The sequence below is a fragment of the Synechococcus sp. W60.1 genome (genome assembly GCF_047461575.1).
Classification (GTDB): domain Bacteria; phylum Cyanobacteriota; class Cyanobacteriia; order Thermostichales; family Thermostichaceae; genus Thermostichus.
The window spans coordinates 1-56,812 of record NZ_JANSHL010000010.1; the positions used below are offsets into that span (position 1 = coordinate 1).

The 56,812-nt window shown below is 58.0% G+C and carries 51 protein-coding genes; 30 read left to right on the plus strand and 21 right to left on the minus strand.

Annotation, left to right across the window (positions count from 1 at the left end; translation table 11 throughout):
* Positions 1–371 precede the first annotated feature (371 nt).
* Complete coding sequence (locus NW805_RS09575) at positions 372–875, plus strand: MarR family winged helix-turn-helix transcriptional regulator (protein ID WP_414422360.1); 504 nt, start codon at positions 372–374, stop codon at positions 873–875.
* 38 nt (positions 876–913) lie between these two features.
* Positions 914–2,236, plus strand: coding sequence for a dihydroorotase (locus NW805_RS09580; RefSeq protein WP_414422361.1), 1,323 nt, complete (start codon positions 914–916; stop codon positions 2,234–2,236).
* Positions 2,237–2,475: 239 nt separating this feature from the next.
* Here the strand turns inward: NW805_RS09580 and NW805_RS09585 are convergent, their stop codons facing one another.
* The gene (locus NW805_RS09585) at positions 2,476–3,669 is read right to left on the minus strand and encodes an RNA-guided endonuclease InsQ/TnpB family protein (protein ID WP_414422362.1); all 1,194 of its coding nucleotides are present in this window, start codon (positions 3,667–3,669) and stop codon (positions 2,476–2,478) included.
* Between the two features lie 124 nt (positions 3,670–3,793).
* Here NW805_RS09585 and NW805_RS09590 point away from each other — a divergent pair, with 124 nt between their 5' ends.
* Complete coding sequence (locus NW805_RS09590; RefSeq protein WP_414331634.1) at positions 3,794–4,195, plus strand: SaoD/DsrE family protein; 402 nt, start codon at positions 3,794–3,796, stop codon at positions 4,193–4,195.
* Between the two features lie 15 nt (positions 4,196–4,210).
* On the opposite strand, the gene clpB is transcribed toward NW805_RS09590, so the two are convergent.
* The 3 genes from clpB to phoU form a co-directional block, all read right to left on the minus strand.
* Positions 4,211–6,853 carry an ATP-dependent chaperone ClpB gene (clpB, locus tag NW805_RS09595; protein ID WP_414422363.1) on the minus strand — a complete coding sequence of 881 codons (2,643 nt, stop codon included), beginning with the start codon at positions 6,851–6,853 and terminating at the stop codon, positions 4,211–4,213.
* A 199-nt stretch (positions 6,854–7,052) separates the two neighbouring features.
* Positions 7,053–9,338 (minus strand): ribonuclease R family protein, encoded by a 2,286-nt coding sequence (locus NW805_RS09600; RefSeq protein WP_414422364.1) that lies wholly within the window; start codon positions 9,336–9,338, stop codon positions 7,053–7,055.
* A 67-nt stretch (positions 9,339–9,405) separates the two neighbouring features.
* Positions 9,406–10,047, minus strand: coding sequence for a phosphate signaling complex protein PhoU (gene phoU / locus NW805_RS09605; RefSeq protein ID WP_414422365.1), 642 nt, complete (start codon positions 10,045–10,047; stop codon positions 9,406–9,408).
* 207 nt (positions 10,048–10,254) lie between these two features.
* On the opposite strand from phoU, the gene NW805_RS09610 reads away from it, so the two are divergent.
* From NW805_RS09610 to NW805_RS09620, 3 genes are all read left to right on the plus strand, one after another.
* Positions 10,255–11,577: a four-carbon acid sugar kinase family protein gene (locus NW805_RS09610; RefSeq protein ID WP_414422366.1), complete on the plus strand. Its 1,323-nt coding sequence runs from the start codon at positions 10,255–10,257 to the stop codon at positions 11,575–11,577.
* A gap of 35 nt (positions 11,578–11,612) precedes the next feature.
* Positions 11,613–13,139, plus strand: coding sequence for an NAD(P)/FAD-dependent oxidoreductase (locus tag NW805_RS09615; protein ID WP_414422367.1), 1,527 nt, complete (start codon positions 11,613–11,615; stop codon positions 13,137–13,139).
* Positions 13,140–13,277: 138 nt separating this feature from the next.
* A complete protein-coding gene (locus NW805_RS09620; protein WP_414422368.1) occupies positions 13,278–13,667 on the plus strand; it encodes a hypothetical protein in 390 nt (129 codons plus the stop codon).
* A 62-nt stretch (positions 13,668–13,729) separates the two neighbouring features.
* On the opposite strand, the gene treZ is transcribed toward NW805_RS09620, so the two are convergent.
* The gene (gene treZ / locus NW805_RS09625; RefSeq protein WP_414422369.1) at positions 13,730–15,613 is read right to left on the minus strand and encodes a malto-oligosyltrehalose trehalohydrolase; all 1,884 of its coding nucleotides are present in this window, start codon (positions 15,611–15,613) and stop codon (positions 13,730–13,732) included.
* A gap of 110 nt (positions 15,614–15,723) precedes the next feature.
* On the opposite strand from treZ, the gene NW805_RS09630 reads away from it, so the two are divergent.
* Positions 15,724–17,787 (plus strand): prolyl oligopeptidase family serine peptidase, encoded by a 2,064-nt coding sequence (locus tag NW805_RS09630; RefSeq protein WP_414422370.1) that lies wholly within the window; start codon positions 15,724–15,726, stop codon positions 17,785–17,787.
* Here NW805_RS09630 and eno read toward each other — a convergent pair.
* Positions 17,784–19,067, minus strand: coding sequence for a phosphopyruvate hydratase (gene eno / locus NW805_RS09635; RefSeq protein ID WP_011434092.1), 1,284 nt, complete (start codon positions 19,065–19,067; stop codon positions 17,784–17,786). The genes NW805_RS09630 and eno overlap by 4 nt on opposite strands.
* A gap of 238 nt (positions 19,068–19,305) precedes the next feature.
* On the minus strand, positions 19,306–19,980 hold the full coding sequence (gene ntcA, locus NW805_RS09640) for a global nitrogen regulator NtcA (protein WP_011434093.1): 675 nt from the start codon (positions 19,978–19,980) through the stop codon (positions 19,306–19,308).
* Positions 19,981–20,226: 246 nt separating this feature from the next.
* On the opposite strand from ntcA, the gene NW805_RS09645 reads away from it, so the two are divergent.
* Both NW805_RS09645 and NW805_RS09650 read left to right on the plus strand, forming a co-directional pair.
* On the plus strand, positions 20,227–22,104 hold the full coding sequence (locus NW805_RS09645) for a M61 family metallopeptidase (protein ID WP_414422371.1): 1,878 nt from the start codon (positions 20,227–20,229) through the stop codon (positions 22,102–22,104).
* 71 nt (positions 22,105–22,175) lie between these two features.
* Positions 22,176–23,531: a hypothetical protein gene (locus NW805_RS09650; RefSeq protein ID WP_414329220.1), complete on the plus strand. Its 1,356-nt coding sequence runs from the start codon at positions 22,176–22,178 to the stop codon at positions 23,529–23,531.
* A 1-nt stretch (position 23,532) separates the two neighbouring features.
* On the opposite strand, the gene NW805_RS09655 is transcribed toward NW805_RS09650, so the two are convergent.
* Positions 23,533–24,420, minus strand: a complete 888-nt coding sequence (locus NW805_RS09655; RefSeq protein ID WP_414329219.1) for a hypothetical protein — start codon at positions 24,418–24,420, stop codon at positions 23,533–23,535.
* 321 nt (positions 24,421–24,741) lie between these two features.
* Between NW805_RS09655 and psbV the strand changes: the two genes are divergently transcribed.
* Entirely contained in the window at positions 24,742–25,284 is a 543-nt protein-coding gene (psbV, locus tag NW805_RS09660; RefSeq protein ID WP_414422372.1) for a photosystem II cytochrome c-550, read from the plus strand.
* Positions 25,285–25,310: 26 nt separating this feature from the next.
* Positions 25,311–25,814 (plus strand): photosystem II cytochrome PsbV2, encoded by a 504-nt coding sequence (gene psbV2, locus NW805_RS09665; protein ID WP_414380910.1) that lies wholly within the window; start codon positions 25,311–25,313, stop codon positions 25,812–25,814.
* 449 nt (positions 25,815–26,263) lie between these two features.
* Here psbV2 and NW805_RS09670 read toward each other — a convergent pair whose 3' ends face one another.
* Both NW805_RS09670 and hpf read right to left on the minus strand, forming a co-directional pair.
* The gene (locus tag NW805_RS09670; RefSeq protein WP_148202769.1) at positions 26,264–27,004 is read right to left on the minus strand and encodes an urease accessory protein UreF; all 741 of its coding nucleotides are present in this window, start codon (positions 27,002–27,004) and stop codon (positions 26,264–26,266) included.
* 12 nt (positions 27,005–27,016) lie between these two features.
* Positions 27,017–27,589, minus strand: coding sequence for a ribosome hibernation-promoting factor, HPF/YfiA family (hpf, locus tag NW805_RS09675; RefSeq protein ID WP_011434101.1), 573 nt, complete (start codon positions 27,587–27,589; stop codon positions 27,017–27,019).
* Between the two features lie 879 nt (positions 27,590–28,468).
* Between hpf and NW805_RS09680 the strand changes: the two genes are divergently transcribed.
* The 4 genes from NW805_RS09680 (at position 28,469) to NW805_RS09695 (ending at position 31,616) form a co-directional block, all read left to right on the plus strand.
* The gene (locus NW805_RS09680) at positions 28,469–29,761 is read left to right on the plus strand and encodes an aminotransferase class I/II-fold pyridoxal phosphate-dependent enzyme (protein WP_414422373.1); all 1,293 of its coding nucleotides are present in this window, start codon (positions 28,469–28,471) and stop codon (positions 29,759–29,761) included.
* 167 nt (positions 29,762–29,928) lie between these two features.
* Positions 29,929–30,735 (plus strand): PPC domain-containing protein, encoded by an 807-nt coding sequence (locus NW805_RS09685; protein WP_414422374.1) that lies wholly within the window; start codon positions 29,929–29,931, stop codon positions 30,733–30,735.
* A gap of 329 nt (positions 30,736–31,064) precedes the next feature.
* Positions 31,065–31,271, plus strand: a complete 207-nt coding sequence (locus tag NW805_RS09690) for a hypothetical protein (protein ID WP_238376795.1) — start codon at positions 31,065–31,067, stop codon at positions 31,269–31,271.
* A 27-nt stretch (positions 31,272–31,298) separates the two neighbouring features.
* On the plus strand, positions 31,299–31,616 hold the full coding sequence (locus NW805_RS09695) for a TMEM14 family protein (protein WP_414422375.1): 318 nt from the start codon (positions 31,299–31,301) through the stop codon (positions 31,614–31,616).
* Here the strand turns inward: NW805_RS09695 and hypA are convergent.
* From hypA to argJ, 3 genes are read right to left on the minus strand one after another with little or no spacing between them, the layout of a single operon-like run.
* A complete protein-coding gene (hypA, locus tag NW805_RS09700) occupies positions 31,613–32,011 on the minus strand; it encodes a hydrogenase maturation nickel metallochaperone HypA (protein ID WP_011434106.1) in 399 nt (132 codons plus the stop codon). The genes NW805_RS09695 and hypA overlap by 4 nt on opposite strands.
* Positions 32,012–32,014: 3 nt before the next feature.
* Positions 32,015–33,193, minus strand: a complete 1,179-nt coding sequence (gene speB / locus NW805_RS09705; protein ID WP_414356327.1) for an agmatinase — start codon at positions 33,191–33,193, stop codon at positions 32,015–32,017.
* A gap of 15 nt (positions 33,194–33,208) precedes the next feature.
* Complete coding sequence (gene argJ / locus NW805_RS09710; protein ID WP_414422405.1) at positions 33,209–34,426, minus strand: bifunctional glutamate N-acetyltransferase/amino-acid acetyltransferase ArgJ; 1,218 nt, start codon at positions 34,424–34,426, stop codon at positions 33,209–33,211.
* A 246-nt stretch (positions 34,427–34,672) separates the two neighbouring features.
* Here argJ and NW805_RS09715 point away from each other — a divergent pair, with 246 nt between their 5' ends.
* Both NW805_RS09715 and NW805_RS09720 read left to right on the plus strand, forming a co-directional pair.
* Complete coding sequence (locus tag NW805_RS09715) at positions 34,673–35,494, plus strand: ABC transporter ATP-binding protein (RefSeq protein ID WP_414422376.1); 822 nt, start codon at positions 34,673–34,675, stop codon at positions 35,492–35,494.
* Positions 35,495–35,541: 47 nt separating this feature from the next.
* Positions 35,542–36,558 carry an ABC transporter permease gene (locus NW805_RS09720; RefSeq protein WP_414406764.1) on the plus strand — a complete coding sequence of 339 codons (1,017 nt, stop codon included), beginning with the start codon at positions 35,542–35,544 and terminating at the stop codon, positions 36,556–36,558.
* A gap of 258 nt (positions 36,559–36,816) precedes the next feature.
* Here NW805_RS09720 and NW805_RS09725 read toward each other — a convergent pair whose 3' ends face one another.
* Entirely contained in the window at positions 36,817–37,830 is a 1,014-nt protein-coding gene (locus tag NW805_RS09725) for a phosphate ABC transporter substrate-binding protein (RefSeq protein WP_414422377.1), read from the minus strand.
* A 103-nt stretch (positions 37,831–37,933) separates the two neighbouring features.
* Complete coding sequence (locus NW805_RS09730) at positions 37,934–39,994, minus strand: ribonuclease catalytic domain-containing protein (protein ID WP_414422378.1); 2,061 nt, start codon at positions 39,992–39,994, stop codon at positions 37,934–37,936.
* A 512-nt stretch (positions 39,995–40,506) separates the two neighbouring features.
* Here NW805_RS09730 and NW805_RS09735 point away from each other — a divergent pair.
* Positions 40,507–41,145, plus strand: coding sequence for a response regulator transcription factor (locus NW805_RS09735; RefSeq protein WP_414329571.1), 639 nt, complete (start codon positions 40,507–40,509; stop codon positions 41,143–41,145).
* A gap of 94 nt (positions 41,146–41,239) precedes the next feature.
* Positions 41,240–41,389 carry a hypothetical protein gene (locus tag NW805_RS09740; RefSeq protein WP_414412788.1) on the plus strand — a complete coding sequence of 50 codons (150 nt, stop codon included), beginning with the start codon at positions 41,240–41,242 and terminating at the stop codon, positions 41,387–41,389.
* 328 nt (positions 41,390–41,717) lie between these two features.
* Here NW805_RS09740 and NW805_RS09745 read toward each other — a convergent pair whose 3' ends face one another.
* Positions 41,718–42,599, minus strand: coding sequence for a LysR family transcriptional regulator (locus tag NW805_RS09745; protein ID WP_414343826.1), 882 nt, complete (start codon positions 42,597–42,599; stop codon positions 41,718–41,720).
* A 174-nt stretch (positions 42,600–42,773) separates the two neighbouring features.
* Between NW805_RS09745 and NW805_RS09750 the strand changes: the two genes are divergently transcribed.
* The 4 genes from NW805_RS09750 to rpaB all read left to right on the plus strand — a co-directional run bounded on the left by NW805_RS09750 (position 42,774) and on the right by rpaB (position 46,203).
* Positions 42,774–43,238 (plus strand): redox protein, encoded by a 465-nt coding sequence (locus NW805_RS09750; protein WP_414343843.1) that lies wholly within the window; start codon positions 42,774–42,776, stop codon positions 43,236–43,238.
* A 205-nt stretch (positions 43,239–43,443) separates the two neighbouring features.
* The gene (gene deoC / locus NW805_RS09755) at positions 43,444–44,139 is read left to right on the plus strand and encodes a deoxyribose-phosphate aldolase (RefSeq protein WP_414380898.1); all 696 of its coding nucleotides are present in this window, start codon (positions 43,444–43,446) and stop codon (positions 44,137–44,139) included.
* Complete coding sequence (gene recO / locus NW805_RS09760) at positions 44,136–44,993, plus strand: DNA repair protein RecO (protein ID WP_414343828.1); 858 nt, start codon at positions 44,136–44,138, stop codon at positions 44,991–44,993. The genes deoC and recO overlap by 4 nt, the downstream gene beginning before the upstream one ends.
* 469 nt (positions 44,994–45,462) lie before the next feature.
* Positions 45,463–46,203, plus strand: coding sequence for a response regulator transcription factor RpaB (rpaB, locus tag NW805_RS09765; protein WP_011434119.1), 741 nt, complete (start codon positions 45,463–45,465; stop codon positions 46,201–46,203).
* Between the two features lie 850 nt (positions 46,204–47,053).
* Here the strand turns inward: rpaB and NW805_RS09770 are convergent.
* From NW805_RS09770 to NW805_RS09780, 3 genes are all read right to left on the minus strand, one after another.
* A complete protein-coding gene (locus NW805_RS09770; RefSeq protein ID WP_414422379.1) occupies positions 47,054–48,019 on the minus strand; it encodes a tetratricopeptide repeat protein in 966 nt (321 codons plus the stop codon).
* 138 nt (positions 48,020–48,157) lie between these two features.
* Complete coding sequence (locus NW805_RS09775) at positions 48,158–48,358, minus strand: DUF2811 domain-containing protein (protein ID WP_041436785.1); 201 nt, start codon at positions 48,356–48,358, stop codon at positions 48,158–48,160.
* Positions 48,359–48,977: 619 nt separating this feature from the next.
* A complete protein-coding gene (locus tag NW805_RS09780; RefSeq protein ID WP_414380895.1) occupies positions 48,978–49,646 on the minus strand; it encodes a RibD family protein in 669 nt (222 codons plus the stop codon).
* Positions 49,647–49,758: 112 nt separating this feature from the next.
* Between NW805_RS09780 and NW805_RS09785 the strand changes: the two genes are divergently transcribed.
* The 3 genes from NW805_RS09785 to clpS all read left to right on the plus strand — a co-directional run bounded on the left by NW805_RS09785 (position 49,759) and on the right by clpS (position 52,619).
* Positions 49,759–50,154 (plus strand): hypothetical protein, encoded by a 396-nt coding sequence (locus NW805_RS09785; RefSeq protein WP_011434124.1) that lies wholly within the window; start codon positions 49,759–49,761, stop codon positions 50,152–50,154.
* 140 nt (positions 50,155–50,294) lie between these two features.
* Positions 50,295–52,136: a hypothetical protein gene (locus NW805_RS09790; protein WP_414422380.1), complete on the plus strand. Its 1,842-nt coding sequence runs from the start codon at positions 50,295–50,297 to the stop codon at positions 52,134–52,136.
* A 177-nt stretch (positions 52,137–52,313) separates the two neighbouring features.
* On the plus strand, positions 52,314–52,619 hold the full coding sequence (clpS, locus tag NW805_RS09795) for an ATP-dependent Clp protease adapter ClpS (protein ID WP_011434126.1): 306 nt from the start codon (positions 52,314–52,316) through the stop codon (positions 52,617–52,619).
* Here clpS and cobT read toward each other — a convergent pair.
* Positions 52,568–53,695 (minus strand): nicotinate mononucleotide-dependent phosphoribosyltransferase CobT, encoded by a 1,128-nt coding sequence (cobT, locus tag NW805_RS09800; protein WP_414422381.1) that lies wholly within the window; start codon positions 53,693–53,695, stop codon positions 52,568–52,570. The genes clpS and cobT overlap by 52 nt on opposite strands.
* A 150-nt stretch (positions 53,696–53,845) precedes the next feature.
* Here cobT and NW805_RS09805 point away from each other — a divergent pair, with 150 nt between their 5' ends.
* From NW805_RS09805 to NW805_RS09820, 4 genes are all read left to right on the plus strand, one after another.
* Positions 53,846–54,169 (plus strand): DUF1825 family protein, encoded by a 324-nt coding sequence (locus tag NW805_RS09805; protein ID WP_011434128.1) that lies wholly within the window; start codon positions 53,846–53,848, stop codon positions 54,167–54,169.
* A 29-nt stretch (positions 54,170–54,198) separates the two neighbouring features.
* On the plus strand, positions 54,199–54,648 hold the full coding sequence (locus NW805_RS09810) for a Fur family transcriptional regulator (protein ID WP_414422382.1): 450 nt from the start codon (positions 54,199–54,201) through the stop codon (positions 54,646–54,648).
* Positions 54,645–55,148 (plus strand): AbrB family transcriptional regulator, encoded by a 504-nt coding sequence (locus NW805_RS09815; protein ID WP_414330730.1) that lies wholly within the window; start codon positions 54,645–54,647, stop codon positions 55,146–55,148. Before NW805_RS09810 ends, NW805_RS09815 begins: the two co-directional genes overlap by 4 nt.
* A 74-nt stretch (positions 55,149–55,222) precedes the next feature.
* Complete coding sequence (locus NW805_RS09820) at positions 55,223–55,918, plus strand: chorismate pyruvate-lyase family protein (protein ID WP_414330733.1); 696 nt, start codon at positions 55,223–55,225, stop codon at positions 55,916–55,918.
* Here NW805_RS09820 and NW805_RS09825 read toward each other — a convergent pair.
* Positions 55,915–56,742: a DnaJ domain-containing protein gene (locus NW805_RS09825; RefSeq protein WP_414422383.1), complete on the minus strand. Its 828-nt coding sequence runs from the start codon at positions 56,740–56,742 to the stop codon at positions 55,915–55,917. The two genes, NW805_RS09820 and NW805_RS09825, sit on opposite strands and share 4 nt — an antisense overlap.
* Positions 56,743–56,812: the final 70 nt, after the last annotated feature.

Here is a 56,812-nt window from a genome sequence, read left to right on the forward strand (position 1 = left end):
AGCCTCTGGGGTGGTTTACAGCACCCCCAATCGACCGTTACCAGTGCCTTAAACAACCGTTTCTGGTGTCCGCAGTATTATTATAGCATTCCTCCCGACACCGACCCTACGGGTACAGTGCGGGGCTCCTGCAATTTCTAGCTGATGGGTAGCCAAAAAATGTTGTATGGCCTGATGGATATCTTTATGGATATCTTTTGCAACTGTAATGGCCGCAGATCGTCTGTTGGCTGTGCAAGGGCTAGGCCGTACTGCAGATCACACAACCTTCTCGGCAAACCGTAAGCTCCTTCTCTCCTTCTCCTCAGTAAAAGATAAAATAGGGCGATTTAGATTCCGAGCATTCCAGGCCGCCGATGGAAACCGGGGAGATGGTTCAATCGGAAAAGCAGGCTTTCCTGGAACGGTGGCATGACATTCTCGCCCCCAACTCCCTGGGCTACCGCATTCGGCTGTTGTCTCAATTGGTGCGGCGGAAGTTGCAGTCTCATTTGGAGCCTTTTGGCCTGACCATCTCCCATTGGGTGGTGCTCTGCTGCCTTTGGGAAGAAGACGGGATCCCTACTTCCACTATTTGTGAGCGCTTGCAGCAGTTGGGGGGCACCATGACCGGGGTGTTGGATGGCATGGAAAAACGGGAGCTGATCCGGCGGCAGCGAGATCCTGAGGATCGGCGGATTTGGCGGGTCTACCTCACACCTGCAGGGGAGGAGCTGAAAGACGTTTTACCCCCTCTGATTTGGCAGTTGCGGGAGCAAACCTACGGCTGTCTCAGCCCAGAAGAACAGGCAACCCTCTCGCGGTTGGTGGATCGGCTGATCGCCCATCTGTCAGTGGATCCAGATGCGGCTGTGCTGGCGGAGCCAAGTCAATAGTCTTTATCTTGAGAGCGCCTTTGGGGGAGGGCGGAGCTTTGTCTGGAGATTTGCTGATCCGAAATGCTGAGCTGCTGGTGCCGGAAGGGGATCCCTGGCGGGGGGATGTGCTGGTGCGGGAGGGGCGCATTGCCCAAATCGGCCAAAACCTCTCGCCAGAAGGGGTGGCCAAGGTCATCGACGCCGAGGGCCATACCTTGATGCCGGGGGTGATCGATCCGCAAGTTCACTTCCGCGAGCCGGGCCGAGAGCACAAAGAAGACCTGCAGACGGGATCCTGGGCCTGTGCCCGGGGCGGGGTGACCAGCTTTTTGGAGATGCCCAACACCGACCCGCTGACGATTGACCAAGCGACGCTGGATGACAAGTTGGCCCGTGCAGGCAGCAAGTGTGTGGTCAATTACGGCTTTTTCATCGGGGCCACTGCCGATAACTTAGAAGAGTTGCAAACGGTGCAGGGAGCCTGTGGCATCAAAATCTTCATGGGATCCATGCATGGGCCCCTGTTAGTGGATGATCAGGCGGCGCTGGAGCGGATTTTCGGGGAAACGGATCCCAACTTCTTAATTGCCGTCCATGCTGAAGATCTGTCTCGCATCAAAGCCCGTAAGGCCCTGTTTGCCGGATGCACAGATGTAGCCGTTCACTCGCAAATTCAGGACGAGGAATCGGCCCTGATCGCCTCACGGCGGGCTTTGGACTTGGCCACCCGCTACCGCCATCGGCTGCACATTTTGCACCTCTCCACCGGCCTAGAGGTGGAACTGCTGCGCCAGCACAAGCCGGCCTGGGTGACGGCAGAAGTGACCCCTCAGCACCTGCTGCTCAGCACCGCCGATTACGCCCGGCTGGGATCCCTGGCCCAGATGAACCCCCCCCTGCGGGATCCCCCCAATTCGGAGCAACTGTGGCAGGGGCTGCAGGACGGGATCCTGGATTGCATTGCCACTGACCATGCCCCCCATACTCTGGAAGAAAAGGCTCAGCCCTACCCCCACTCCCCCTCGGGTATGCCGGGAGTAGAGACGGCCTTGCCCCTGATGCTGACTGCAGCGCAGCAGGGCCGCTGCACGCTGGCGCAGGTGGTGCAGTGGATGTGTGAGGCGCCGGCCCGCCTCTACCGGATCCCCAACAAAGGGCGGCTGCAGGTGGGCTACGACGCCGACCTGGTGCTGGTGGATCGCCACACACCCAAACCGGTGCGGCGGGAAGAGCTGCTGACCAAATGCGGCTGGAGTCCCTTCGAGGGCTGGGAATTGGTGGGCTGGCCCCTAGTCACGATCGTGGGCGGACAGATTGCCTTTCAAAACGGCCAGGTGGATCCCTCGGTGCGGGGAAAGGCTCTTCAGTTTCAGCGCTAGCCAGGGATCCCTGCTATCCCGCAAGGGCTTCCGATAGCAGCAGGACAGAAGTGGCGCAGTAGCCTATCCTAGCTTCCCTCTCCCTTTGTGGGAGAGAAGCCAGGCCTGAGGGCGGGATGGCGCAAAAGCATCAGGAACGGTCTCAGGCTGGTTTGCCGATCACCACACACCTCGGCCTGCTGGGTCCGGCAACTCTGGCCCAGAAACTCGTGTTACTGTAAACTACCCGGCTCCGACCGCTAAGCGGTACGGAGCGGGCTTTCAGTAGCCCTGAGCCTGCTCTGCTCTACCAGAGAACAAAACAGGCCCGAACCTCTAGGCTGGTTTACGACAGCCCCCAAGAGCGCAATCACATTCGCACCATTCAAATCCGCATCCCCTTCCCATCCACAGTGCCCACACTTGAACGACTTGCCACTGCGGTAGGATTGCGCAGGATCGGGATGGATATGCAAACACTTGTGGCAGGTCTGCGACGTGTAGGCGGGCGGCACAAGAATCAGAGAAACCCCTGCAACCCTCGCCTTGTACTCCAGAAACTGACGTAGTTGGTAGAACGCCCAACTGTTGGTCCTACGCCGCTCGGCTTTGCTGCGTGGCTGTTGATTGACCCTTTCCCGGATCCCTGTCAGGTCTTCCAGGGCGATAGCGCTGTTGGTAGCTTTTGCCCTAGAGACAATAGCTTTGGAGATGCGATGATTGACCCACGTTTGAAAGCGTCTCTCCTTGCCAGACAGCCGTTGCAACAGTTCTCTGCATCTGCGCCGCGAACTGCGGGTGCCCTTACTGGCCTTGCGCTGAAGAGACGCTCTTAACCGACAGTAGTGATCTCGGACTTTGTTCAGCTGCTGTCCATTCCAGTTGTCTCCTTCGGAGGTATGTGCAATGTCTCGCCGTCCCAGGTCAACACCAATCACCTTGTCGGTGTTCTGTTGCTTGGGGGGCTCTGCCTCGACACAAATCTGGATGGAGTAGGAGCCGTCCTTCCGCTGGACTAGGGTGGCCGATTTGGGGTTAGAGCCAGCCAGCATTCCCCTCTGGTAGTTGCCAATGGCTAGCTCAAAGCGTTCTCTTCCATCAACCGTGGCAAGCGACACTGTCCAGTCTTTCTCGCGAAACGAGAAGATACGTGCATCGTAGGTAACGAACCTACGCTTGAACTCTTTAACTGGACGGTTGCGCTGTCTCGCCACTTTGCGAGCGCCTGCCACCCGTCTGCAGACCTGCTGGGCCAGATTACTGGACAAGCCAAACCGAGCGCGAATCTGGTAATAGCAAAGGGATTGGAGTTTGACTGCGTTGACTACTTTTTCTGGTGTGTTTTGGTTGACCCAGTTCAACGCCTGCACAAAGGCATCCATTGTCGCGTCCAATTTGGCGGCTTGCGACTGGGACACCTTGAGCTTGCAGGAGACGGTCAGGACTTGGGTCATGGTTCTATTGTAACCTCGCATTCCTCCCGGCACTGACCCTACGGGTACAGTGCGGGGCTCCTGCGATTTCTAGCTGAAAATGATAATTACTGATAATCAAAATTGAAAACGGCAAGGGGGCCTCATGAAAGTTGCCTACGTGTTCACTCACCCTCGCTGCGGCACCTATAAGTTGGGCCAGATGATCCTGCCCCAGCTAGAAGCAGGGGTGCATGGAGCGCAGGTGGTGGGCATGTTCTTTTTCGACGACAACTGCTTTGTTTTGCGGCAGGGGGATCCCATTGGCGAGCGCTTGGCCAAAGTTGCCCAAGAGCAAAACATCCTGCTGATGATGTGTGACATGTGCGCTCTGGAGCGCAACCTAGCCGAAGGGGAACCCCGCTGGTGCGACGCTCAAGGACGCGGGCGCAGAGAGCCAGCTCGGTGCGTTCCCAAAAACGTCGTCAAAGGAGTGCAGGTGGGCTGTTTCCCTGACCTCTACGAGGCCTTGAAGGACAACCCACCTGACCAAGTGATTACGCTTTGACGGAAGGACCCCGACTTAGCTGACGGCCACAGCCGCCGGCGGCTCTTGGCTGGGCTGAGAGCCGATCTTGCGGAAGATCAACCGCTCGTTGGCTACATCCACCAAAATGCGGTCGCCGGGTAGGAACTCGTTTTCCAGCAGCTTGGTGGCAATGGGATTTTCGATCTCCCGCTGGATCACCCGCTTCAGGGGACGGGCCCCGAACACTGGGTCGTAGCCCACCTCTGCCAGGTAGTCCTTGGCTTCTTCGGTGAGCAGGATCTCGATTTGCTGATCTGCCAGCAGCTTTTCCACCCGCTGCATTTGCAGGCCGACAATCTGGCGAATTTGCTCTTTGGTGAGGGCATGGAAGATGATCAGCTCGTCCACCCGGTTGAGGAACTCCGGTCGGAAGTGGTGCCGCAGCATGGCCAGCACCTGAGTTTTCATCTCCTCGTAGCGGCTTTCATCGGCCCCAATTTCCAGGATGAGGTCGCTGCCGATGTTGCTGGTCATGATGATGATGGTGTTTTTGAAGTCCACCGTCCGCCCCTGGGAGTCGGTAATGCGGCCATCGTCCAGCACCTGCAAGAGGATGTTGAAGACATCAGGGTGGGCTTTTTCCACCTCGTCAAACAACACCACCGAGTAGGGGCGTCGCCGCACCGCTTCTGAGAGTTGCCCCCCTTCCTCGTAGCCCACGTAGCCTGGAGGAGCTCCGATTAGACGAGAGACCGAGTGCTTCTCCATGTACTCGGACATGTCGATGCGCACCATCGCCTCGGAAGTGTCGAAGAGGAACTCCGCCAAAGCACGGGCCAGCTCGGTTTTCCCCACGCCAGTGGGCCCCATGAACAGGAAAGAGCCGATGGGGCGATTGGGATCCTTCATGCCGGCCCGGGCGCGCCGAATGGCTGCCGCTACGGCGGCTACCGCCTCGTCTTGGCCCACCACCCGCTGGTGCAAATGGGCTTCCAGGCGCAGCAGCTTCTGCTTTTCCGACTCCATCAGGCTGGTGACTGGGATCCCGGTCCAGCGGGAGACGATCTCAGCGATATCTTCAGGAGTCACTTGCTCCCGCAGCAGCGGCTCGCCGTTGGTCTGCAGCTTGGCCAGGTGAGCCTCCTGCTCTTGGATTTGCCGCTCCAATTCCATCAGCCTGCCGTACTTGAGCTCGGCAGCGCGGTTGAGGTCATATTTTTGTTCAGCCTGTTCGATTTGAAGCTTGACGGCGTCCCGCTCGGCTTTAAGGCTTTGCAGGCGTTCGATAGCCTCTTTTTCAAATTGCCAGCGAGCATTCAACTCCCGTTGTCGCTCCGTCAGGTTGGCCAGCTCCTGCTCAATTTTGCTGAGGCGATCTCTAGAGGCAGCATCATCTTCTTTTTTCAGGGAGAGCTCCTCCATCTGCAGTTGCATGATGCGCCGGTCGATCTCGTCCAGCTCGACGGGCTTGGAGGTGATCTCCATCTTCAGCTTGGCCGCCGCCTCGTCCACCAGGTCGATGGCTTTGTCGGGCAGGAAGCGCTCGGAGATGTAGCGGTTGGAGAGCACCGCTGCCGCCACCAAGGCGGAGTCGCTGATTTTGACCCCATGGTGCAGCTCGTAGCGCTCTTTGAGGCCGCGCAGGATGGAGATGGTATCTTCCACCGAAGGCTGATCCACGTACACCGGCTGAAAGCGGCGTTCTAGGGCCGCATCTTTTTCGATGTGCTTGCGGTATTCATCCAGGGTGGTGGCGCCGATACAGCGCAACTCGCCCCGCGCCAGCATGGGTTTGAGCAAGTTGCCGGCATCCATGGCCCCTTCGCCGGCCCCGGCGCCGACAACGGTGTGCAACTCGTCGATGAAGAGGATGATCTGGCCTTCGGATTCGGTGACCTCTTTGAGCACGGCCTTCAGGCGATCTTCAAATTCCCCCCGATATTTGGCTCCGGCGATCATGGCGCCCATATCCAGGGAGATCACCCGCCGGTTCTTCAGGGATTCCGGCACATCGCCTCGGTTGATGCGCTGGGCCAGCCCTTCCACAATGGCGGTTTTCCCCACGCCGGGCTCGCCGATGAGGACGGGGTTGTTTTTGGTGCGGCGGGAGAGCACCTGAATAACGCGGCGGATCTCGTCATCTCGCCCGATCACCGGGTCCAGCTTCCCTTCGCGGGCCGCCTGGGTGAGATCGCGGCCATAGCGCTCCAGGGCTTCGTAGCGGGATTCGGGGTTTTTGTCGGTGACCCGCTGTTTGCCTCGCACCTCTTTGATGACCGGTTTGAGGCGCTCTACCGTCAGGCCCAGGGGTGCCAAGACCCGCTTGCCCACCCGCTCATCTTGCAGGGATCCCAAAAACAAGTGCTCCACCGAGATGAAATCATCGCCGTACTCTTTGCGAAACTCCTCGGCCCGATCCAGGGTGGTTTCCAGGCCGCGACCCAAGTAGAGCTGATCCACCCGCGCCAACTTGGGCTGCTGGTTGATGAAGCTTTCCACTTTATCCCGCACCAGCTTTGGATCGATACCCGCCCGTTGCAAGAGGGTTTGGGTGAGCCCCCCTTCTTGATCCAGAAGGGAGATCAGCAAATGCTCGGTTTCCAACTGTTGCTGCTGGTGCCGCCGGGCCACATCTTGGGATTGGACAATGGCGCTCCAAGCTTTTTCGGTAAATTGGTTGGGATTGGTGGGCTGCATAGGAGTTCGGCAGAGCTTTGCTACTCAGTATAGGAAGGCAATACAGACACAGGGAGCACCCTGGACTCTTTCGGGGCAGTAGAGCTGGGTGCCGGAAGCTCCGGTAGGATCTTCCTGATCTAGGTATCGCCTATTTTGCCAGAGCCAGAGTTCGCAACAACCGTCCTCTCCAGCTGCGATCCATGGAGGGATCCCCGCCTTATTCTTCTTCTTCGTAGGGACGGCCTTCCCCGATTACCGCCAGGTCAATTTGTTGGCGGTAGTAATCCACGTTCTTAATCTGCACCTCCACCCGATCCCCCAGGCGAAACTGGCGCCGACTCTTGCGTCCCACCAGCGCCTGCTGACGGCTGCGGTACTCGTACCAATCGTTTTTCAGGGTGCTGACCCGCACCAAGCCTTCCGCCAAGATGGGATCCACCTGGACAAAAAAGCCGTAGTTCTGGACGCCGATGATCAGGCCGGGGAACACCTCTCCCAGGTGCTTTTGCATGAACTCAGAGCGCTTCAGGCCCATCAGCTCCCGCTCCGCCTGCTGCCGGATCCGGTACCCCTCCTGAATTTTGGGCAGTTGCGCCTGGAGAAACGCCTGCCATTCCTCCTGCACCTTGGGCGGCAACACCTGCCAGTCGATTTGGCCGTAGCCGCTGGGGCCGTGCAGATCCACCACGGTTTTGGAGCGAGAGCTGCGGCGCTCGCGTCCTTTGCTCAGGGCCAGGTGCAGGGCACGCAAATTGAGCAAGTCGGCATAGCGGCGCAAGGGGGCCGTAAAGGTGGCGTAGGGTTCTTTGAGGCCCAACCCAAAATGGCCGAGTTGCTCTTCCAGAGGCTGGAGACGATACTCGACCGGGGGCAAGGTGGCCAGCATCTGCGCCACCAAGGCCGGGCTCGCGCCAGAGGCCAACACATCGGGAGCGGTGATGCGGGCACAAATCCGCTGCCAGTCCGCCAGAGTTACGACAGCGGGATCTTGCAAATTCAGATCCAGCTTCATGGCATTGGCCAGGCGCAAAAAGCTCTGCAGGGCCTCGGCGGCAGGGGCAGGCTGCACGCGGGCCAAAGAAGGGATCCCCAACTGGCGCAAATGGTGGCCCAGGATTTGGTTGGCCAGCAGGAGAATTTCCGTCATCAGGGCATGGGCGCCGAGGCGATCGCTGATCAAGAGGGGGCCGTAGCCGCTTTCATCGGCAGAGTGGGGAGTGAGCAAATCCAACAGGGGCAGGTCAAATCCCCCCGCCTGGTGACGTTTGGCCCGTAGGATCTGGCTAAGGCGCAGCAGGTTTTGCAGCAGGGCCATCAACTCCGGCACTTCTTCGTCGGGGCCCAAGTCGGCGGTGGTGGCCAAAAGAGCCTGCACCTGACCATAGGACAGGTGAGCCCGCGATTGCACCAGGCTGGGGTAAATCTCGAAGTTTTGTACCACCCCTTCTGGGTCGAGGGTCACTAGCAGTGAATAGGCCAAGCGCTCCTGCTGTGGCAACAGAGCCAGGCGGTTGTGCACCTCCGGCGGAAAGAGAGGCAGCACCATCGTATCGAGGTAGACGGTGGCCGTCCGCTGCTGAGCCTCTTGCTCCAAGGGGTGGTCGGGATCCAGCCAGTGGGCTACGTCGGCAATGTGGATCCCCAGCAGCCAGTGGTCATTCTCTTGCCGCTGCAAGGAAACAGCCACGTTGGGTTCCAAGCCGTGGGGATGCTGCAGATCCAAAGGCTCCAGAGTGATGCAAAACCAATCGCGCAGATCGCGGCGGCCCTTTTGGTCAGAGCGGCTGAGCTTTTTGGGCAGAGCTGCTGCTGCCTCCAACACTGGAGCGGGAAACTCCTGCGGTAGGTCGTACTTGCAACAGACCAAATCTGCATCGATGGAGGCCTCTGGGCCGTCGCCCAAAATTTTGCGAATGGTTCCGGTTGGGGGCAGATCCCCCAGCGGGTAGCGATTCACCTCCACATAGGCCACCCGACCTTCCGCCAGCTCGACAGGGGATCCCTCCGTCAGGGCCAGCTCGAACAGCAGCCGGTCGTCCAAGGGCACAACCCGAAAACCCTGTTCCGTCTGTTTGAGGCGACCCACCAGAGCGGAATTGGCCCGCTCCATGACGGCCACCACCTCTCCTTCTGGACTGCGGCGACGGTTGCCATCTTTGGTGACCCGTGCCAACACCTGATCCCCATTCCAAGCGCCGCTGAGGTTGCTGCCGTGGATGTACACATCCTCTACCCCCGGCTCGTCCCGAATGGCGAAGCAGAAGCCTTTGCTGGAACAGCGCAAACGCCCCACCACCAAAGATTCGTCCGGCTTGCGCCGATAGCGAGGGGGATCCCCTAGTCGTTCCAGAAACCCGGCCCGCACCAGGCCATCGAGGGCAATCTCCAGCATTTCCGGCGCTTCTGGATCGGCGGACTGCAAGAGAGCAAGAAGAGTATCTTTGTCGGTCAATTGATCGGGAGGCTGAGAGAGAAAATGCTGAAAAATTCGAGAGAAGTCCATTTTGGGTATTGGCAAAAGAGGAGAGAAGAAGAGGGGTTAAGACATCGCAAGACCCAACCCATTGGCATTAGTCACGCTGGCCGGTGACAATGAAGGCAACCCGCTGACCGATGTTGGTGCTGTGGTCGGCCAGACGTTCTAGGTAACGGATCGCCAGCAACATCAACAGGATAGGCTCGATCGATCCTCTGATGTCCGACTGCTGCGCCAACGTATTGTAAAGGTTAGTGTAATCTTCATCAACGGCGTCGTCTTCCCGCTTCAGTTGTCGGCCCAGGTCAGCATCCAATTCCGTCAGGGCCACCAGGCTGTGGCTGAGCATTTTCTGGCAGCGCTGCATCATCACGCGAATGCGGCCCAGCTCCGGCGGCGGCGGGTACATGACCAAGCGCAGGGCCACTTCGGCCAAATCTTTGGCGTAGTCGCCAATCCGCTCCAGATCGCGTACCAGTTGCATCAGGGTACTGATCCAGCGCAGATCCCGCGCCACCGGGGAGCGCAAGGCAATCAAATTAATACAGTCTTTCTCGATTTGACGATAAAAACGGTCAATTTGCTTGTCTTGGGCAATCACCTGTTCGGCGGCGGCCAAGTTCTGTTCAAACAGGGCCTGCTGGGCCAAGACCACCGACTTTTCCACCAGCGCCCCCATGCGCAGCACGTCCTGCTGTACCCGTTTGATGTGAAGTTGCAGCTCGGCTTGCCCCATGGCTTTCTCCCATGAATGTGGGCAGGGGGGAAATGTCTGCAGTCGTTTTGGATTCAACAGAGCCAGTTGATCTCAATCATGGCAAACTTCGCCTGGAATAGGGGCAGAGAAGACGGCCAACTTAGGCGAAGATGAGAACAGCGGTTGCCCTCTGAGGGGGATTCGTCCTCTGGAGTTCTCGGGTTGCTTTGTCATTGAGACGGTCTCATGGCTCTTCCCCCCATCATTGTGTTGGACGATGATCCCACCGGATCCCAAACCGTTCACAGTTGCTTGCTCCTCACCCGCTGGGATCCGCAGACTTTGAAGCTGGGGTTGCAGGATAGCTCGCCAATTCGCTTTATCCTCACCAACACCCGATCCCTGCCGCCGGCCAAGGCCGAAGAGGTGACGCGGTCGGTCTGCCGGGCCCTCAAGCAGGCCATGGGGGAGCTGGGGTGGGAGCGGGCCCTTTTTGTTAGCCGCTCCGACTCGACGCTGCGGGGGCATTACCCCCTGGAAACGGATGTGATGGCAGCAGAGCTGGGGCCTTTTGATGCCCATTTTCTGGTGCCGGCCTTTTTTGAGGGAGGGCGCATCACCCGCAACAGTGTCCACTACCTACGGGTGGGGGAGCGCTGGATCCCGGTGCATGAGACGGAGTTTGCCCGCGACTCGGTGTTTGCCTACCACCACAGCTATTTGCCCGCTTATGTACAGGAGAAAACACAGGGGCGGATCCGGGCTGACCAAGTGGAGCGATTTACCCTGGAGCAGATTCGCTCTGGCTGTTTGCCGCGGCTGCTGGCCTTGCAGGGGAATATCTGCTGTGTAGTGGATGGAGAAACTCAAGCGGATCTGGATCGGTTTGCCCAAGATGTTTTGGCGGCAGCCTCTCAAGGCAAACGCTTTTTGTTTCGCAGTGCCGCCAGCCTCCTGACGGCTCTGGCCCAGTTGCCGCCACAACCCGTTCCCCCGGAACAGATGGGGCAGTTTGTTCGCTCCTCTCAACCGGGGGTGGTGATCGTGGGATCCCACGTGCAAAAGTCCAGCCAGCAGTTGGCCCGCCTTCTGCAGGAGCCTGAAACCCAAGGCATCGAGGTGGAGGTGAGGCGACTATTGGATCCCGACGCGGAGCTGCTGCCAGGGATCCTGGCCCAAGTTCACAGCGCCTATGAGCAGGGTCTGACGCCGGTGGTCTACACCAGCCGAGAGGAACTGACGTTCGAAAAGGACGCCGTAGAAATGCGCCTAGCTTTTGGACAGAAGGTTTCCCGGTTGTTGATGGGTGTGGTGCAGGGGCTGCCAGAAGGGATCGGCTATCTCATCAGCAAGGGCGGCATCACCTCCAACGACACCCTCAGCGTTGGCCTCAACTTGCCGGCGGTGCGTCTGCTGGGGCAAGTCTACCCTGGGATCTCGATGGTGATCACCCCGTCCGATCATCCCCGCTTTCCCAACCTGCCGGTGGTGTTGTTTCCGGGCAATGTCGGCGAGGCGGATACGCTGCTTTTGCTCCACTGTCGCCTCAAAAGTCGAGGCTTGATTTAGGGTGAAGAGGATGGTCTTGTGGGTTCCTCCTGCCGATGGCTGAATTCGTCCCCCCGCCGGAAGACTTGCCCGCCTCGGATGCCTGGTGGGGATCCCTGCGGCAGAGGCGGAGGGAGTTACCGCCGACAGTCGTGCAGCAGGCTTCCCAGAGCTTGGGCAGCTGGGAGGTGGATGTTGTCATTGCCGGTGGCACCCTGGGGATCTTCTTGGCAGCGGCTTTGGCCAAGCGGGGCTGGCGGGTGATCCTGCTGGAGCGCGGGATCCTGCGGGGTCGGGAGCAGGAGTGGAACACCTCACACCAGGAGCTGCAGGTGTTGTTAGAGCTGGAGCTGCTTACCCCGCCCGAGTGGGAGGCAGTCCAGGTTACCCACTACCCGAGGGGGCGGATTGGCTTTGGGGAGGGCCCCCACTGGTGGGTGGAGGGAGTGCTGAATGTGGGCGTGGATCCAGTCAGCCTCCTGGAGTTCCTCAAGCAGCATTTCCTGGCCTGGGGGGGCCAAGTGTGGGAGCAGACTGCCTTTCAAAGTGCCACCGTTCACCCCGATGGGATCTGCCTCCAGACCACCAAGGGACAGATCCGTGCTCAACTGCTGGTGGATGCCATGGGGCACCGCTCGCCCATCGCGGCCCAGGCTCGCCAAGGGCAGCCGCCAGATAGCGTCTGTCTGGTGGTGGGATCCTGTGCCCAGGGGCTGCCCGACCAACCCACGGGAGATCTCTTCTACAGCTTTACCCCAGCCCAGAACGGCTACCAGCCCTTTTGGGAAGCTTTCCCTGCCCGCGATGGGCGCACCATCTATCTTTTTACCTACTGCGACCGGGATCCCCGGCGGCCTAGTCTAGAGCAGCTCTGGCGGGATTACTGCCGGCTGCTGCCAGCCTACCAGGGGGTGGAGCTGGCCCAGATCCGCTGGGTGCGCAAGCTATGTGGCGTTTTCCCCGCCTACCGCCGCAGCCCGCTGCAACTGCCCTGGGATCGCCTATTGGCGGTGGGGGATAGCAGTGGCAGCCAGTCGCCTCTAAGCTTTGGCGGCTTTGGCGCCATGTTGCGCCACCTGGATCGCCTACAGCAGGGGATCCACGAGGCCCTGGCGCAACGGCAGTTGAACCAGACAGCCCTGGCCCTGCTGCAACCCTACCAGCCCAACTTGGCCGTGACCTGGCTATTTCAGAAGGCCATGATTCCCCCTCTGCAGAACAAAAGTTGGGATCCCAATAGCATTAACCGCCTGTTGAGCAGGGTGTTTGCGGCCATGGTTGCCGCTGGCCCTCAGGTGGTGCAGCCCTTTTTGCAGGATGTGGTGCAGTTTGGCGGCTTGGCCCAGGCCCTGTGGGGGGTGACGCGTCGGGATCCCAGCTTGGTAGCCAGACTTTTGCCTCGGTTGGGGTTGCCGGAGCTGGTGGCATGGGCGGGCCACTTTGGCGCCCTTGGCCTCTACGAGCTGCTGCAAAGGCTAACAGATCGCCCGGAGCCGGAAACCAACCCCCAGGACTACTTCTGGAAGCGGCGCCGCGAGGCTTGGCGCTACGGCTGCGGTCAAGATTACAAGTTATTTCCATAGTGATATCGAAACATTGTCAATTGTGATTCAATGTGATCAATGTGATCAAGCTCACCATTACGTTTCACGACGTTTGATATCCATAGTGGAAGAGTTGGGAATTCTTTATCCATCCACTCGTCAGTGTAGGAGTTAGCCATGGTTATTCTCGACTACAGCGATGCAGACAGTGGCTTCTGGGCTTCGACTCCTCAGGGTTTGGTGGAGGTGATCAAGTTTCAGAATCACTTCTACGCCCTTCGGCAAGTGTACAAACGCGCCCAAGACGCGATATCTGCCTGTCGCGCCGACATTGAAAGGGGATTTCTTAGCATTGTGGTGCAGTTTGAGAATCACGCGGAAGTGTGGGCTCAACTGTCGCCGGGCGTACCCGTGCAGTCCCAACCAGAGGCTGCTCCTACGGACAACCCTGCCAAGCCCAAGCTGACCTATCGCGGCCAACCGGTGAGCAAACCTTCCCGAAATCCCAGCCTCGCCCGCAGGCCCTTGCCTGACTCCCTCTATTTCCGCGGCGCGAAGATCGGCTAGACCGTTTCCGTTTGCCAGGTCTGGAGCGGTCGAGATTTCCCTTCTGGCCGCAGCCATCTGCGTTAGCGGTGCAAAGCACCATAGAGGCCCACCCCATAGCCCAGTACCTCAACCGGATCCCCTTGGCTTTCTGCCGGCAGTTGGGATCCCTTTCCCAACCACTGGGTCTCATGGCTGTCCAAAAGTTTTTCCCAGGTGCCGCTGGGCCATTGGGTATAGGTGACTGGCTGATCGGGGCTGAAATTGAAAAGGGCAAGCAAAGACTGGGATCCGTGGCGGCGGTGCAGAGCTAGGCCAGAGTTGGAAAAGAGCTCCACTTCCACTCCATCCCGCTCCAGATGCTGGAGGGCCGGCTGGGTTTTGCGCAGCCGGATCAGGGCCTGGTACCACTTCCAGAGAACCTGGTGGTGACCGGCTTTTTTCAAGTCCCAATTGAGCTTGGAGCGCAGGAAAGTCTCCTCAGCTTGGGGATCCGGCGGCTCTCCCTGCCAGGCAAAGGCGCTGAACTCGCGGCGGCGTCCCTGTCGTACCGCTTCCACCAGGTCGGGATCCCCGTGGCTGACAAAATACAGAAAGGGGGCCACCTCCCCGTATTCTTCCCCCATAAACAGCAGCGGCAGCATGGGGGCCAACAGCAGGGCAGCGGCAGCCAACTTGAGGCCCTCGAAAGAGGTGAGCTGGCTAAGGCGCTCTCCCAGCCTGCGGTTGCCCACCTGGTCGTGGTTTTGAATGCAGACAACAAATTGGGATCCCGGTCGCCCAACAGCGGAGTTGCCGTGACGCCTGGCGCGGTAGCAGGAGTACTGGCCAGAATAAACGTAGCTCTCCCGGTAAGCCTTGGCCAGGTGCTCCAATTCGCCAAAGTCCTGGTAGTAGCCTGTCTTTTCCCCGGTAAGCAGGGTGTGAAGTGAGTGGTGGAAGTCATCGCACCACTGGGCATCTAGCCCGTAGCCCCCTTGCTCTCGGGGGGTGATGAGGCGGACATCGTTGAGGTCGCTTTCGGCAATGAGAACCCTGGGCCGGCCAGTGCGAGCTTCTAGGGCATCCACCTGCTCTGCCAATTCCTGCAAGAAGGGGTAGGCGCTGAAGTCGTAGATGGCATGCACCGCGTCCAGCCGCAGCCCATCGAGATGAAACTCCTCCAGCCAGTACTCGGCGTTTTGTAGGAAAAACTCTCGCACGCCGTCAGAATAGCGGTCGTCGAAGTTGAGGGCATCCCCCCAAGGGGTGTGGTACTTGTCGGTGAAGTAGGGGCCAAAATCCCGCAGGTAGTTCCCCTCCGGCCCCAGGTGGTTGTAGACCACATCCAAGATGACGGCCAAACCCAGTTGGTGGCAGGCGTTCACCAGGGCTTTCAGATCTTCAGCTCCCCCATAGGCGGTCTGCACCGCGTAGGGATAAACACCGTCGTAGCCCCAGTTGCGCTCTCCTGGAAACTGGGCCACCGGCATCAGCTCCAGCACGTTTACCCCCAACTCCACCAACTCCGGCAGGCGAGGGATCAGAGCAGCAAAGGTGCCCTCGAGGGTAAAGGTGCCTACATGCAGCTCGTAGAGGATCCACTGAGACAGCGGGATCCCCTTCCACCCTTGATCCTGCCAGTCGAAGTGGGGATCCACCACCCGCGAAGGGCCGTGGACGCCGTAGGGCTGGCAGCGGGAAGCGGGATCCGGCCGCTCCACTACCCCTGCTGAGGTGTGCAGGCGGTAGAGGTAGTCCACTGGCCCAGGTGGGATCCCGTCCACCTCCCCCTGCCAATAGCCCTGCTCATCCCGCACTAGAGTAAAGCAACGTTGGACAGGGCTGAGCAGCTTCAGCTCCACCCGTTCAAGCAGAGGCGCCCATACGGAAAAACGATAGCGACCTTGGCCCAGGGGATAGGCCCCAATTCGCCCGATCTCTGCGTGTTGCAAGGGAGTGGAGAAAAGGTGTGGCACGAAACTCACCCGGAAAACCCGGCTTCTACTATAGCGGGGCTTGATCCCAAGAGTCCTCAGAGTGGGTTCTCGGCTCCTCCCTCTGCCATAGTGGAATGGGTCTCCAGCGATTAGGTCTTATGCTCAACTATCCCCCCAGCTATCCCGATCCCACTGTTGTGGACATCTACCACGGGCAGCCGGTGCCGGATCCCTACCGCTGGCTAGAGGATCTAGATTCGGAGCAGACGCGGGCCTGGATTGAGGCGCAAAACCACCTTACCTTTAACTACTTGCAGCAGATCCCAGCCCGGCAGCGGATCCGAGAACGCCTGACCCAGCTCTGGAACTATGAAAAATACAGCCAGCCCTTCAAAGAAGGGGGCCGCTACTTCTACTTCAAAAACGACGGCCTGCAAAACCAGAGCGTTCTCTACACCCAAGAAAGTCTAGAGGGCCAGGCGTGGGTTTTGCTGGATCCCAACACCTTCTCCGAAGACGGTACGGTGGCTCTATCGGGCATTGCCATCAGCCGTGATGGGCGGTATCTGGCCTATGGTCTCTCCCGCTCCGGCTCCGACTGGCAAGAATGGAAGGTGCGGGACATCGAAACCGGCGAGGATTTGCCGGATCACCTCCGCTGGGTCAAGTTTTCCGGGGCGAGCTGGACGCTGGATGGGCAAGGATTTTTCTACAGCCGCTACGACGAACCGGCCCCCGGCAGCGAATACGAAAGCGTCAACTACTTTCAAAAGCTCTACTACCACCGCCTGGGCACTCCCCAGTCGCAAGATACCTTGGTCTATCACCGCCCCGACCAAAAGGAATGGGGGTTTGCCGGCGGGGTTACGGAAGATGGTGATTACTTGATCATCTCCGTCTGGCGGGGTACGGATCCCAAAAACCTCATCTTCTACAAAGACTTGCGGGATCCCCAGTCTCCTGTAGTAGAGCTCATCCGCGAGTTTGAGGCCGAATACAGCTTCGTGGGCAACGACGGATCCCGCTTTTGGCTGTTGACGGACTGCCAAGCTCCTCGGCGGCGACTGGTGGCGATTGACTTGGAGCAGCCCGACCAGGTGCAGGAGGTGATCCCCGAGGCGGAGGAGACCCTCCAGGGGGTTAGCTTGATCAACAATCAGTTTGTGGCCTTCTACCTCAAAGACGCCCACACCCAGATCAAGACCTTTGCTTTAGACGGTAGCTACCTGGGGGAAATTCCGCTGCCCGGGCTGGGATCTGCCAGCGGCTTTGGCGGCAAGCGCTACGACACCGAGACCTTCTACACCTTTACCAGCTTCACTACCCCACCCACCATCTACCGCTACGATTTCACCAGCGGCACCAGCACCCTGTTCCGTCAGCCCCAGGTGGATTTCGATCCCCAGGCCTACGAGGTGCAGCAGGTGTCTTACACCAGCAAAGATGGCACCCGCATCCCCATGTTTCTCGTCCACCGCCGTGGCCTGACTCGGACAGGGGATCACCCCACCCTGCTGTATGGCTACGGTGGCTTTGGCATCTCTCTTACCCCCAGCTTTTCAGTGGGTCTGGTGGCCTGGCTGGAAATGGGAGGGGTTTACGCCCAGCCCAATTTGCGCGGCGGCGGCGAGTACGGAGAAGAGTGGCACCAGGCGGGCACCAAGCTCAACAAGCAAAAGGTGTTCGACGACTTTATTGCCGCTGCCGAGTGGCTGATAGCCCATGGCTACACCAACCCCGCCAAGTTGGCCATCTCCGGCGGCAGCAACGGCGGCCTGCTGGTGGGGGCCTGCCTGGTTCAGAGGCCGGAGCTGTTTGCAGCGGCCCTGCCGGCAGTGGGGGTGTTCGACATGCTGCGCTTTCCCAAGTTCACCATCGGCTGGGCCTGGATCTCCGAGTACGGATCCCCGGAGAACCCGGAGGAATTCAAGGCCCTCTACGCCTATTCCCCTCTGCACAACCTCAAGCCCGGCACTGCCTATCCCGCCACCCTGATCACCACCGCAGATCACGACGACCGGGTGGTGCCCGCCCACAGCTTCAAGTTTGCCGCTGCCCTGCAGGCAGCCCAGGGGGGATCCCAGCCCATCCTCATCCGCATCGACACCAAGGCAGGGCACGGGGCCGGCAAGCCCACCAGCAAGCTGATTGAGGAAGCTGCCGACCGCTGGGCCTTTTTGGTGCAGGTGCTAGGGATCCCCTGGGACGGAACGGGAAGTTAGCGAGCTCTAGGACCCAGGCCCACCCGACCGGCATAAACTGCCGCTTCCCCCAGCTCGTCTTCGATGCGCAGCAGTTGGTTGTACTTGGCAATGCGCTCGCTGCGGCAGAGGGATCCGGTTTTGATCTGCCCGGCACGGGTGGCCACCGCCAAGTCGGCAATGGTGGTGTCTTCCGTCTCGCCAGAGCGGTGGCTGATGATGGTGCGAAAGCCGGCTTGAACTGCCAATTGGATGGCCGAGACGGTCTCCGTCAGGGTGCCGATTTGGTTGGGCTTGATCAAAATGGCGTTGGCGGCGGCGCTGTCGATACCCTTTTGCAGGCGGGTCAGGTTGGTTACAAACAGGTCATCTCCCACCAGCTGTACCCGGGATCCCAGTTGAGCGGTCATGGCTTGCCAACCGGCCCAGTCTTCTTCCGCTAGCCCATCTTCAATGGAAAGGATGGGATAGTTGGCCAGCAGTTGCTGGTAGTAAGCCACCATATCAGCCGCGCTGTGGGCTTTGCCCTCAAAGTGATATTGCCCATCCTGCAGCAGCTCGTTGGCGGCCACATCCAAGGCCAAGGCGATATCTGCTCCCGGTTTGTAGCCTGCCTGTTCAATAGCCGTCATCAGCAGATCCAAAGCCGCCGCATTGGAGTCGAGATCAGGAGCAAACCCCCCTTCATCCCCCACACCGGTGGACAGCCCCTTCTGCTGCAGCACTTGTTTTAGTACCGCAAACACCTCAGCCCCGTAGCGCAGCGCCTCGCGAAAGCTGGCCGCTCCAATGGGCACAAGCATAAATTCTTGAATATCGACGTTGTTGTCGGCGTGGGCGCCGCCGTTGAGCACGTTCATCAGCGGCACCGGCAGCAGGTTGGCAAAGGGCCCCCCCAGGTATTTGTAAAGAGGCAAGCCCACTGCTTCCGCAGCCGCTTTGGCTGTCGCCAGAGAAACTGCCAAAATAGCGTTGGCCCCCAGGCGGGACTTGTTGGGGGTGCCGTCCAGGTCGATCAGCAACTGGTCAATACGGGCTTGGTTGAGGGCATCTTCTCCCTGCAGCTCCGACTGGATGGGGCCAAGGATGTTTTCCACCGCCCTCAGCACACCCTTACCGCCGTAGCGTTTGGGATCCCCGTCCCGCAGCTCATGGGCCTCGAAGGTACCGGTCGAGGCACCGCTGGGAACCTGCGCCAAGCCCGTTGCCCCATTGGCTAGACCCACCAGGGCTTCTAGGGTGGGACGCCCTCGCGAGTCGAGGATCTCATGGGCGGTAATCCACTCGATGGCTGTTTCCACAGTTACACCTCAGCAATTGGCTAGATAGCTCTGGCCAAAGCCAGATCCCCCCATAGACTAGTAGATTCTTGCCCGGGATCCGGTCAGCTTCCAGAAAACTTTAAGTCTGTCCTTCGGGCACAGAGATTCTTCAAGGCTGCAGCAGTAGATTGAACATAGGCCGGCCAGAGCTTCAACCAGCCGTCGAGCGGGGTTTGCCTAGGCAGGGTGCTACTCAGGAAGTGTTCTCCTCTTCCTTCTAGGCAAAGCGATGGCTCAGCCGCATCGGGTCGTGTACGGTGATCTTCTTCTTGTGAATGGAGATGTACTTCTTCTTGCGCAGCTCTCCCAACAGGCGGGTGATGGTGACGCGGGTTGAGCCAATGGCCTCGGCAATGGCCTGGTGAGACAGCTTGAGATCGATGGTGACCCCATCTGGGCCAGGCACCCCGAAATCGCGACAGAGAATCAACAAAAAGCTGACCAGACGGGATCCCATGTCGCGATGAGCCAGCGTCTCGATCATCATCTCCGTTTGCAAGATACGAGACGACAGGCTTTTAACCAGCAACATGGCCAGTTCGGCGTTCTCCTGTAGGGATTTCTCCACCTGCTCGATCGGTAGAGAGAGTAACTCGGTAGGTGTAAAAGCCACCGAGTGATAAAAGCGGTCGGAGCGCTGTCCCGTGATAAAGGAGAGCACGCCGAAGATGCTGTTTTCGCGCAGGAGGGCAACGGTGATTTCCTCTCCCATTTCGTAGACCCGCGAGAGCTTAACGGCTCCCTTTACCAAAAAGTAAACCCGCTCCGCCGGATCCCCTGGAAAAAAAATGGTCTTCCCGCGCTCGAACGTTTCGATAACCGGAGGATGGTGAGGGCCTCCCAATTGCTTGAAGGCTGTGATCAGAGATTTTTCCGCTACGGCCACCGCCATACTCATCAACCTTTTAAGGTCAGTTTATACCTAAGATCAACCTACTAGGATCAATCTAGAAGCATTAGGCTAGGTTGCAACCCATTGACTTCAGAATCTACGAGGATACCAAGATTTACCCTAAAGTAGAAGGTTCTGCCCAGGCATCTTTGTAGCACGCGCTACATTTTTAAGTCTCGTTGCTGCTCTCCAGCCAAAGGCAGAGGTTAGGATAGGAGCCATTGCCGCTGGGGGCTGCGCCAGCCCTTGGCAGTAGAGGGTAGGGTGGGTTCTATGGGGATCCCAGAGGTTATCGTTGCTGCACCTTCTCAACTGAGCCGCCAGCATTTCACAGTGCGGATGCCGGATCCGGCCAATCACCTGCTGGAGGTGGAACTGCAGATCCAAGAGGTGGATCCAGAGGTGCCTTTGCGGCTGCGACTGCCGGTGTGGACGCCGGGATCCTACTTGGTGCGGGAGTATGCCCGTCATGTGCAGGAGTTTCAGGCGGCAACTGAGCAGGGGATCCCTTTGGCCTGGCGGAAGGTGGATAAGAATACCTGGCAAATCGATCCGCCGGGCTGTTCCGCCGTGAAGGTGTGCTACCGGGTCTATGCCTATGAGCTGACGGTGCGCACGAACCATCTGGATTTGACCCACGCCTATTTCAACGGGGCAGCGCTCTTCCTCTACGTGCCCGGTCGCGAGCGGGAACCCTACACTTTGACGGTGATCCCCCCCAAGCCGGATTGGCACATCGCCACCAGTTTGCGGCCCTTGACCTCTCCTTCTGAGGATCCCACTTCCGGCCAGTCTTTTGTGGCAGAGGACTATGACGAGCTGGTGGATAGCCCGGTGGAGGTGGGCCTGCATCGGATGCAATCGTTTGAGGTGGAAGGGATCCCGCATTACCTTGTGGTTTGGGGGTCGGGCACTCTGGATGTCGATCGGGCCGTTGCCGATGCCAAGGCCATTGTCGAAACCACAGCCGCGTTTTTCGGTGGGCTACCCTACGACCGCTACTGGTTCATTGTGCATTTGTCGCCGGGAGGATTTGGTGGCCTTGAGCACAAGTACAGCACCACCCTTCTTTACTCTGGGCTGGAGCTGCATCAGCCGGAGTCCTATCGGCGCTTTTTGTCTTTGCTGGCCCACGAGTTGTTTCATGCCTGGAATGTCAAGCGCCTGCGTCCTCTGGCATTGGAAAAGATCGACTACAACCAGGAAAATTATCTGGAATGTCTGTGGTTTTGTGAGGGGGCGACCAGCTATTACGAAAACGTCATCTTATTGAGGGCAGGGATCCTCAGTGCCGGCGATTTTTTAAAAGTTCTTTCCGAACAGATTGGTCGCTTGCAGCGTACTCCGGGCCGGGCCGTGCAATCGCTGCGGGAATCCAGCTTCGACACCTGGATCAAACTCTACCGCCCCCACGAAAACACCCTCAACAGCCAGGTTTCTTATTACTTAAAAGGGGCTTTGGTCTGTTGGCTGCTGGATCTGCACATTCGCCACCTTTCCGGCGGTCAGGGATCCCTGGATACGGCTTTGCAGGATCTGTGGCAGCGCTTTGGTCGGTCAGAGAAGGGCTACAGCGACCAAGACTTGCGGGAGGCGTTTGAGCGGGCAGCCGGTGCCGATCTTGGCCGGTTTTTCTCCGCCTATGTGGAAGGCACGGAAGAGCTAGACTACAACACTTACCTACACCCTTTTGGCCTCACCCTCAAAGCCCAATTCAGCCGCCCCAACCCCAGCCCTTACTTGGGCCTTAATTTCAACGGCGAGGGCAATCGCATCAGCACAGTGGAGATGGGATCCCCGGCGCAAAAAGCAGGCATCTGGGCCGGCGATGAGCTGGTGGCCCTGGATGGGTTCAGGGTGAGCGCTGCCAACCTGACAGAACGCTTGACAGCCTATCAGCCCCACCAGATCATTTGTTTGAGCGTTTTTCAAGCCGATCAGTTGAAACATTTCTGGATCTCGTTGGATCCCCCTCGGCCCGATGTCTACACGTTGGAGGTGTTGCCTGAACTGACTCCTGCTCAAGAAGCTCTTCAGCAAGGCTGGCTGGGATCCCTTGTCGGCGCCCAGCTTCGGTCAGAGGCAGGTCCCCATCTGCTTGAAAATTCACCTATCTCCTCCTAGCATGTTGAGGCAAGCAGGTAATCCAGTTAACTGGAAAGAAAAGTAACAGCAGCAGAGGACAGGAGTATCTGATGGACTTAGTTTTGGTTTTATTGATTGGGGCAGCTGTTGGTTTCTCGGTAGGCATTTACGTTGCTCGCCAGTATGGGGCCAGTCCTAAACTGGAAATCTGGAAACGAGAGATTATCAGAGATATATCTTCGCAGCTAAGCCAACGCAGCCAAGAACTCAACAACCCGGACAAAGCACTCATCAAGTTGAGCGAAGGATTGGTAGACAAGATTTCTCAAAAGTTACAGGAAAAGTTACAGGCCGTCCAAGCTACCCTTGAAGAGTTTAAATTTCGCCTTGCTGACAGCCAGCAAAGCTTGCTACAGGACTGGAGCAGAGACCTTCTACAAGCTATATCTGTAAAGTTGGCCGAACATGGCCAGCAACTGAACAATCAGCTAGCCATTCTGGAAAATCTAGTGGAAGAGGCCAAAGATATTTATCGGCAACTACGGGTTACTATTCAAAGTTCTCATGGATCCGAGATATGCCCAACTGCAAATCAGGACTCCCAGAATGAGCAGGTTACTCAGGTCATTGGTAAAGCACCAGATCCTGAGACACCAGACGAAGTACTAAGAGACAAGGATGGGACAGCTACTGTTGATATATCAAAGATAGAGTCGTTCTTAAACTCGAAAAACATAAAGATCAAAATCAAAAAGAGAAGCATAGATATGGAGGAAAAAGAGAAGGAGCTAGATCAAATAGCTGACCTTATGGGTAGTCAGTACTCTTTGATCAAAAGATTCTATAGAATGATTAAGTCAAGTATGAACAGCGGAAACTCTTTCTCAATAGACCTTAGAGACGAACCTCAACAAGTAATTGACACAACTCGCCAGCTTGCCACAGAGCTACACAAGATCGCATTTTTGGAAGAGTATAGATACTCCGAAGCGCCCAAGTGTCTGCTAGAAGCAAGAGCCAGCAGATCTAAACAAGCACTGAATTTTCTCTCAGGAAACTGGCTGGAGAGATACGTTAGGAATAGGTTGATTTGCCTTGCTAAAAGGCAAACTGGAAAGATTGATTTTCCTTACGTAGCAAATGTTGAAGTTACTTTGTCAAACAGAGATGATTTTGAGATGGATCTTCTCTTCTACGTTAATGATCAACTTTACTGGGTAGAGTCGAAGACAGGTAAGTATAAGTACCGAGATAAAGTAAAAAAGTACTCCAAGATTGCTTCTGACCTTGGTCTTCAGAGAAACCAAGCCATCATAGTTTTGACCGACGTTAGTCAAGATGCAAAAACCGATCTATCCTCTCGCTATCATCTGTCAGTCATCAGTGTTGATGAGGTTGAGGCTACATTTGAGAGGATCTTAATAAAGTCACCTTCGAGAAGTCTGAAAGGCACCCGAGAGCATTAGCTTAAGCCACAATTTTGACAGCTTGTTCCATACACCACCAGGGATCCTCCGCAAAAGCTGGCATGGGCGTGCTGCCCGCCTTGCCCAGAATGGCCAGCCTGACTTCTCTATCCAGACGGGATCCGGAGCCATAGGGATCGTCAGAGGGGGGCTCCAGCCTTTGTCCTAGAGGGGGCATTGCCATAATGCCCGGCTGCATGCCGGTACTGGTGACCCAGATTTTGAAGCGATCCACCGCCGTTTCTGTGTCTTCGGGCAGTTGCATCTGGAGCAGATAGCGAGGGCCAGAGCCAACTAATACGCTTTCGCTGGGGCGCAGGCGAGTAGGAAAGTCCGGCTGGTAGGGATAGACCAAGCCGACGCTGCACTGCCGTTCGTCAAAGACTGTTACATAGACATGCACTGGGGTGAGGGCCTTATTGCGCAAGGCGATGGCGAGGTTGCGGCCTGCCTGGATTTGCACTTTCCCTTGGGGATCCCGCGGCAGGGGGCTCACTTCGGCAGGGGCAGAGCTGCTGGCCGGGGTTTCCAGTTGGAGAAATTCCACTTCCAAGATGCTGCTCAGCGCATCGCTGGCAGGTTGCAGGTTCAAAAGATTACCAAAAGCAGCCACGTGCTCCAACAGCCGCACCAGCTTGCGAGGCAGGGCCAGTAGCTTCTTCACCGGGATCCGGAAGGCCGCCAGAGCCACCTCTTCCCCCCGCCGGTAAAAGTGATAAGTGGCATCGGGCAACAGCTCTACCCGCAAGTCCGCTGCTTCCGGGTCTGTGTAGGTCAGAAGCGGTGAGGCCGGCAAGGCCGCCAGCAAATCGGCAACGGGCATTTGCACTTGACTGGGATCCGCACAGGTGAAAGCCACCCGCAACGGCTGGAATCGGATAGAGGACATGGGGAAAACCTGGAACGGAGTCTGCCGTATTCTCCTGCTCTGAGGTTGCCGGGCAAGCAAGCCAAGCTCTATATTACCTGCTCATTACCTGCTCAGTTCTCTCGACTGGGCTGTGGCCAAGTCAGCTCTCGGCCAACAGACTCCCAACAGGCCATAGCTCCGTAATCAAACTTAACACCAAAGGCAAATGGAACCATTGGGAAACTATCCCGGATCCCATCTGCAAATGATCTCTTAATGGTCTATTCTTGATCCTGTTGTCGGGTTTGTGGCTGGAGTGGAGCTCACCTCTCCTCTTTCTAGACTGATCTACGGAGAACCATGTTTAGCAAAGCTTTTTCTGTTCAGAAGGTGTTTGCGCCAGCGCGTCGTCGGTTGCTTGTCCTGCTGTTGGCTGCGTTGATGGCTGGGTTTGGCTGGGGTCTGGCTCCAGTGTTTGCAGCTAGGGATATTCCTGCAGTGGCTCTGTCGCCAACTGAGTCTATTACCTTTACCGAAGCCCAGTTGGCCAAAGGGAAGAAGCTATTCAACACCGCATGCGCCCAGTGCCATGTGGGCGGCCAGACCTATCCCAACCCGGATGTGAGCTTGAAGCTTTCGGATCTGGAGGGGGCAACTCCCCCACGGGATAATGTGCTGGCGATTGTGGATTACATCAAGAATCCAGTCACCTATGACGGGGTGGAGTCTCTGTTGGAGTATCACCCCAACACCCAGCTCACCAGTGAGTATCCACGTCTGCGCAACCTCACCGACGAGGATCTGAAGCTGATTGCGGGCTACATTCTGGTGCAGGCCAAGACCGTTCCCGGCTGGGGTGGTACCAAGAACGAAAGCCACAGCGACCTATCAGCCTATCTCTAATGCCGCATCTGGATCAGAAGTTGCCTATGAGATGGCGGATCCCGTCTCGCCTCTGGGCCTGGGTCGGGATCCTAGCTTTGTTGTGGCTGGGGCTGGCCAGTCCGGTGGCTGCCCGCATTGATCCTTACGTGAACCAGTATTTGCGGGTGAGTGGCCCTGTGGAATTGCCTCTAGATGCCGCAGGGCATACCCTCACCTTTACCCCAGAGCAGCTCACGGACGGCAAAAATCGTTTTCAGTCCGCCTGTTTGAATTGTCATGTGGGCGGTGCCACTTTGCCGGCTCCCAACATTTCCCTCTCTTTGAAGGACTTGCGCGGTGCCACTCCACCCCGAGATACCCTTCAAGCCTTGATGGAGTACCAGCGGGATCCCCGCAGCTACGATGGCTCGGATTCCAGCTATGGATGCCGACCTGTACCCCCTTCCTGGATGGACGACGAAGCCCTGAGAAATCTGGCTGCCTTTATTCTCAGAGCGGCTCAGGTTGCCCCTGGCTGGGGATCCAACGATTTGATCGATGCCGGTTAGGGTGTAGCACAAAAGCCACCGTGCTAGGCCCGCCAAGGCGAGCTGCATAGCGGTACGGCAGGGCTTTAGACCCAATTCTTTGGTAAGGGCACCTTCTTTTCGCTTTTCAATGCGCTTCTGGCCGCGCGAACCCATCTTTGCCCAAGAGAAGCAGAGGAGAACTGATCAGATCAGGGGTGAGCGAATAGCCAACCAATCCTCAAAAAGGAAGGCAATTGTATACTCGTTTCAGCTTGGGGTGAGATGCCTGGGCTACTGAGAAAAACCTTTTGGATCCCTTGCATTATTGCTCCGCAACGCTATTGCTCCGCAACGCTGACGCGAAGACGCGACCAAGGTTTTAGGTGTGGGTGCAGTGTCCTGGTTTGAATCAAGATGACCCTAAAAACTCTTCCCTGAACTCCCCTCTCCCTCTGGGAGAAGGGTTTAGGGGTGAGGGTTGACGGCTTTCAAGATTGAAAAAGGCGGGAATAGAGCTGTTGGTGGACTTGACAATCGCGTTCTTGTAGGAGGGTGAAGCTGCCCAAAGCCGGCCAGCTGGGGGAGAGGTTTGGCCTTTCGGCCCGCTTCACAACCGGCAGGATCTCTTGGTGTACCACTGCCTCGATGGGCTCGTACAACTGAGCCAATAGGCTTTGCCCCTCGGTATGCCCCAAAGGTACCAGACGCACCGCTGCCGAGACCAGCCCAGTGAGGGAGGAGAACAAGAAGGCACGCAGGGTATCTTCCAACCCAATGCCCGCCTGAGCGCAGATCCAGCCAAACACCACGGAATGATGCAGTGGATCCCCCTCTGCCTTGGGGACAGAGATTCCCCAGGTGCGTTCTGCCAGTTGAGCTAGGCGTTTCCCCAAATCTAGGCTGGCTTGGCGCGGCTCTGCCGCCCAACGGGTTGCTTGCAGCTGTTGCTGCAGCTTCTCCACTCCCGACTCGGATCCCAATCGGGATAGACGATGGGCCAAGGCACAGGCTCTGCCCTCGGTGGGGGCTAAGCCCATGTGCAAAACCCCCAACAGGTACTGCTGCACCCCAGCCCGATCGCGAAGTTGACCCGCTTGAACGGCAGCTTCCAAGCCCCAGGAGTGGGAATAAGCCCCAATCGGCAGGGCAGAATCGGTGAGCTGTAGCAACAGATAGAAAGTGCCGCTGGATCCTGGAGAAGTAAGTTGGGAGGAGAGCTCACCACGCATCTTCACCAAGCCTTAGCGGGGGCGGATCAGGCCATAGCCGCCATGGTTGCGGACGTAGATAACGTTGATCTCGCCATTTTCGATATTGCGGAAAACGTAGAAGTCGTGATCCACCAGCTCCAACTGGTGCAACGCTTCCTGAACCGTCATGGGTGGCATGGCGAAGTATTTGGTGCGCACCACCTCTGCGGGTAACTCCGCTTGCCGTTCCGTATTTAGCGGATCGGTGACGGGCTGCTGGGCCACTGCCACGGAGGTTTTGGGGGTGTGGCGGACGCGGTGAATGCCGTTCCGTTCTTTGTATTTGCGCAACTTGCGGGCCAGCTTGTCGGCCACACGGTCGATGCTGGCATAGAGGTTTTCGCTGCTTTCTTCCGCCCGGATCACGGTGCCATTGGCGTAGACGGTCACTTCGGCAGATTGGCTAGCACTGATACGGGGGTTGCGGGCTACCGATAGATTGACATCAACCTCACTGGTGATCTGGGCAAAATGACTGACAGCACGCTCAATTTTTTCTTGAACGTAGCTGCGGATGGCGTCGGTAATCTCGACGTTTTTCCCTTGGATCACAAGCTTAGTCATGAGGAATCTCCCAGTCATGTCGGTTTATACCTGAGATAGCGCCTCATCCCCACCCGGGATCCCTCTAACTCTGGAAAGCGATCCCAGCTCACAGGCGACGTCAGCCCTTTAATTGGCAAAAATGGAGCCCTGTCATCAAGGGTGAGCAGATCGGCTTTGGGAGTGGCACTAACCTCTTGGGTTAAGTCTAGGTTAACATCTCGCTCAAGGATCTCTGCCAGAGGTTAAGAATAAATTTAGGCTCTCTTAATGTTTCAGAGATGTTGAATTCCAGATTTTCCCGAATCGCAGGAGCTCTGTAGAGAAGCGGGATCCCCGCCCTGCAAGACATGCACTTCCATTGGCTGTGTTGAGTGTCTTTGGGAAAGGTTTTTTAGAGTTTAAGTTGCAAGTTCCTCAGTCAAAAGCCAAATCTATCATCAAACCCATAGACAGATCTAGCCTGCTAAAAATCTTCCTGAGCTGGATTTTGAGTTGGTTAAACAATGTCTCTAACTCTGACCTGTTTTTGAGAGACTGAAGGTGGGCCGTATTGCCCATAAGCTCGGCAATCCAGATGCTTCAGCTTTCCTCCAGGGTATGTTGGTATTATTCTACAGCCTAGCAGCATCTTGATTGGATAGCCATTGACAGCAAAAATGAAGGGATATTGATATAAATTAAGCTTTTTATCGATTTTTTATCAATATGAGGCTCTCGACTTGAGAGATGGTGTTGTTGTCGGTATTAGCTTTGACAAGCCTGTTGTTCACTGTTCCATGCTGTAAGGTTTCTATCGGAGAGCTACATAAGTACATAAGAACTTGGAACTCGGTTCTGCCGCTGCAGTCACCTTGAGGAGCGGTGGGGAGAAGGCCAACTCTTTCCGGGGTGGCTGAAATGCTACTCTCGGAATCGCCTTGGTGTGCGAAAGGTGAGGCAGACGGTGTGGGCGGAGGGATCCCGTTGAAGGCGGCAGAGCTTTTAGACAGAGCAGAAGAGGCTCTACAGGAGCAGTTTCAGGCGGTGGAGAAGACCCTCAGAGAGAACCTGGCGCGGGTGCTGCGGGCCTTTCGCGACCAGCGGGTGGGATCCCATCACTTTGCCGGGGTGTCGGGGTATGGCCACGACGACCAGGGGCGGCAGGTTTTGGATCGGGTGTTTGCCCAGATTATGGGCTGTGAGGCAGCAGTGGTGCGGCTGCAGATGGTGTCTGGTACCCATGCCATTGCCTGTGCTTTGTTTGGGGTGCTGCGTCCGGGGGATGAGCTGCTGAGCATTACCGGCCCCCCCTACGACACCCTTGAGGAGGTTATCGGCCTGCGGGGCTCCGGGCGGGGATCCCTACGGGAGTTTGGCATCGGTTACCGCCAGTTGGATTTGCGGGAGGGAACTGTCGATTGGCAAGCCCTGAAAACCGCCCTCAGACCGCAAACCCGGTTGGTTCACATTCAGCGCTCCTGTGGCTACGATTGGCGGCCCAGCTTTTCCATTGCCCAGATTGCCGAGATGATCCAAATGGTCAAAGCGCAAAACCCCGAAGTTGTGGTTTTTGTGGACAATTGCTACGGCGAATTTGTGGAAACCCAGGAGCCAACCCATGTGGGCGCAGATCTGATTGCCGGATCCCTGATCAAAAATCCGGGGGGCACCCTTGTTCCCGCCGGGGGCTATGTGGCCGGGCGGGCAGAGCTGGTGGAGCAAGCGGCCTGTCGGCTGACGGCTCCGGGCATTGGTTCTGAAGGGGGGGCAACTCTAGATCTCAACCGCCTTCTGTTTCAAGGCTTGTTCTTGGCCCCGCAGATGGTGGCCGAAGCGGTGAAGATCGCCCATCTGGCGGCGCAGGTGTTTTCTGATTTGGGCTACCCGGTCTCGCCTCTGCCTCAAACTCCCCGCACCGATATCATCCAGGCCATTCAATTGGGATCCCCGCAAAAGCTGCAGGCTTTCTGCCAAGCGATTCAAAACAGTTCTCCTGTGGATTCCTACCTCACCCCAGTTCCGGAGGTGATGCCCGGTTATGCAGACCCGGTGGTGATGGCAGCAGGCACCTTTATTGCCGGGAGCAGCGCCGAGCTGTCTGCCGATGGGCCGATGCGGGATCCCTACACCGTCTACTTGCAGGGGGGAACCCATCTCTACCATGGGCGGCTGGCCCTAGAAGCCGTCTTGCAAGCTTGGGAAACCCTGTAGGCCAACAGTTTGCTCTCGGCTGAAACAGCAAGGAAGGGGCAAGCCAACAACCTCAAAACTCAGCACGAAGTTGGCAGAAGTTGTCGTCTCTGACCAACTTTTCGCTCAATCAATCAGGGGGTAGGATCAGTCTACAGTTGCCATTCTTTAGAAAGGGATCCCTTCCGATGTTGAGCTGGTATCGTTCTTGCGCATCTCCTCGCCGTTGGGGATCCCGTTTGACTCTGGCTCTGGTGGCATTGGGGTTGGCCGGCGGCTGTCGGCTGCTGGATCGGGTGGGAGAGAGAGGCTTGCCGGTGGGATCTGCGCTGACCCGTTCTGCTCTGTGGAGAGGCAGCCAAACCGTGACGGGAGCGCTGGAGGTGGGAGATCAAGTCAGCCGCCAGTACGGCAGCTTTTGGGATGGGATCCCCGTCACCGCTGAGCCGGGACAGATTTTGATTGCGGCCCTAGAGAGCGAAGATTTTGATGCTTATCTGGAGCTGGTGGACGGTCAAGGGCGGGTGATTGGCTTTGACGATGACTCTGGCCTGGATGTGAATGCCCTGTTGGCAGTGCGTCTGCCGGAGGGAGGCACCTATACCCTGCGGGCCACCAGCTTTGAGCCCGAATCCACCGGCAACTACCGGCTCACCTATGTCCTCACCCAGGTAGATTGGCAGGAAAGCCTATCGGGCCGTCTGCAGGAGGGATCCCTTCAGCATCCCGAGGATGGCAGTTGGATGGACGAATATCCCATTGCCGCCCGCGCCGGCCAGATCCTGATCGCTTCCATGACCAGCTCCGATTTCGATGCCTTTTTGCAGCTGCTGGATCCCAGTGGAGAAGTCAGGGCTTGGGATGATGACCAAGGGGGTGGAACCGATGCTCTGATGATTGCCTTTCTGCCCCGCACCGGCACTTATACCCTGCGGGCCAACACCCATAAGCCACGAGAAGAAGGAGCCTATAGGTTACAGTACGCCTTGCGCTAGCCCCTGCTCGCCCAGATTCCCTGTCTTACAGCTTGGATAAGGGGGCTTGTGAACCTTCTGATGCTGATGTCGAGATTTTGACAGGAATCATCGTTTTTTAACGCCTAATGTTGATATATGTCAGGAGTTGCCAGTTTACCTTCCTAAGATCCTCACAAAGCCAGAAGGGGCACTGCTTGCTGAGCTTTGTGGGAAAGCATAACATCTTATCCTAAGTTGTGACGGAGCTGAAATATTGTCCTCGGGGATGAGGTCTTTTTTCTAGAATCGAATCGATGGCCTAGACCATTCTTTTGCAGTTCAGCCCCTATCTCCACAAAATGGATGCCATGACTCCTGAAATGGTACGCCAGTTTTGGTCTTTGGTCAGCGAGATTGGCAGGCCAGATTGGCTCACAAAGCGTGACGATGACTTGGTGAACCTGCTTCTGAGCGCCTGTCAGAAAAAACACGCCCTCAGCAGTGTCGATGCCTCAATTCTCAATCGCTACATCAGCATTCGCTTGCCCTTGATTCGCGATATCCTCGTGGATTAAACCTAGAGAGGACAAGGTTTTCCCATCATGCTGGCCACACAAATCACCTTGCTGGTCTACGGGGCACTGCTTTTGGTGGGCGGAGCAATCGGCTATAGCAAAGGCAAAAGCTCCAAGTCTCTCATCGGGGGGCTGGTTGGGGCCGCCCTCAGCGGAGTCAGCTATGGGCTGCTGGGGGTGGATCCCCGCTGGGGGCTGGGCTTGGGCCTGGGGACGACAGTGCTGGGATCTATCGTATTCGCCCTGCGCTACCGCAAAACCCGAACGTTAATGCCTGCCGGCTTGATGTTCATCCTCAGCTTGGGAGCAGCTGTCCTTCTGGGACTTAGCTTTGGAGCGGCCTAGGCGACTTCTGGTTGCGCCGGTGGGGTGAAGTTTGTTGAACATTCGATGTAGTCAATTTCGATGTAGTCAATTTTCAGCTCTCGGCCCGAGCGAATCTCTTCCATCGGGGATCCACAGTTGGGGCAAGCATAGCGCCGGCCTATTTCTGGCTTGTATTCTTGGCCGCAGGGATGGCAATAGGCAATGAGCGGCGTTTCCCGGATGACCAACTGGGATCCCTGTAGGAAAGTACCCTGGGTTTGTGCGGCATAGGCAAAGGTTAGGCTGGCCGGCTCTACACAGGTGAACTGTCCTACCACCAGGTGCACCCGAGCAATCTGAGGCTGTCCCGGCTGACTTTGCCACCAGTCGCGTAGTGTTTGGATCAAGGCGCGGGTCATGTCGGTCTCGTGCATCTCTCACCTCCAGTCGCCGACCATTTCTGGCGTCGCCTCCGGGTGGATGTAGGCGGGCTTTTCTCGGCGCGGCAGTTGCCCAGATACCACCAAATGGGCCAGCGTATCGCAAATGACTCGGGTGGCCATCAGGGCTGTGATATCGCTGATGTCGTAGGGGGGAGAGACTTCCACCACCTCTAGGCCGCAGATCGGCGCTTCCCGCACAATGCGCTTGAGCAAGTAGAGCGCTTCCCGCGGCAGCAGCCCACCGGGCTCCGGCCAGCCTGTACCCGGCACAAAGCCGGCATCGATGCAGTCGATATCGAAGCTGATGTACACACAATCGGTGCCGTCTAGAGCTTTTTCGAGGGCGAAATCGGCGGCTGCATCCAAGCCCATTTCGGTGATGTCGGTAACGGTGAGGATATGGGTGGCCCGCTCCCGGCACACTTTCACCCCTTGCCGTGGCACTTGCCAGCCGCCAATGCCCAGTTGCACCAGGTTGTGGGCCGGTGCGTTGCGGATGTTGGTGGCATGAAACCAAGGACAGGTGTGCATGCGCTCATCCAAGTCGGTTTCTTGGGTGTCCACATGGCGGTCGAAGTGGATGATGCCCATCTTCTTGTCCCCCAAGTGGCGACAGATCCCCCGCACCGTGGGAAAGCCAATCGAATGATCCCCACCCAGGATGACGGGAAAGGCGCCAGACCCGAAAATGTGAGCTACCCCTTTGGAGATTTGGTCGAAGGATTTTTCGTTGTTGGCCGGGATCGTAAAAATATCGCCGACATCGCAGAGGGTGATCTGCTCTCGCAGATCGACGCCAAACTCAAAGTTGTAGGGGGTGTACAGAGCGGAAATGCGCCGGATCCCCTGTGGGCCAAAGCGAGTGCCGGGCCGATAGGTGGTGCCGGAATCGTGGGGTACACCCACCACTGCCACATCGTACTCCCCAACTTTGCGCACATCCTCCAGGTAGGGAGCCTTGAGGAAGGTGTTGATGCCGGCATAATGGGGCAATTCGCCACGGGAAAAGGTGGGGATGGAGCGATCGCCGATGCTGGCTGCTGCCTCGAGGCCAAACTCTAAGCCTCGACTCACCTCTTGCTGCCAACCGGATAGGGAAAGCCTCGCTTCCTTGGCCAGAGCCGCTTGGGCTTCGGTAGAAAAGCCGTTATTTGCGTTCGATTCGGTGGTCATGGTTGGGATCCCCCGTTAGGTGGTGTATTCGGCGTTGATGCGCACGTAATCGTAGCTGAGATCGCAGCCCCAGGCCACGCCCTGGCCGGATCCCTGATGGAGATCCACGGTGAAGGTCACCAGATCCCCTTTCAAGTACTCAGAGGCTGCCTTGCGATCGAAAGCCAGGGGCATTCCCGCCTGCATGAGCAGAAAATCCCCCAGACGGATATCCAACCGGCGGCTGTCAAAAGGGATCCCGGCTCGGCCGGCGGCGGCTGCCACCCGTCCCCAGTTGGGATCGTTGCCAAAAGCTGCCGCCTTCACCAAGGGAGAGCTGGCGATCACACGGGCCATATGCCGGGCTGCCCCATCATCCACAGCCCCACACACCCGAATTTCCAGCAGCTTGGTAGCTCCTTCCCCATCGCGGGCAATGGCCTTAGCCAGATGAATGCAAACTTGGTTGACCATCTCCGCCAAAGTCTGGGCAGCTTCTGTGCCGGCTTGCAGGGTTGGGATCCCACTTTGGCCGTTGGCCAGAGCCAAGAGCATGTCGTTGGTGCTGGTATCCCCATCCACCGTGATTTGGTTAAAGCTGAGGTCGGCAGCTTGCTTGAGGATCTGCTGCCACAGGCGGGGATCCACAGCCGCGTCGCAGGTTAAAAAAGCCAGCATCGTGGCCAAGTTGGGGTGGATCATGCCGGATCCCTTGGCAATGCCCCCGACCCTGACGGTGTACCCGTCGATCTCAGCTTGCAGGGCAACGCTTTTGGTCACCAAGTCGGTGGTGATGATGGCGCGGGCGGCGCTCTCCCCCCCCTCTGGAGAGAGGCTGTCGATAAGACCAGGCAGGGCCGCTTGGATTTTCGGCATTTCCAGTTGTCGCCCGATGACCCCTGTGGAGGCCGTGAGCACCTGATGGGCCGGGATCCCCAACCGTTCTCCCACCCAGAGGGCCAGTTGGGCGTTGTTGCGCTCTCCTTCTTCTCCGGTACAGGCGTTGGCTTGCCCAGCATTGCAGAGGATGGCCCGCACCGGCTGCTGTTGGGCGAGGATCCCTTGGTTGTAGGTAACACAGGCTGCTTTGACCTGATTGGTGGTAAAAACGCCTGCCCCAACCGCATCGCACTCGGAAACGATCAAAGCCAGATCCGCAGCTCCTGAGGGCTTGAGGCCAGCGGCCACTCCAGCGGCTCGAAATCCTCGCGGGGCTGTAACAGCACCTGCAACCGGTTTAAATGGGGATCCCATGTGTTCCTTGGCCAGAGGGTGGTCGGCAACATCATACCGACTTGCTGCTCCGATTTGGGTCATCGCAAGCTTTCCGTGAGAAACTCTCTGGAAACCGGTTCTGAGGGAAAGAGTTGTAGTTACGCCTACCAAGCAGAGGCGGCAGAGAGGGGTATTTTGAAAGTGTGCGCTTTCTATCACCCATCTTTTCCCCTTTTTAGATTGGGAAGGATACTCTTCTATCCTCTGCTCTGGGAACTGCCAGCCATGCCTGCCCCTGTCATCACCCTCAACCATGTCAGCAAGGTCTATTCCAATGGCACGGTGGCTTTGCAGGACATGAATATGACCATCCAAGAAGGGCAGTTCGTTAGCTTGGTGGGGCCATCCGGCTGTGGGAAAAGCACAGTGCTACGGTTGGTGGCAGGTCTGGGGCATCTGACCACAGGCTCTATCGAATGGGGGCAAAATCTTGAGAAGGATGCTCCCCAAGGGGAACCCAAGTTGGCCTTTGTGTTTCAGGAACCGGCCCTTATGCCTTGGGCGACGGTGATGGACAATGTGGGGCTACCCTTAAAGTTGGCAGGTGAGCCCAAGCCAAAAGCCAATCGAGATGTCTTGGAAGCTCTACAACGGGTGGGCCTGCAGGGGTTTGAGCGCAGTTTTCCCCGCGAGCTATCGGGCGGCATGCGCATGCGGGTTTCCATTGCTCGCGCCCTGGTAACCAAGCCCCAAGTGTTGCTGATGGATGAACCCTTCGGAGCTCTGGATGAAATCACCCGCAGCAAGTTGAACAGCGACCTGTTGGAGCTGTGGCAAGAAAAGCGCTGGACGGTGCTCTTCGTTACCCACAACATTTACGAGGCCGTCTACCTGTCCAACCGCGTGGTGGTGATGGCGGCTCGCCCAGGGCGGGTGATAGCCGATATTCCCATCGATGCGCCCTATCCCCGCTCGGAAGACTTTCGCACCTCTTCCCTTTACAACAACTACTGCCGTGAAGTGTCGGCCCGTCTGCACGAGGCCATGCACGGCTCAGCTCAGGATCCCCCCTATTTGCGCCCCCTCTCTGCTGGACGTTTGCGCTGATGGGATCCCTGGCTTAGCGGTGTTCTCTCTGTTGCGTAAGTCCCTTGATGCCCCAACCTCACGATATGTTCGACCTGTTTGTCCAGCTTCTCGAGCCATGGCGCCGTTGGCTGGGATCCCTTGTTGGCTTGGGGGAGAGCTGGCCTCTCCATTGGCCAGATTGGTCTCTGCCCAAGCTGACCGGCGCAGTTGGAGAAAAACTCGGATCCCAACCCACGGATGAGGCAGACATACCGAGTGCCGGCTCAGGGGTGCCTGCAAAGGGGTTGAATCTGGGCCGTTGGTTCAACCTGGAAGTGATTGCCCCCCTTATCGTCGGGATCCTCTTCTTGGTGGGCTGGGAAGTGGCGGTGCGGGTAACGGGAGTGCCCCACTACCTCTTGCCGGGGCCGATTTTGGTGGTGCAAACCCTCATCCGCGACTGGGGAACGCTTTTTCCTTCCCTGTTGATCACTGTGCAAATTACGGTGGTGGCCTTTTTGGCTGCCACAGTGTCGGGGCTTTTGGTCGCGATTGTGTTCACCCAGAGCAAGTGGATTGAGCGCAGCTTTTTCCCCTATGCGGTGATTTTACAGACGATGCCCATTGTCTCCATCGCCCCGCTGATCATCATTTGGCTGCGCAACAACACCTTTGCCGCGATGGTGGTGTGCGCCTGGATTGTGGCTTTTTTCCCGATTCTTTCCAACACCACTCTGGGGCTGAACAGCGTCGATCACAACCTGCTCAACCTGTTCCAACTGTACAAGGCCAACCGCTGGCAAACGTTGATCTACTTGCGGCTACCCAGTGCCATGCCCTATTTCATGGGGGGCCTGCGCATCAGCGGTGGCCTCTCTTTGATTGGGGCGGTGGTGGCGGAGTTTGTCGCTGGTACTGGCGGGCAGCGGGCCGGGATCGCTTACCAGATCTTGATCTCCAGCTTCAACCTGCAGGTGCCCCGCATGTTTGCGGCCTTGATCTTGGTCACCGGCTTGGGGATCCTGATCTTTATTTCCTTAAGTGCTCTATCCGACAGGGTGTTGGGCAAGTGGCATGAGAGCGCTGTGCGCCGAGAGAACTGAAAAATTGAACTTTGGTGAAAATTAGGGCCCCCTCTCTAACATCTAGGGTCATTTGGATTCAAACTAGGACGCTGCACCCACCCCTAAAACGTTGAACGCACGCGGCCAAAGGCTTTTCTCAATAGCTCAGGCGCCTCACTCTAACCTGAAACGACTAAGTGCCTTGAATAGGAGCAGGTGGAAGGCGTCTTCTGGAAAAGCCCAGAGATATCGCTGCGCTTGCTGTCGGCGGCTATCTCAGATGCTATTTTTGGGTTGCTATCGGAGGGGGATGAACTCAGTGCGGCCAATGATTTGCTGGCCTTGATCCGAGAGCGCGTAGTTGATGAAATCGGCCACCACAGGGCTAGTCCTCTGAGGTGCCACCAAAAACACATTCCGCGCCAAGGGGTAGCTGCCCCTCTGGATGGCCTCACGGGTGGGCATCTGGCCGTCGATGGGCACAATCCGCACCGTTTGCTGGTTCTGCACCTGATCGACAGTGCTGTAGGTGATGCCATCTTCTCCCAAAGCCCGCAGCAGCGAGGTGGTGACATCTTCTGTGGCGGTGGTGAAGTAGGGAGGGTTATCGGGAGCGAAGGGCAGCCCCAACAACACGAGTTCTTGGAAAACGCTGTAGGTGCCGCTCTGGCGGGCGCGATTGAGGACCCGAATCCGCCGATCCGGGCCGCCCACCTGGCTCCAATTGGTGATCCGGCCCTGGAAGATATCGGCCAATTGCTGCAGCGTCAGTCCTCCTTTGTAGGGGTTGTTCACCCCCACCGCCACCGCCAGGGCATCTTTGGCCACCGGGATCGCCTGTAGACCCGCCTGCACTTCGCTGGCATTGAGGGGGCGGGAGCTAGCGGCCATCTGGATGCGACCTTCCATCAGGGCCTTCAGGCCGGCATTGGATCCATTGGGCTTGCCATCCGGGATCCCATAGGTGAGGGGAATGCCGGGGTTGCGCTGGGTGTAGCCTCCCTTCAGGGCCAAGACGATCCGGATCATCGTGACGCTGCCATCCATCTGGAGCACTGCTGGGTTGGGCAGAGAAGTATCCAGATTAACGGCGTTGGCAGGCGGGTTGGGTACCTGGGCCTGAGGGGGGTTGGGCGCTGTTGGGGCTTGGGGCCGGGCAGTTGGAATCTGGCTGGGGATAGGAGGCGTGTTCTCTCTATTCAGGAATGAGTCCAACAGGCCGGAACGATAGGCATACCAGCCGCCGCCTCCCAGTATCGCGAACAAAAGAATGTAAACGATTGGAGGTGGGCCGGAAGGTCGTGCAGTCATGGGATCCCCCCCAAAGAAAATTCACGATCCAGACTTTTGAGACTTCCCCCTCTGTTGTATCAGCTATCCGCGCAGATTGGGTGAGCAGCAGGTTAAGGTGCATCTATCCGCACATGGCCGCCTCTCGTCCCACCTCGCGCAGCTCAATTACGTCCGCACGGGGATCCGCCTGCACAACTTCCAACTCGATCCAAGCCCCCAGAGGAATCTGGCGTTCTAGGCGCACCGGCACCCGAAAGGCAATCTCATCCAGCATGGCCAACACCAAGTTTTCCTGCTCGCGCAGGTAGCCCAAGACCAGAGCCCGCCAAATTTGCCCCGGTCGCAGCCGCAGGTATTCGATGCTCCAATAGCGCTTGGATTTCCGCTCCACCTGGTTGGCCTCAGCGGTGCCCGGCTCAATCCCCAGCAGCAGCTGCTGCACATCCGCCTCCGTCAACGGCAAGGGATCCCCGCGCAAAAAGGCCTTGATCTGGTAGTGGGCCACCAAGTCCAGGTAGCGCCGAATCGGGGAGGTAACCTGACAGTAGGCCTCAAGCCCCAGCCCTGTATGTCGCCCCGGCTGGGTGGCTACTTCCGCCCGCGATAGACAGCGCATGATGGCAAAAGACCGAACTGGCCCCTGAGGGTACCTATCCAGCACTTCGGGAGGAGGTAAGTCGGGAGCCGGCTGCAGACGATAGGGCACCGGGATCCCATTTTGGCTGGCGAAGCGAGCCGCCACCTCGCCGGTGAGCACCATCATTTCCGCCACCATCTGCCGCGCAGGAGTATCCTCGATTACCCGGAGGTGGGGGATCTCGTCGATGACCTTGATATCTTGCTCGGGCAAGCCAATTTGGATTGCCCCTTGAGCCATCCGCCAGGCATAACGCCACTGGGCTGCCCGGGCAATGGCTGTCAGTTGAGCCTCTGCCCCCAACTCCAACATTTCATCGGCATCTTCGTAGGTGAGGCGGTAGGTCACTTTGATCTGGCTGAGGCAAATCTTGGAATCGCGGATCTGGCCGTCGGATCCCAGGAGGATGCCAAAGCTGAGGGCGGGCCGCACCTCTCCCTGCACCAAGCTCATCGGGCCGGTGGACAGCTCCGGCGGGAACATCGGGATCACCCGCTCCGGCAAATAGACGCTGGTGCCACGCTTGCGGGCTTCCAAATCAAGGGGATCCCCCCACTGCACCCAACAACTGGGATCAGCGATGTGGATCCAGAGCTTCACCGCGTCATCCGACCAGAACTCGACGCTGAGGGCATCGTCAATGTCGCGGGTGCTGGCATCATCGATGGTGTAGGTGTGGAGGTGGGTGAGATCCTGCCGCAGGTGGGGATCCCAGAAAGAGGGAGGCTGGCTGAGCAGGGCTTGGGTGTATCGCTCCACCGCCTTCGGGAACTGGGTTGGGATCCCGGTGAGGCGCAGGGCCAGGTTCTCGTGGCGGCTCCACAGGCCCAGGGCCACCAAAGCCTCAAAGGCCCCCTGCGGAGTGTCAGGAAACCCCATCAGCTCCAGCAGTTGCGAGGCCCGTTCCCGATCCGACGGGTTGAGATTGGAAGAGAGATCCTCGTGGCTGCGAATGGCTGCCGCCGCTCCCTGCAGGGCCAGGCGTTCCAGCACCTCCAGGCGGGCCCGCTCGGCAGGAGTCCAGGGATACCCTTGGCCGGGATGAGCCAGAGCCTCCCGCAGGTGGGCCTCAAACTCTGCTTGTTCCTGCTGCCGTTGTTGGGCAACGGCCATTTGATGGAGGATCTCCTTCACCTGAGCCGGAGTGCGGGGTTCGTAGCTCTCCCCCTTTTGCTTGAAGTAGGTGCGATCCTCGCTCAAGAGGCGATAGGCGGCATAGGTAGAGACCGGAGAATCATCAGAAAACAACAGCCGAGCCATTTCGGCCAAGCTCAGAGACCGCCGCTCCTCCTGCACCAGTTCCCAGGCCAGCGCCAAGCTTTCGGGATCCAACTTTGCTTGCACCGCCTGCCAAAAGCCGGGAATGTCGGAAGCCGTGAAGCTGGATCCCCCGTTCAAAGCAAAGGTAATCTGGCGAGGGTGAACACTGTGAACCTGCCCGGAAGGCACCCCCAGCAGTAGGTTCTTCTTGCCCTCGGTGCCCTGAACCACTGCCAACACACGGTCGTTATTGTAACGAAACTCCACCAGTGTGCCCTTTTCCACCCGTTCTCCTTATGTCGGCTGTCGTCAGATTGCAGGCTTTCTTCCATTCTCCATCAGCTCTGCCCGCCTGCCTACGTGGAAACCCCGGCCAGAAGACATACGGACACTATGAACAGGTAGCAGATGTCAGATACATGGGTACTTAAGCATATAGATATATGACATATAGACATATGAGATACGGGTTCTCAGGTAGATTACGGCTATGTATTGGGTACTGCGAGTCTCAAGCAGAGGCCAGCTCTGCCAAGTTCCTGGGATGAGGTTACCAACTGAAGTCCCTAAATTGCGTAGAGATACTATTGCCAACGTTTCCCAAGTATGTACTTCCACTTCCATGTGTGATATCCTAGGCTCTAGGGGTAAGGCACAGTTACCATAGGCTGCTCCCCAATTGAGCAAGCAAAAGGGTGGTACTCAAGAGTCGTTTCCCTACAGTGAAAGTCACGGAAACAGGTGATTCCGTATTTCTTCACCTAAAACTTTTTAGCTTAGCGCTCAAAAGGTAAACCGTGGACAACCCAAAGCGACTGTTGCTCATCGACGACGATCCGAACTTGATCCTTCTGGCAAAGGATTACTTGGAGTTTCGCGGTTATGAGGTGGTGGCGGCGAGCAACGGTCTGGAGGGGTTGGAAGCGATGCGCCATTTCACACCAGACCTGATCATCTGCGATGTGATGATGCCGGAGATGGATGGCTACACCTTTGTGGAAACCATTCGCTCCAACAGTGCTACAGACTGGATACCTGTGATTTTTCTGTCGGCGCGTGGGCAGACGGCGGATCGGGTGCGCGGCCTGACCACAGGGGCAGATGTTTACATGGTCAAGCCCTTTGAGCCGGAAGAATTGGTGGCGCAGGTGGAGTCTTCTCTCAGACATACCGAGCGCCTGTTACAAGTGCAGAATGTGGGCATTCAGCCGGTCATAAAACTGGATCGGGAAATTGAACTTACGCCAACGGAAACCAAGGTGATCCAGTACGTGGCCAGGGGCCTGTCCAACCGCGAGATTGCCGAAGTTCTTGGGGTGAGCCAGCGCACCGTTGAAAGCCACGTCAGCAACATGCTGGGCAAAACTGGCCTGCACAACCGCACAGAACTGGCCCGCTGGGCAATAGAAAGTGGTTTGGGCAAAAAACCGTTGTAATTCCCGCCACCCCTTTCAACGGCTGGAGAACTCTATCTCCTCGGCGCGATTGGAGATAGGGTAGTGATCGCACCTGAAGGGCAAGGTAACTGGGGTGGGCAAGTCTTTTCAAAAATTGGCGGGGGAGGATCTGCTGGCCTTGCCCCAACGTACATTGGCCGCCGATTTTCACTGCGTTACCCAAAAACTGGGTCTAAAGCCCCGTCCTTCCAGGACAGTTTTTGCCCTGTTGTTGTCATTTTAAACAGGAATGAAACATTTCCGTTGCATTGCTTCCTAGCTCCTTTCTCCCTCTGGGACAGGATCTAAAGGTGATTGTGGAAGCGGCGTGGAACGTTTGGGCAGCAGCGGGGGTGTCTCAATCTAGTTTGAAATGACTATAGACCTGCAATGATATAGACCTGCAATGAAATAAACCCATGCTGGTCAGGGAAGCCAAACTCCTCAACGCCGCTCCAGCGCCATACCAAGCCTTGGATGAGGCCCTGCCCAGTTTGTCCGCAACCAATGCTTGCGTCACTGGATGGATGAGCGTGGTGTCAACAAAGCTGCCTTGTACTCCCGATGCAATGTTAACTTGGCAACTGGGATGGGTTTCCCCGCAAGGCTTCCAGGAAGGCAAATACTGCAGGCGGATGCAGCGCAGAGGCCAGAACGGCAGCCCCGATCACCCGCTCCAGTGGGATCGGCAGCCGGCGGATCTGGATCCCTTCGGGAATGGGAATGGCGGCCAAGCGGGGCAAGATGGCAGCCCCCAGACCCTGTGCCACCATGTTCACAATGGTGGAGTCTTCCTTCACCAAGTAGGCCACCTTGAGGGTTTGGTGAGCGGCTTCCCAGTGGTTCCGCACCGCGGTGGTGCATTCGGCGTAGTTGTAGAGAATGTAGGAAAAACGGGAAAGATCCTCCCAGGTCAGGGTTTCCGGCAGGGGCCCAAAACTCAGCGGAACCAACACAATGAATTCATCACGGGCGATCTCCCACGTCTGGAGATCCTCAGCAGCCCGCGGCAGGGGCAACAGGCCAATATCCACCTGGCCTGATCGCAACAGATGTTCGACAGTGGCCGGATCTTCTTCTGTGAGGGTGAGGGTAATCTGCGGAAATTGTTGGCGGAAGCGGGCGATCACCGGTGGCAACAAATGAGTTGCAGCACTGCGAAAAGCGGCAACTCGCACATTTCCCCCCCGCAACCCTTTTTCCAGGTTGGCCTCATAATCCATTTGTTCCCGCAGTTGCAGCATTTTGCGAACATGGCGCAGCAGTCGCTCCCCCACCGGGGTTAGGCGCGCCCCAAAGCGACCGCGCACCAACAGGGTCACCCCCAGTTCTTCCTCCAGGCTGGCAATGGCCCGGCTCACCGCCGACTGGGAAATGTGCAATTGCAGAGCGGCATCGCTGAAATTCCCCCGCTCCACCACAGCCACCAGGGTTTGCAGTTGTGAGATGTTCATGGATCCCATCTATTCGATCTGCGCATAGATGTGATGCTATCTCAGGTTTGAACCCTCCGCCGCACCTGACTAAACTACGACATAGCTTCCCCTTCACACTGCGAAATAACGCGAAACAGTGTGAAATCATCTTTATCTTCCTGTCGTTGGTCAAGTGTCCCTATGTCGAGATCCATGTTTGCCCTATTGCCTTTCCATCAATTTCGAGATACTCCCGGCGTGCGTTTTTTTGACATCACGGTTGCGCGATCCAACGCCCGCGATTTGGTTTACCATGATGGGCCGGCCATCAGTCCCCCCAACAATCCGCAGGGCTATTGGCAGTTTTATATGCATCCACACCAAGAGGACAACCTACTGGCTCTATGGGGCGGACGGACGTTTTACCTGGTGAATTTTAGCTGGAGGGATCCCTTCCATATTGTGCGCCTGGAAGCGAACCGAGGCATTTTGCGCATTCCTCCCGGCACTTTTCACCGTTCCGTCTCCGATCCAGAGGGATCCATTGTGTTGAACCAGGCGGTGCGCGACGAAAAAGCCATCTTGGAAAAGGAATTTCGCATCTACGACAGCAGCCGTATTCCCCGATTGCTGCAGGTGACCTCGGCACCCGCCCCTTTGCCCCGCATTTGTGCCTGAGTACAGTTAACCCATGCCCCCCCGCGAGTCAATCAGGGCTCGCAATCGGGCAGCAGCCTGTGTGAGCTGTGCCGAGGGAATGGACACTGTGGGGTCGAAGGGATGCCCTGGTGGGTTGGCTGTGGCCAGAGGCTCAGCCCTCTTTGGGGATCCCTGCAGGTGAAAACTGAAGCTAGAGTAAAGATGGGTGCTGGGGGATCGACCAATGCTCTCTCTGGAGCGCAAGGGCATAGCGGATAGCTCGCTCAATTTGGCGGAGTACATCGACCATACTCTGCTGTTGCCGATGGTTACTCCAGAACAGATTGACCAGGGGTGTGAGATTGCCTTGCGCTATGGCTTCCCCACTTTTTGTGTTCCTCCTTGCTACGTGCCGCGGGTGGTGGAGCGGCTGCACGGATCCCCGGTCAAGGTGAGCACGGTGGTGGGGTTTCCCCTGGGCACAACCACTGCAGAGGCCAAGCTTTACGAGGCCCAACTAGCGGTGGAGCAGGGGTGCCGGGAGCTGGATGTCCGCATCAACTTGGCTTGGCTCAAGGCGGGAGAGCTGGATCGCCTCCATGCCGAGATTGCCCAACTGGTGGAAGAAACGGGGGTTTGCGTCAAGGCCATTTTGGAAACGGCTCTGCTGACCGAGGAGGAGAAAAAGCTGGCCGGGGAGATTTGTATCGATGCGGGGGCGGCTTTTTTGATGACCTCCACTGGCTGGATGGGGGGGGCGACGCTGGCAGATGTGCAACTGTTGTGGCAACTCAGCCGCGGCAAAGTGGGGGTGAAAGCGTCGGGCGGCATTCGCACGGTGGCTCAAGCAGAGGCCATGATCCAGGCGGGGGCCAGCCGTATCGGCACCTCTTGGGGGCTGGAGCTGATGCAAGAGCTGAAAGCCAGAGGAACCCCATGAGTGGGCGCACCTATCGGGTTACGGGCATCAACCTGAAAGGGATCCCCCTGGGAGAGTCGGATCGGATTGTTACCATCTTGACTCGCGAGCAAGGGTTGATCCGGGCGGTGGCCAAGGGATCCCGTAAGCAGCCTTCCAAGCTGGGCGGGCGGATGGAGCCTTTTGTCATCAACGATTTGCTGATGGTGCGGGGGCGCTGGTCTGCCCAAGCAGATACCTCCCAGCGTTTACAGCGCATTGTCCAAGCGGAAACCCTCCAGACTTTTCCTCGTCTCAGCCGCAGCTTAGCCCATCTCACAGCAGCGCAGTATTTGGCGGAGGTGGCCTTGCTGTTGGCCTTGCCCGATCAAGCCCAGGAAGAGCTGTTTGTGGTGTTGGTCGAACACTTGGAACGCATCGAGCGGGCTGCTTCGGAACAGGCCGTTCTGCCCTTGCTCACCCATGGGTTGTATCACCTCCTGGCGTTGGCAGGGTTTGCCCCTCAGGTACAAGCCTGCTACTTCTGTCAAGGGGGGTTGGTCGGCAGCGTTTTTTTCAGCCCCCAATGGGGTGGCTTGATCTGTGATCCCTGCCGGGTGGCCCAGCGGCCCAGCCCGATTGCCTGGGTCTCAGCCTCTGCCTTGCGTGCCTTGGGATCCCTGCCCAACTCGACATTGCCTCTGCCTGAGGATTCGCTGCCTTTGGCTGCTTGGCTGGAGGCAGAACGTCTGTTGCGGCGTGTTTTGGAGCATCATACAGATCGAGAAATCCGTTCCGCCGAGCTATTGGCCAGTTGCTACGCTGTTCCCACCGCAAACGGCCAGGGATCCCCAGCTTTTCCTGAGGGACATCCCGAAAAATGGGCATCGGTCTGAAAAAGTTGTGAAGGTATGTATCAAGTCCGGCCCAATAGCCGCAAAATAGAGCATCGAGGCGGGTTGGCAGCCGATTTTGGATGATAAATTAGGTTATGGAAAGTAACTTCTTACGAAGGCCTCTCAGGTTTGAGCAATGGTTTGGGGGGAGGAGTGCCTTGCACCAGGTACTGGACAGCATCATCAGGTGGGATTGAAGTTGGAGCTTTTAACAAGATTGAATCCACTGCTGAGAGGGCCTTCTGCTTGGTGCTTGTTTCCCGGAGCTGCATCCCTGGGGTGCGGCTTTGGTTAATTGCAGATGATTGCTTGTGAGTGTTCAATTTCACTCGGTGAGTCTGCCCAACTGAGGAGCAGCCCCTGAGGTTCCTGTATCCGCCCAACTCAAGTTAGCGCCCACCTCAGTTCTTTTTCAGATTCAGATCTCTCTTTTACCGAGTACCGTTAGAAGTTCAGGAGTTGCAGCACCGTGGAAGCACAGCGTAAGGAACGGATTCTGGTGGTCGATGATGAGGCCAGCATTCGACGCATCTTGGAAACCCGTCTGTCCATGATTGGATACGACGTGGTCACAGCTTCGGACGGCGAGGAGGCGCTGGAGGTTTTCCACAAGCAGGATCCCGACCTGGTGGTGCTGGATGTGATGATGCCGAAGCTGGATGGCTATGGGGTTTGCCAGGAGCTGCGCAAAGAATCGGACATCCCCATCATCATGCTGACGGCGCTGGGAGATGTAGCCGACCGTATCACAGGGCTGGAGCTGGGGGCAGACGACTATGTGGTCAAGCCCTTTTCGCCCAAGGAGCTGGAAGCTCGCATTCGGTCGGTGTTGCGCCGGGTGGCGCGGTCGGCCCACGATGGGATCCCCAGTTCCGGGGTGATTCAAGTGGGGGACATCCGCATCGATACCAACAAGCGGCAGGTCTACAAACGGGACGAGCGCATTCGCCTGACGGGGATGGAGTTCAGTCTGCTGGAGTTGTTGGTCAGTCGGTCGGGGGAGCCTTTTTCTCGTTCCGAGATTTTGCAAGAGGTGTGGGGCTACACGCCGGAGCGCCATGTGGATACGCGGGTGGTGGATGTCCACATTTCGCGGCTGCGGGCCAAGCTGGAGGATGACCCCAGCAACCCAGAGCTGATCCTGACGGCCCGAGGCACCGGCTATCTGTTTCAGCGCATCGTTCAGGGAGAGGAACAGGCACGGTCTTGAGAGGGGATCCCTCGCAACCTCTCTTCAAGAGCGGCCTGCACCCGCCTCAACACGCCAACCCAGTCTCCCGGTGTGTCTTGTCGAAACAGTCGCATTACCCCGGGGTACCAGGGGCTATCTTCTCGATGGAGCAGCCAGCGCCAATCGGCGGCAAAGGGGAGCAGCACCCATACCGGCTTGCCCATCGCCCCGGCCAAATGAGCAACGGCTGTATCAACGCTGATCACCAGATCCAACTGGGCAACGGCTGCGGCTGTATCGACAAAACTGCGGAAACGGGATCCCAGCTCCAACACTTGGTGCTGCTCCAATAGGGATCCCAGCGGGTGAGGACTCTGTCCGAGTGGCGCGGACAGATCTTCCCCCACCTGCAGGCTAACCCACTGGATGGAAGGCCCATGCAAGTGTTGGAGCAACAGATTCAGAGGGCAACTTTTCAGCCTTTGTACGCGGTTGAGCTCAGGATGGGCACGCCGACCGCTGGCCCACACCAGCCCCACCTTCATCCGCTCCTGGGAAAGCTCCGGCCAGTCTTCCCGCCAGGAGAGGCTCAAAGGGATCTGCGGCCCGCCGGCATGAACGGGATAGACAAGATAGGGGATGCGGGCCGGGATCGTCTCCAGAGTGGTGCCCAACCGCTGCGGCAAGCTGAGCAAGGGCAGATGGCAATCGAAAGAGGGCAAGGGATCCGTTTCCGAGATCACCTGCACCTGGGGCAGGCACCCTCTGAACAGCTCCACGAGGGATTCCTGGCAGCGAAGGCAGATTTGGGCTTGGGGATGGGCCTCGGCCAGCAGCGGCAGGTAGCGCACAAACTGAAGCGTGTCCCCCAACCCTTGTTCGGCGTAGATCAGCAGGGTCTGGCGGCCCAGAGGGGATCCCGTCCACAGAGGCGAAAGAAAGCGCGGGTAGGCCGCCTCTTGTCGCTGCAGCCGCCATTCGTATTCCCGCCACCCCTCCTCGTAGCGGCCCAGGGTAAGCAAAGCCGTGCCCAGGTTGTAGTGGATCTCCGGCCAGTGGGGGGCCAGTTGTAAGCCGCGCCGATAAGCCTCAATAGCCCCGCTTCCAACCGGTTTTGTTCTTGCAGGATGGTGCCCAGGTTGTTGTGAGGCTGGGCGTCCCTCGGCAGCAGCAAGATGGCCCGTTGCAGACAATCGGCGGCCTCCTCCAAGCGATCTTGCAGGTGCAGGCAATGGCCGAGGTTAACGAGAATTCGCCCCTCCTGGGGTGCGAGGGCAAGAGCTTGGCGAAACCAGCTTTCGGCTTCCCCAGCTTGGCCATCGAGCATCAGGGCATTCCCCAAAGCTGCCAAGGCATAGACCTGGGGAGGCTGGGCTGCTGCTGCCTGTTGCAACACCTCAATTGCCTGGGCCAATTTCCCCAGGGTGAGCCAACAACTGCCCAATCGGAAAAGCAATTGCCCATCACCGGGGGCAAAGGCCAGGCCCTGTTCGTAGGCTCGCGCCGCTTCCTCTGGGTTGCCAAGCTGCATCCAGGCATCGCCCAGATCCTGCCAGGCCGGCACCCAATCCCCCCGCAGGTGCAGAGCCAGTTGCAAGGGGGTCAAAGCTTGGCGGGGATCCCCCATCTGGAGATAAAGGGATCCCAGCAACGCCTGAGCAGCGAACAAACGCGGCTGGGTGCGGGTAAGCTGCCGGCAGAGGTGCAGAGCAGTCTTCAGATCCCCCGCCTGTCGGTAGCGTTGAACCCACGTCAGAGCCGCCTGCGAAGAGGATGGGATCTCGGATCCCCGCTCTGGATCCTGTGACTCAGCCGCTTGCCGGTTGTCTTTTCCTCGCCCAAAGCCCCGTGGCACGTCTTTGCCTCTTTTGAGATCCCTTTCACTTCTTAGCCCCCTCCCCCCAGTGTCCAAATGACAGCGGTGGGACAGGATCCCTACCCAGGCTAACAAAAGGTTCCCACTGCCCCGGTTTTCACGGGCCATCCTTGGGGCTCAGTTGCGGCGAAACAGGCTGTCCAAGTAGATGCGTGCCGCCCGCCGGTCGCTCTCCCCGCTTTGGAGCAGGAATAACGAGAGCGCTGCCGTCACCACCCGATCCTGATCCCAGTCGGGATGGCGGGAGAGGTAGTTTTGGAGGGTGTCATGCAGCTCCTCGGGAATTTCACTCAAAATGCTAACGCTGTGAGAACTCATAGTCCAACCACTCACTCGGGGTCAAGAGGGGAGAAAACGGCATCCCGCAAAACCTGCGGCCACAGCCAGAACTTGGGCAGCCCGAACAGAGCGAGCCCGCAACACCAAAACCCAACCTAGGTAGGCTAGGGGCCTCAGCAGGCCCGCAAGAAGAAAAGCAAGCGATATAGGTTCATAGCTTGCCCCTATCCCGGCGGATGGGAGGGAGGGCATTCACAACTGTTCCTAAGCCTGTCGTGGGCCGTAGAACAGATGAAGTCTTTTCTTTCTAAGGAGAGCGCTCGGGAAAATCTCCACACCACTCGCCCTCAGGTGGGGCTATTCTGCCCTCTGCCCTATGGGGGATGTCAATCCCAAGCCAGGGATCCAACCGGACAAAAGCCTGCCATTGGCCTTGATGGGATCGGAAAAAATGGCGCGATCCCGTTACGTTTCTCAGGGTGTAGTCGCCTGAACCTTACCGACCTCAACTTTTCCACAGAAACCCCCGATGCCGCCCCCCGAGGAAAAAGCCCTGTGGAAAACGGCCCGCCCGCCTGTGGAAAGCCTGGGGAAAACCTGTGGATTTCTGGGAAATCTGAATTTGTCCAAAAATTTTTGTGTTTGTATAGAGCATTGCTCAGGGCCACTCGACTCGGTAGCGCAAAAACAGCTCCTTGGAGCCACGGCGGCATTCCAGCAGCTCCAACTGGGGCGGGGATCCCTGCACTTGCCAACCCTCAATGCTGGCAGGCGCATCGGCATATCCACTCAGCAGCACCGGAGCGAGGGTAACCCACAGCTCATCCAAGGCCCCTGCCTGGAGAAATGCCCCCAAAAGCCGCCCCCCGCCCAACAACCCCACCCGTTCAATGCCCAAGCTGCGCAGGCGGGCCAGCCGTGCCGGCAGATCCCAATCGGCAGCCACCCAGATGTCCTCAAAGCCGGTTCGGTTCCGCCAAATCCGGGATCCCTTGGGAGTTGTCCACAGCCAACGGGTGAGGGGCTGGCGAAAAAACGGCAAATCCTCAGGAATATCTCCGCTGCCAGAGCAGATGATCGTCAGAGGCTGGGGGGATAGGCCCTGAGCAGTTCTGCGTTGGATCAACTCGGGATCCCGAATACGCAGACTGGTGCCGTAGGCCCGCAGAGTGGCGGCCCCCATGATCAAAGCCTGTTGCTGGGCAGCTTGGGTTTCCAAGTGCCGATAGTCCTCAGGGCTGCTGAAGGAGGGCCTCTGCGCTCGATGGGCTGCGATCTTTCCATCCAAGCTCTGGGCAAAGATAGCTACCAAATGGGGACGATTCAAAGACAAGATTGCTGAGAAAGGGTGGGCAAACCCTACAAATTGACCAGAATAGAGTCAGGCATCGCCGGGGGAACCGTGGCACCGGTCACCAGAGCGCCCACGCGGAATGGATATGCTAGGGACATTTCAATCCTCCACCATCCGGGTTGAAGTCGAGGCCAGTGCATCGACGATGCAGCGCTGTCTGACAGAAGTGGGGTTGTTGCAGCAGTGGATCTGGCCCCAGCAACTGCAGGGATCCCTTCCCGAAAGGCTGGAGCTGGGCAGCACCTTTGCGGCCCAATGGGGCCCCCTCTCGATCATGCACCAGGTGGAAACCCTGCTGCCGGAACGGCTGCGCCTGCTGATGTGGGGAGGAGCCGATGGCTACTGTGACTGGCTGTGGGGGAACGGCTGGGTGCAGTTGCGGGTAGAGGCCGTCTCTCTCCTACCCTTGGGCTTGGGACAATTGCTGATGCTGCGGCGGCTGCAACAGTTTGCCCAAAGCCAAGAACAGCGCCCCTCTTAGGACTTAAAAAGCGACCTTCCGGCAAAATCCGTGGATCCTCGGCTTGACAAAATGCGTTTCGGTTGCAGCATGCTACTTCTCTAAAGATTTTCCACTACGATAGTTGTAGCAGAACTTACTCTTCCCGTCCGAGAGGCCCAATGAATCCGCCGACCAGCCCCACCCCAACCGCCATCGAGCAGGAAAAGTTTGAGATCCGCTTGGGAGAAGCCCTCAACCGAGCAGGACTGCTCACCCCCGCCCAACTGGCTCAGGCCATGTGGGAAAAGGCCGACAACCCCTTGATGTTGGGGGAGCTGTGTATGCAGCACGGCTGGGTTGCCCCCCGAGATCTCTACCCATTGATTCCGGTCGAATTGGTGCGCATCGGCGAGATCTTGGTGCTGCATGGGTATCTGGAGCTGGAGCACATCCATCAGGCCCTGATTCAGCAGCGGCAGCACCCGGAGCGCAAGCTGGGGGAGATCTTGGTGCAGCAGGGCTGGGTGCAACCCCACTGGTTGGAATGGGCCTTGGACAAGCAACAGCGGCTGCGGCGCCAGAAAGGAGCTGCCAACAGTTGGGAAGTGATGGTGGAGCAGTGGTCCACCATTCCCGATCAGCCCCCTCTTTATGTCTCCCCTCTACAGGTAGCCCAAGAGACCTACAGAGTTACCCAGCAATACAAAGCCCAGCTGGAGCGCTACCAAGAGCAAATTGCCATCTTAGAAGCGCAACTGGAGCAGCAGCGGCAGCAGCAACAGCTCCTGGTCGAACAATCGCTGCAGCAGGTTGCCGACCATCAAGCCCGCCAGCAGGAACAGCAGCAGCGCATTGCCCAATTGGAAGCCCAAATTCAACAGGAGACAGAACAACAAAAGGCTGCCCAGCAGCGCATTCGGGAACTGGAGGAGCAACTCCAAGCCCAGCAAACTCAGGGATCCGCGCAATTGCAAGCCGCCCAAGCAGAGCTGGAGCCCCTGCGGCGCCGCTGCCACGAGTTGACAGAATGGCAATCTCAGGCCAAACACCAGCTGCAAGAGCTGGGATCCCAACTGCAGGAGCAGCAGAAGATACAGCAGGCTCAGGCACAGCAGCTCCAAGAGCAGGCCCACCTGCGTCATGCTCTGCAGCAAATGGAAGCCCAAGTGGCCGCCCTGAACCAGTCGCTGCAGGAGCACCAACATCAACTCCAACTGGCCCAGTCCACGAAACAGCGCTTAACTGCCGACCTAGCCCACGTTCGCCAAGAAGCTGCCGAGGCCACCCACCGCCTGCAAGTGCAGCTCCAAGAAACCCAAGCCCAACTGCGAGAAACTCAAGATCGCTTGCAGCAAGCCCAAGCCCAAGTGAGCCAGCTCCAGGCCCAACTGCAGGCGGCTCAAGTGGAAAACCGTGCCCTAGCTGCAGCGCTAGCCGAAGCCCGGCGAACTTCCCCACCTGCAGCTGCACCGACCCCAGCTTCGGAGAAAGCCCGGCCAGAGGCAGAGGATCTCAAGACCCTGACCGTAGCCGACTGGGCAGCCGAGCTGAGTGCCCCAGAAAGCGAATTGCCCCCGCAGCAATATTTGGGGGAAGAGGACTTGGAAGCTCTACAGCGGGCTACCCCCTGGGTACAGCGGGTATTGACCCAATTGCGGGCGGCTGGCCTAATCGACAATGCCGGCATCGAAACCGTCATTCACGCTTGGGAAAAGGAAGGGGGCACCTTCACGGATGTGCTGGCCCACCACAGCGGCCTCAAGCCGGAGACCGTCAAATTTTTCAGCGAAGGGGGCTACTCTGTTCAACTGGCAGGGGGACGCCACGTGGCCGACTACCTCAAGGCTTCTGGATTGGTCAGTGCCACCCAAATCGAACAGATCCAGAAGCACCTGCCGCCAGGGGGATCCCTGTGTCAGGCCCTTGCCCAAGCCGGGATTCTACGCCGGGCCACTGCCCTGTATTTCGAGCGCCACTTCGGCGGGCAAAAGCCCCGCCGCCCGCTGCGGGAAGAGCTTTAGAGGAACCATGCTCTATCGCTGACGCCAACGACCGACAAGGGATCCGAATACAGACACAAGCTGCCAACAAGATGCCAATTAGACTAGAAACTGGATAGAGATAGATCATCAGAAGCGACCGGTTTCTCACCCCTGAGAGACCCAAGTTACTCGGTAGTTGTGTCGATCTCTTCTGCTATGACTACGGAAGCTCCAACTCGACCTGCTCAGCAGTTCTCGCCCTCGAGAACCCAGGTTCGCCAGCCCTACCCCCACTTCAAGGTGATCGTCTTGGATGACGATTTCAATACCTTTCAGCACGTTACGGAATGTCTGCTGAAATACATCCCCGGCATGACTTTGCCCCTAGCGCGGCAACTGACCGTGCAGGTGGATGCCGAAGGGCAAGCAGTTGTTTGGGTCGGCCCTCAAGAACAGGCGGAGCTCTACCATCAGCAATTGCTGCGGGAGGGGTTGACCATGGCCCCCTTGGAGCCGGCCTGAAGCACCAGGCGTTCGTAGCTGCGCTCAACTGCTGCCAACAGCTCCGCTTGGCCCCAACCGGCGTAAAGGCTGCTGGCAATGGCCAGCCCACCCGCCCCCACCCCTTCCTTGACATAGCCCCGCTCGTAAGCCTGTAGAGGCAGATAGCGGCTATTGGCAAAGCTCAGTTGGGTGGCCAAAAGGGGAGCAACCCCCAACAACTCTGCCAAGGCCACCGTATTGCCCGAGGGATCCTCTGCCACCCAGCGGGTGGTTCCCACAACCACGTTCTCTGGGGGCCAAGGGATCCCCTGCTCTTCCCCCCAGCGCTGCATCAAGGCCAGCACCGCCAACATTTGGGTTCCCCCTGCCAGCAGCACCGCTCCCCGTTGCGCTGCGCCCATCGCCAACCCGGCCACAAAGGGCTGCATGGGATCCCCCACTGCCGCCACCACCTCAGCAGCAGAAGCTCCCCTTGGCAGACGGGCCAATCCCTGCCGGGCCAAGGCCAGCTTTTGGGCGTGGTTGCAGACCGGGTGGCTGCTGTTTACCATGCCCTCTGCTGCCCACCCCAGTCCCAACAACACCGCCAGCGCCGTGGTGGTGCCCCCTGCCACACACTCCCCAATCACACAGTAGCCTTGCTCCAGCCGGGATCCGCGGTCGTACCCTTCTTGCCAAAGGGATCCCACCTGCTCCAAAGACAGAGCCTGTCCTGTGCTCAAGCAGCGGGCCACTCCCCCAGAGCTCACCGTTTCTGCCCCCGGCAAAGGTTCCGGCAAGCCACAATCGAACACTCGGCACGGGATCCCCAACTCCCTCAGGATGGCGCAGCTGATCACCACTGGGGAAGGATAGCCATCCGGAGAGGTGGGCAAGCGGTGAGAATGGCCCGCCAGCAACACTTCCCCATCGGCAAGAGCTGTGTAGCGACGCAAGGAGGGGGTAGCGCCGGCAGCCGAAATGCCCGGAACAAGAGCCGTTTCGGTAAACCCCAAGCAGGCCAGAAACAGAGGTCGGGATCCCTGCACCCGTTCGCACCACCGCCGGGCCACAGCCGGCTGAGTGTAAGCCTTAACGCAAGGAAACGGAAGCATACCGGACACCGAGGCAAACAAGCCAGAGTCTATCCTGAGCCAGAAGGGCGGGATCCCGTACTCGCAGGAGGGGTTGCCTCCTGCTGAGGCAATCGGATTCGGATAGGATAGGTATACCCAATGCAGTTTATTCAGGGCAAACGGAAGGCCATGAGCTTCTTCGACTCTGAGATCGTCCAAGAGGAAGCCAAGCAACTGTTTCAGGATTTCCAAAACCTGATGCAGCTTGGTCAACGGTACGGCCAATTCGACCGGGAAGGCAAAAAAATCTTCATCGAACAGATGGAGGAGTTGCTGGAGCGCCAGCGCATTTTCATGAAGCGGCTGGAACTCTCCGACGACTTTATGGCTCAAATGACCATCAAACAACTGCAAACTCAGCTTGGGGGGTTTGGGCTCTCCCTGACCCAAATGTTTGACCAGATGCACCAGACCCTAGAGCGCATGAAAGCTGAGGCAGACGCTGAGCGTTGACCCCCAAGAACGACCTACACGAAGGGATCATGTCTTCTTCCCGCCAGACCCGCAACCAGAAATTGATTCTGGAGGTGCTAGAGCAGCAGTCGCAGCCCCTTTCGGCGCAAGAGATCTTTCTGGAGTTGCGCAATGCCAACCACACCGTCGGTCTGGCCACGGTTTATCGAGTTTTGGATGCTCTGCGCAATGAGGGCAAGCTGCAAGCGGTCAACTTGGGAGACCAGCAGACCTACTACCAGGTTCTGCCCAGCAATGGCCACAACCGCCACCACCTGATCTGCACCGAATGTCGGCGGGTGGTGCCTTTGCCCGATTGTCCGGTGGAAGATTTGGAGGCACAGCTTTCCAGCCGATACCAATTTGCGATCGAGTACCATGTGCTTGACTTCTACGGCGTCTGTGCCCAGTGCCGTAGAGGGGTTGGGCCAAGCCCGGACTCACGGCGTTCCTCTTTTCTCAAAGCTAAGCCCAAATGATGAGCTATCTCTGGACGGTGTTGATCGGGCTGGCTGGCGCCCTGATCGGGGTCAAGCTGAGGCTTCCGGCGGGAGCACTGGTGGGCTCCATGGTGGCGGTGGGTTTGGTGAATGTCTGGGGGGCGATCCCAATTCCCGCTCCCCCAGCCGGGATCCGTTTTGCCATGCAGGTGGTGTTGGGCATTCTTTTGGGTACTAAGCTCACTGCCGATACGCTTCTGGCCCTGAAAGATCTGTGGCGACCAGCCCTGCTCTGTACAGTGATTGCGGTGGGCACGGGGGTCTTGTCGGGGTACCTGATCTCCCGTTGGCTGGGGATCGAGCGCTTAACCGCCATCTTGGGCACAGCTCCGGGGGGCATTTCCGACATGAGCTTGATAGCCCTGGATATGGGAGCCCAAACCAGCACAGTGGTGGTCATGCACTTGGCACGCCTGATCAGTGTCGTCGTGGTCGTCCCCTGGGTGGTGCGGCTGTTGGTTCAGCCGGGCACGAGCTAGGAAACTCCTCAGAGCAGAGATGGTGGGTGGGTTAGACTAAGGGCGATACAGAACTTAACAACTGAACCGCTGCCTTGGAACTTTCCCCTTCTCCCCTCACCTGCCATGCCGACGCTGCCGGATCCCCTTGGAGCGCTGCTCTCCGTTCTGCAGATGGCTCTTTGGGCAATGTCTCCTCTGGCCAAGGCGATTGGTGGCCTCTACAGCTGCATTGGCAGGGGGAGCCAGACCCGGTACAGCCTGAGCTGGTGCAGGTGGATCCCGTGCTGCGCTTGCTGCTTTTGGGGGATGGCTTTACCACCCGTAATCTTGCTGCCTTGATCCAAGAGCCGATTCAGGCTCATCTGCTGGACACGGGCCGGGTTGATTTACAGGCAGAGCAGGGCACTGCCCCCAAGTCCATGCAGCAGCTGGCCAGAGATTTGGGGCGGCTGGGATCCCCTTTGATGCGGCGGCGGGTTTGGCTGTGCGGAGTAACCTCTCAACAGCCCTTGCTCTATGCCACCTCTTGGTGGAACTCCGAACATCTGGTTCAATACTTGCCCCATCCCGATCGGCCCATTGGCCAAAATCTGATCCAAGAAAAACTGGAGACCTTTCGCGAGCTGCGCGGCCTTTACCACGGCGAGGCAGACCCGGTTGCCCGGCTGCTGCAGTGTCCCGGTCCCTTCTGGGCTAGGCATTATCTTTTGTTGCACAGGGGCCAGCCTTTGACCGTCATCTACGAGGTGTTTTCTCCACGGCTGGCCGCAAGGGCCCTGTCCCGCTAGCGCGACGGAGACCTCCAACGGCGCACGGCTGCGGTGATGGCGGCGGCCACCTGCGGATCTGATTGGGCACTGGCGGAGATGCGCTGATAGTCCTCTGGGGTCAGTTGATGGGCGACGATGATCTCGGCAGCAGCAGCCTCAAACTGTTGTTCGATTTGCCGACGTTCCTCGCTGCTGTTGGCCTGTTGGAGGCGATTTTGGGTGCTCTCCAGAAGAGGTTGCACCGCCAGGAGGGTGCGGGCAAAGCGGTCAATCTGCTCAGAAGAAGGTGGAGAGGTGGCTTCAGAAAGACTAGCCGGGGCCGAGGTCATCGTCTCTGAAGAGGTTGCGGGCAGATCCCCATCCCATCCGGAGTCTGGCCTGGGCGAGGGAGAGGGATCCGGGTTGGCAGGAGCCTGGAGGGCCACTCTGCCGGCTGCGTCCAAGTCTTGGGCCGGGTTGAGGGCATTCCAAAGGGCCAAGCCCGCCAAACACAGAGCAGCCCCTATCAGTCCAGCACTCAAGAGGGCGAGCCAACTGACAGAGGTCGCAGTCGGCTCAAGCACCACCTGCACCGGCGCATGAGGAGGCAAGGGTTTGGACATGAGGCTGAGATCGTAAGCCCGACGCTGCTGGCTATCGCTGAGAACTCGGTAGGCGTGTTGTAGCTGGAGGAACTCCCGCTGGGCCAACTGCCGCAACCCTGCGGGGATATCGGCAGGCAACCGATCCGGGTGCAGTTCGCGTGCCCGCTGGCGGTAGGCAGCTTTGATCTCCTCCAGGCTGGCTTGGGGAGAAAGCCCCAGCTGTTGGTAGTAGGTGGGGGAAGCAGGCAGAGTAGGCATGGGAGCAGTTGGTTGCAGAACAGAGGGAGAACCGGCTGCCTTCGAAGGCCAGCCACCTTACCCCAACAGG

What these genes read in the sequence shown, in the direction of transcription:
- NW805_RS09575 (WP_414422360.1), top strand. Translation starts at nt 372, where the DNA reads ATGGTTCAATCGGAAAAGCAGGCTTTCCTGGAACGGTGGCATGACATT.
- NW805_RS09585 (WP_414422362.1), bottom strand. Translation starts at nt 3,669, where the DNA reads ATGACCCAAGTCCTGACCGTCTCCTGCAAGCTCAAGGTGTCCCAGTCG.
- NW805_RS09590 (WP_414331634.1), top strand. Translation starts at nt 3,794, where the DNA reads ATGAAAGTTGCCTACGTGTTCACTCACCCTCGCTGCGGCACCTATAAG.
- clpB (WP_414422363.1), bottom strand. Translation starts at nt 6,853, where the DNA reads ATGCAGCCCACCAATCCCAACCAATTTACCGAAAAAGCTTGGAGCGCC.
- NW805_RS09600 (WP_414422364.1), bottom strand. Translation starts at nt 9,338, where the DNA reads ATGGACTTCTCTCGAATTTTTCAGCATTTTCTCTCTCAGCCTCCCGAT.
- phoU (WP_414422365.1), bottom strand. Translation starts at nt 10,047, where the DNA reads ATGGGGCAAGCCGAGCTGCAACTTCACATCAAACGGGTACAGCAGGAC.
- NW805_RS09610 (WP_414422366.1), top strand. Translation starts at nt 10,255, where the DNA reads ATGGCTCTTCCCCCCATCATTGTGTTGGACGATGATCCCACCGGATCC.
- NW805_RS09615 (WP_414422367.1), top strand. Translation starts at nt 11,613, where the DNA reads ATGGCTGAATTCGTCCCCCCGCCGGAAGACTTGCCCGCCTCGGATGCC.
- NW805_RS09620 (WP_414422368.1), top strand. Translation starts at nt 13,278, where the DNA reads ATGGTTATTCTCGACTACAGCGATGCAGACAGTGGCTTCTGGGCTTCG.
- NW805_RS09630 (WP_414422370.1), top strand. Translation starts at nt 15,724, where the DNA reads ATGCTCAACTATCCCCCCAGCTATCCCGATCCCACTGTTGTGGACATC.
- ntcA (WP_011434093.1), bottom strand. Translation starts at nt 19,980, where the DNA reads ATGGCGGTGGCCGTAGCGGAAAAATCTCTGATCACAGCCTTCAAGCAA.
- NW805_RS09650 (WP_414329220.1), top strand. Translation starts at nt 22,176, where the DNA reads ATGGACTTAGTTTTGGTTTTATTGATTGGGGCAGCTGTTGGTTTCTCG.
- NW805_RS09655 (WP_414329219.1), bottom strand. Translation starts at nt 24,420, where the DNA reads ATGTCCTCTATCCGATTCCAGCCGTTGCGGGTGGCTTTCACCTGTGCG.
- psbV (WP_414422372.1), top strand. Translation starts at nt 24,742, where the DNA reads ATGTTTAGCAAAGCTTTTTCTGTTCAGAAGGTGTTTGCGCCAGCGCGT.
- psbV2 (WP_414380910.1), top strand. Translation starts at nt 25,311, where the DNA reads ATGAGATGGCGGATCCCGTCTCGCCTCTGGGCCTGGGTCGGGATCCTA.
- NW805_RS09670 (WP_148202769.1), bottom strand. Translation starts at nt 27,004, where the DNA reads ATGCGTGGTGAGCTCTCCTCCCAACTTACTTCTCCAGGATCCAGCGGC.
- hpf (WP_011434101.1), bottom strand. Translation starts at nt 27,589, where the DNA reads ATGACTAAGCTTGTGATCCAAGGGAAAAACGTCGAGATTACCGACGCC.
- NW805_RS09680 (WP_414422373.1), top strand. Translation starts at nt 28,469, where the DNA reads ATGCTACTCTCGGAATCGCCTTGGTGTGCGAAAGGTGAGGCAGACGGT.
- NW805_RS09685 (WP_414422374.1), top strand. Translation starts at nt 29,929, where the DNA reads ATGTTGAGCTGGTATCGTTCTTGCGCATCTCCTCGCCGTTGGGGATCC.
- NW805_RS09690 (WP_238376795.1), top strand. Translation starts at nt 31,065, where the DNA reads ATGACTCCTGAAATGGTACGCCAGTTTTGGTCTTTGGTCAGCGAGATT.
- NW805_RS09695 (WP_414422375.1), top strand. Translation starts at nt 31,299, where the DNA reads ATGCTGGCCACACAAATCACCTTGCTGGTCTACGGGGCACTGCTTTTG.
- hypA (WP_011434106.1), bottom strand. Translation starts at nt 32,011, where the DNA reads ATGCACGAGACCGACATGACCCGCGCCTTGATCCAAACACTACGCGAC.
- speB (WP_414356327.1), bottom strand. Translation starts at nt 33,193, where the DNA reads ATGACCACCGAATCGAACGCAAATAACGGCTTTTCTACCGAAGCCCAA.
- argJ (WP_414422405.1), bottom strand. Translation starts at nt 34,426, where the DNA reads ATGGGATCCCCATTTAAACCGGTTGCAGGTGCTGTTACAGCCCCGCGA.
- NW805_RS09715 (WP_414422376.1), top strand. Translation starts at nt 34,673, where the DNA reads ATGCCTGCCCCTGTCATCACCCTCAACCATGTCAGCAAGGTCTATTCC.
- NW805_RS09720 (WP_414406764.1), top strand. Translation starts at nt 35,542, where the DNA reads ATGCCCCAACCTCACGATATGTTCGACCTGTTTGTCCAGCTTCTCGAG.
- NW805_RS09725 (WP_414422377.1), bottom strand. Translation starts at nt 37,830, where the DNA reads ATGACTGCACGACCTTCCGGCCCACCTCCAATCGTTTACATTCTTTTG.
- NW805_RS09745 (WP_414343826.1), bottom strand. Translation starts at nt 42,599, where the DNA reads ATGAACATCTCACAACTGCAAACCCTGGTGGCTGTGGTGGAGCGGGGG.
- NW805_RS09750 (WP_414343843.1), top strand. Translation starts at nt 42,774, where the DNA reads ATGTTTGCCCTATTGCCTTTCCATCAATTTCGAGATACTCCCGGCGTG.
- deoC (WP_414380898.1), top strand. Translation starts at nt 43,444, where the DNA reads ATGCTCTCTCTGGAGCGCAAGGGCATAGCGGATAGCTCGCTCAATTTG.
- recO (WP_414343828.1), top strand. Translation starts at nt 44,136, where the DNA reads ATGAGTGGGCGCACCTATCGGGTTACGGGCATCAACCTGAAAGGGATC.
- NW805_RS09775 (WP_041436785.1), bottom strand. Translation starts at nt 48,358, where the DNA reads ATGAGTTCTCACAGCGTTAGCATTTTGAGTGAAATTCCCGAGGAGCTG.
- NW805_RS09785 (WP_011434124.1), top strand. Translation starts at nt 49,759, where the DNA reads ATGCTAGGGACATTTCAATCCTCCACCATCCGGGTTGAAGTCGAGGCC.
- NW805_RS09790 (WP_414422380.1), top strand. Translation starts at nt 50,295, where the DNA reads ATGAATCCGCCGACCAGCCCCACCCCAACCGCCATCGAGCAGGAAAAG.
- clpS (WP_011434126.1), top strand. Translation starts at nt 52,314, where the DNA reads ATGACTACGGAAGCTCCAACTCGACCTGCTCAGCAGTTCTCGCCCTCG.
- cobT (WP_414422381.1), bottom strand. Translation starts at nt 53,695, where the DNA reads ATGCTTCCGTTTCCTTGCGTTAAGGCTTACACTCAGCCGGCTGTGGCC.
- NW805_RS09805 (WP_011434128.1), top strand. Translation starts at nt 53,846, where the DNA reads ATGAGCTTCTTCGACTCTGAGATCGTCCAAGAGGAAGCCAAGCAACTG.
- NW805_RS09810 (WP_414422382.1), top strand. Translation starts at nt 54,199, where the DNA reads ATGTCTTCTTCCCGCCAGACCCGCAACCAGAAATTGATTCTGGAGGTG.
- NW805_RS09815 (WP_414330730.1), top strand. Translation starts at nt 54,645, where the DNA reads ATGATGAGCTATCTCTGGACGGTGTTGATCGGGCTGGCTGGCGCCCTG.
- NW805_RS09825 (WP_414422383.1), bottom strand. Translation starts at nt 56,742, where the DNA reads ATGCCTACTCTGCCTGCTTCCCCCACCTACTACCAACAGCTGGGGCTT.